Origin of the sequence: Streptomyces sp. NBC_01089 (assembly GCF_045162975.1) — a bacterium.
Taxonomy (GTDB): domain Bacteria; phylum Actinomycetota; class Actinomycetes; order Streptomycetales; family Streptomycetaceae; genus Streptomyces.
In genome coordinates this window covers 8,114,880-8,170,960 of sequence record NZ_CP108660.1, presented here as the reverse complement: position 1 = coordinate 8,170,960, position 56,081 = coordinate 8,114,880, and the positions used below count along the sequence as shown (strand labels likewise).

Here is a 56,081-nt window from a genome sequence, read left to right as displayed (position 1 = left end):
ACCAAACTGGAAGCGCTGTGCCCGTTCAGAACGCCATCACAGTGGACAGGGGAGAAAATGCGATCAGTCCTTGATCTCCGCAGGCAGCAGAAGGCTGTTCCGGCCGCGATATTCTTGGCCACGCTGCTGGGTTTTTCGCTCGCCGCGGCGCCATCGGCTCACGCGGACGCCAGTTGCACCGTTCTCGGGTGTTCCAGGACGGTGGATGAGACTCCGGGACCCGTCTACGTGGCCCGGAACTGGTGCGGGGGCGGCGGTAACGGGGACTGGACGGACTCGACCCCGAAGTGCAGCTCAAAGGCGGGCAGCAAGAAAGTACCTCAAAAATTCAAGTGGATATATTCGGGGCAGGGGACGCCCAAGAACCAGGACTGGGACACATTCCGTGTCGATGCCGGGTGGTGCTACAAGGTGGAGTTCACCAGCTTCTACCACCGCTACTACCGCTGGTACAACCGCTCGCACAAGGACCGGGTGTGGGTCAAGGTGAGCGACCAGTACACCGCTCGCGTGCAGCATCAAAACTACGGAACCTGTTCCTAGTCGATTCCTGCTTCGACTCGTTCGTGATGGCTCGCCAGTTATCCGGCGAGCCATTTCGAGGTCGAGGTACCGGCTGCTTTTCGGGCAGATACGGGTCCAAGGTCGCGGCTCGGGGCGGCAGCTTCTTACGAGGCTCCGGCCACGACGAGTCCAACGCCTTCCGAACCGTCGCGATCAGGCGGTTAAGGCTGTCAACTGCCGCTGAGCACCATCCAGACAGCGCCTGCACCCGATACAGCAGCGCACAGGACGAGAGAGGCGTCAGCACTCCGGCAACGCGTCCAGCGGACCTGCGGCGCGGCAGCATTTTGTTCGTGCACCGCGCGTGTGGAGTGCAGCCAATTATTGATCTTGCGCTCCGCCTTGTCGCTAGAGCCTTTGAAGTGATCGACCAGTGAGCTCACTTTAAGCACCGCCGCGAGCATTCCAACCCCGAGGCATACGGTTGCGATTCCGCAAAAAACAGGCCAGGAACGCCGCCGGAGTACAGCTGAACTCGTTGCGGATGTCACTGAAACGCCCACGCGTCGACCTCGACACGCAGTGCCGGGGCGGCCAGGGCGCTGACGTAGAGGAGCGTGGTTGTGGGCAAATGGCCGCCGAGGAATTGAGCGACGGTGGCGCGCCGTGCCGCCGGGTCCATGTCGCCGACCAGGTAGAAGGTCAGCTTCACCAGGTCGCTCACCACCATGCCGGCGGCGTCGAGGTTGCTCCGGAGGTTCTCCAGGGCTACGTCGATCTGTTCGATGGGGTCCGGTGGCACGCTGCCGTCCTGTCGCATCCCGATCTGTCCCGAGAGTACGAGCCAGCGGCCGGGTGCGCTCACTTCGATCTGATGGGCGTAGTCCGCGACCGGAGCGTGCACGTTCTGGGGGTTGCGGCTGATCATTCGGCTCCTTCTTCGCGATGTCGTCGAGCTCCGCGCGGTATCACGCGGTATCACGCGGCCAGTTGGGTGCGATCGTCTCGCCGGTCCGACGCCCGTCGGCGTTGACGTTGGGGGGTCAGGGCGATGCGTTGTTGGGCAGATGCCGTGTCCGGCGTGGCCACCAGCACTGTGAACCGGGTGGGTTCGGACCACTGCACGTCTCATGACCGGGTTTCACCCAGTGGCCAGTGATGCGGGTTGTCCGACCGTCGCTCTGGCGGTCCGGGTGCCGCGAGCTTTCGCGTCCCGCCGCCGCGCACGCTCACCTCCCGTGCACCGTCACGTCCCGTGCGTGGTGCGCCCGCCGCGTTCGCCGGGTCCGGGGTTCTGGACTCGTGCTTCGGAGCCCTCTGCCCGGGAGTCGTCGACGATCTTCTGCAATGCCGTGACCTGGCGTTCCAGGGCTTCGCGGCCCGCGGTGGTGAGGTTCAGCCATGTGCGGGGGCGCTTGCCCACGTAGCCCTTCTCCACGTCGACGTATCCGTGGGTGCCGAGCGTGCCCACTTGCTTGGACAGTGCGGAGGCCGACAGTCCCGCCGCTTCGCGCACCCAGCCGAACTCCGCCCACTCGGTGCCGACGAGCAACGACACGATCGACAGGCGGGTGGGGTCCAGCAGCACCGGGTCGAAGTCAGGCCGATCCATCGAGCGCCCCGGATCGTCCGCGCCCTGCGCCCGTGGCAAGAGAGGCGAGAGCACTCTGGAGACGGCTCCCGAAGAGGATCAGGACCGCGCCCAGTACCGCGCCGGCAATCGTCCGCGCGTACGGGACGGACAGGCCCGGGTGCGGCACGAAGGCGGCGACGATGCCGACGGCCAGAACCGTCAGGATGATGACCCTGCTCCACAGTGCGAACCGGGGCGAGACCGCGTCCTGCCGCACCTTGGTCCGCCGCCCCAGCAGCGCCGAACCGCGCCTGCTGCGCAGCAGTGCCGCGTAGGCGACGGCCACGGCCGCGAAGGCGACGTTCACCGCGGACTCGACGCCCTGCCCGAAGAAGTCGGGCGCGGCGAGCAGAGCGAAAACGGCGATGCCGAAGAGGACGGCGACCCAGCGCGAGTCCCGCGCCGAGCCGAGCGCCTCCTCCCGCCGCTGCTGGACGTCCTGGAGCGCCCTTGATGCCTCGGCGGGTGTGGGGTTTCGGGTCATGATGGCCTCCTTGGTGTTTCTCAATCAGAACCTGTTTCCTGATAGGAAAGTAGTTGCCTGAAAGGGGAGTGTCAAACGTCGGATGGTGGCCGCAGAGCAGGGGCGTGGCCGTCGAACGGTGGACAGGGCCGGGCCACATGGCGTGCGCCCCGGGCGGGCGAGGAGGGTGGCCAGGGCGGCGGTGCGCCGGCCGGCTCGGGCGCGTGTCACCACGGCATGGCCGGAGAGGGGGCGATCCGGGAAGGGCCGGGCGAAGCCTGGTCACGAGACGCCCCTACGCGGCTGAATAAGGCGTCAAGCATCTGTTTATCCGCCTACGTCAGAGTTGTCGAAGCTTGCCGGACGGTCCGGGCGGGCGGGGAGGATTCACACCATGGGCAACAAGATCGCGGCCTTGACCGTTACGGCTCTGCTTGCCGGTGGCGTGCTCGCCGCCACGCCCTTTACGTCCGTTGGCTCGGACCACTCCTGGTCCACCTCGGATGTCGCGGCGGCCATGCCGGGGAACCAGTATCAGGACATCGCCCCGCAGGCCGTCTCCCCGGACAACTGGCACACCGAGTCCGCCCCCGAAGACTGATGATTGATTCCAAAGGGGTCCTGGGCTGCGCGTTGAGGCGCTGAACGGCAAGAACACGGTCTCCTGGTGCGGTTGTCGGCAGCAGCAGGGGACGAGCAGCACCGGCAGACGGCGTAAAGCCGCTTTCGGACCTGGGAGTTGCTCGGGGCTCGGGGCTCGGGGCTCGGGGCTCGGGGCTCGGGGCTCGGCTGTGGCGTAGCGGAAGCCCCGAGCGTGGGCTCGCCTGGGCCGGACTCCCCCGCCGTACCGGCTGGGAAAACCGCTGTCGGGCAAATGAATCAAGATGATAGAAGTACCGCCGTGCACAAGACTCTGGAGTATCCCGATCTGCTGCGGCTGATCGACGAACGTGCAACTGCCTTCCGCGCCGCGATCGCCGCCGCCCCCAGCCTCGACCTGTCCGTGCCGACCTGCCCCGGGTGGACACTGTCCGACCTGGTGCAGCACATCGGCGAGGGGCGCCGCCGCTGGGCCGCCACCGTCGCCGCCGGGCCGGACGCCACGTCCAGGACCCCGGCCCAGGGTGACGCGGTCGCGCCGCAGGAGCGCGAGGCCGTGCCGGCCTGGCTGGCCGACTCAACCGAGCTGTTGCTGAAGGCCCTTGGGGAGGCCGGCCCGGACCAGGGCTGCTTCACCGGCTGGGGTAACACGCAGACGCCGCACACCGCCGGTGGCGTCGCCCGGCACCAGGTGCAGGAGATCGCGGTGCACACCTACGACGCCCAGCTCACCGTGGGCGAGCCGGCCTCACTGCCTCTCGAGGTGGCGCTCGACGGTGTCGAGGAGAACCTGTTCATCGCCAGCTTCACGACGAGCGCCTGGCCGCACAAGCCCACCGCCTTCGACTTCCACGCCACCGAGGGCCGCTCCTGGCGCCTCACGGCCGACGGCGACGGTGCACGGACCACCCGGCTGCCCGCCACCGGCGAGGACCCGGACGCGGCGGGCCTCTCCATTCGCGGCACGGCCAGTGATCTGGTCCTCTGGCTGTACAACCGCGTTTCGGTGGACCCCCTGCAACTCGACGGGGACCCGGAGCTGCTCGACCTGCTCCTCGCCTGGGAACCGGAGGACTGGGCGTAACGACACGCCACCGCGCACAAACCGGCCGCTTGAATCGCCAACGGACTCGCACCGAACGGTGGCGGTCTCACTGGATGATCGATTCCAAGGCTTGGCTGCGCGCATGGGACGAGGGAATCCTCAGTCAGGTTGTGACGTCAGGCATGCCCCCTCGCGACCGCGCCCTACGTCAGGACCGACGACCTGCTGATGGATTCGCCGCAGCTCAGCGATGCCGGACTGGTGACGCTGTCGATGATGCAGGTCATGTTCGGCTACACCTCCGAAGCTCGGTGGCTGCGGCATGCCCGGGCCCATCTAACGAGACCTTCAAGGGCCGGCTTGCCCCCGAACGGCACCGCGGCCGCACCCCAGGCGGGGTGATCGTCCGCGTGCTCCAGCGAAGCCTCGCGCTGACCGCTGCCATCCGGCACAACGAGCACACCGGCCAGCTCGTCATGCGGTCGCTGACTGCCTATGACCACTGACGGCTTGAAATCGATCGTCTGAGTCGAGTGTCTTGTTTTCTGAGCCCAGCTCCGGCTCTTGGTCTCCGTTGGGGAATGGTCAAGTGACCGCATCGCACAGCAGTACGCCGACACGCCGTCCTCACGGGACCAGCGAAGCAGCGCCGGCGAGTATGCGGCGTGCGCGCGTCCGGGGTGCGTGCCAGGATTTCCGAGGCGAGGATGGAGGCATGGATCCCTGGTGCCGGCTCGCCGGCGCGCTCGCCGGGTGAAGGGGCTCACCGTTCATGACATGTCGATCTTGCGTGACCTGGGCGTTCTTGGTTTCACACGGCCTTGTCACCCATGACCAGTCTCAACTCCGTGGCATTTCCTCGCGAGGTCGAGATCAGACGGCTTGTCCGAGTCGGCCGACTACACCACGCTGAGCCCTGGGCACAAAGGCTGCCAGCGAGCCCAGATCGCCCGCCGATGAGCTTTCCGCGCCGCGCTGGTCCATACGCCGGACAGCCACGAACGGAAGGCTGAGCCATGCGGAAACTGATCTACGGCATGAACCTGACTCTGGACGGCTATATCGCCGCGGCCGATGCTGACATCGGCTGGGGCGGGCCGCCGAGCGACGAGCTGTTCCAGTGGTGGCTCGACCACGAGCAGGCGAGTGGCCTGTCGCTGTACGGGCGCAAGCTGTGGGAGACAATGAGCTCCTACTGGCCGACCGGCGACCAGCAGCCCAACGCCACCCCGGCGGAGATCGAGTTCGCCCGGAACTGGCGGGACACACCGAAAGTGGTGTTCTCCTCGACGATCGGCAAGGTCGACTGGAACACCCGTCTGGTCACCGGCGACGCGATCGCCGAGATCATCCGGCTCAAGGCCGGGGACGGCGACCCGATGAACATCGGCGGCGCAACGCTCGCCGGGGCGGCCATGCGCGCCGGGCTGATCGACGAGTACGCGATCGCCGCCTATCCAGTCCTGGTCGGCGGCGGGACGCCGTTCTTCACCGCGCTGGACAGCTGGGTGAACCTGAACCTGGTGGAGACGCGGACGTTTCCCGGCGGCGTGGTCCTGACCAGGTACGAGTCGAGGCGCTGAGCAGCAGCACTCCCCCGTCGCATTAGATCGTGCAGAGGCAAGGCCGTTGCCCCTGCGGGGTGACAGGTTGGAGTGGGATTCGTGACAGGTCCGGCAGGTCGTCTCGGCTGTGGCTCACGGGTCGCAGGGACGCGTCTCGTCGACCATGGCGGAGGCGGTGCGCCCTGAGCTGGGGTGCGTCAGGATGCTGGGACGTCTGCCCCACCGTTCTCATTGAAGGGGACAGTTTCCTGGTAAGTCCGCCGAGGCAGGGCTTGGCCGCAGTCGGAGGAATTCGCTCGCCGTCCGAGGTGATCGCTCCTAGCCTGCGTCATGTGATGACGGCTGAAGACGTGTTGTCTGTCCTGGCTCTGCTGCGGCGGGCAGAGGTAGAGGTCTGGATCGGCGGAGGGTGGGGAATTGACGCTCTGGTCGGCGAACAGACCCGGCACCACAGCGACTTGGACCTGATGCATCGGCAAAACCAGGAGGCCACTGTGATGGCGGCCCTCGCCGAGGCGAGTTTCAAGGAGAGCCTGAGCTGGAGGCCCATCCGGTTCGTCGTCACGGCACCGGACGGCCGGGAGATCGACCTTCATCCCCTCGTCTTCGCCGACGACGGCACGGCGGTGCAGGCGTCACCCGAACCGGAGCGTCCCTTCATCTATCCCTCCTCGTGCTTCGTGACCGGCACCATCAAGGGAACGCCCGTCCCGTGTCTGTCCGCCGAGCAGCAGGTCTACTTCCATCAGGGATACGAGCCCAGGGACCGCGACCGGCACGACATGACTCAACTCCGGCGAGTCTTCGGGATCACCACCCACTTCTGAGGAACGAGGCCAAGCCTCCGCGCCACTTCGGGGGGTGCAGGTAGCCGTGGTCTCGCCAGTGCGGGGGGGTGCCTCTATGTCTTTCGTCAAGGCACTCCTGCCGGGTTTGGGGTGGTTCGGGGTTGCTGAGGTTATGCGGCGAGCTCGACGCCCTTCGGTGTCCGGGATTCGTAGAAGGTGCCGTCGCGGAGCATGGCGAACAGGACGCTGATGCGTTGGCGGGCGAGGCGGAGGAGGGCCTGGGTGTGGGTCTTGCCGCGGGCCCGTTGCCTGTCGTAGTAGGCGCGGGAAGCCGGATCGGCGTTCATGCAGGCGAAGGCGGACAGGAACATCGCCCGTTTGAGTTGCCGGTTGCCTCCTCGGGGTGCGTGTTCGCCGTGGATCGAGGTGCCGGACTGCTTGGTGGTGGGGGCGAGTCCGGCGTAGGAGGCGAGGTGGGCGGCGGTGGGGAAGCTGGTGCCGTCGCCGACGGTGACCAGCAGGACTGCGGCGGTCCTGACGCCGACGCCGGGCATCGACGTCAGGACCGGGGAAAGAGGGTGAGCCTCCAGCAGGGTGTTGATCTGGGCTTCCATCGCCCGGCGCTGGGTGTGGACGGCGGTCAGGGAGGCGGCCAGAGAAGGGATGACGATGTCGAGGGTGCCGGTGCCGGGGACCACGACGGTCTGTTCGTCGAGGGCGTCGAAGACGTCGTCGATCAGTCGCTGTGCCATGCGGGGGCTTTGGGGCGGATCAGTTCCACGAGTCTGCGTCGGCCGGCGTTGCGCAGGGCGGCCGGGGATCCGTAGCGCTCCAGGAGCCAGGTGACGGCCTGGTGGTCGAGGCGGGGACCCAGAACGCGCTCCAGGCTGGGGTGGAACTGGGTGAGCAGGCCGCGTATCCGGTTGGACGTGCGGGTGGCCTCGGCGGCGAGGTCCTGGTCGAAGCCGACAAGGACCGTGAGTTCGGCGGTGATCTCGTCGGTCAGCTCCAGCGAGCGCAGGGTGTGCGGCATGGTGCGGGCCGCGTCCGCGATCACGGCGGCGTCTTTCGCGTCGGTCTTCGCCTCGCCCGGGTAGAGGTCGGCGATCCGCCGCATGGCCAGGCCGGGCAGGTAGGCGACGCGGCAGCCCGCGTCCCTCGCGACGGTCAGCGGCAGGGCGCCGATGGAAGCGGGCTGGTCGACAACGACGAGGACGGTGCCGAACTTCGCGGCCAGTTTGTCGAACACGGCCCGCAGCCTGGGTTCGCTGTTGGGCAGGGGCTTGTCGAAGACCTTCTTCCCGGCCGGGGTGAGTCCGTGACCGTGATGGGCACTTTTGCCGACGTCCAGGCCCAGGAATACGCCGACATTTTCAATCTCGGACATCGTTCCCTTTCCGGGGTGTTGACGGTGCCGGCCTCGGCTTGGGTGTCGTGCTCGCGCATCCACGTTATGCAGACCTGCCGCCCGCGAACTGTCCGGCATTGCGCCGGGCCGGACGGTGGCCGGACCTCTGATCAGCGTCTCCGACGGACACCTCTCGGGCCCGGTGAACACCACCCCCCAGGTCATGCCTTCGACAGGGGGCAACAGTCATGCCGGGCCCGGAGGCCAGCGGCCCCATTGCGGAGCCGCGGAAAACATAACGGGGGCGAACAGGCCGGTGAGTAGGACAGCTTCGGGATATGCGGACCGGCCCGATCCCGGGCTTCGGAGGGGCGGTGGGGATCACTGAACGGGTCCTCGCCCAACGCCTCGAGTCGCCAGTTCCAGCGCCGCCGCAGGGAATCATCGCTGCTCTCACTGTTGAACCGTCTGGTCAGGCGGTCATGAGAACCCATCAGAGCACCCGCAGGGACTGCTGTTCCTTCAACGCTCTTGGGCCGGTTGCCCTTCCACGCGTGGTTGGTGAGCCACCTCGCCGGGAGACGTGCCGTGATCCTTCGTCAGGCGTGCGGGGTCCAGGACGCCACCAGGCCGAGCAGGCCGGGAAAGCGTGCGTTGAGGTCGTCGACGCGCACATGACTACGGCGCTCCAGCCCGTACTGGCGCTGGCGCGTGATCCCCGCACCGCGCAGCGCTTTGAAGTGGTGGGTGAGGGACGACTTGGGGCGGTCGAAGCCGAACCAGCCGCAGGTGTGGTCGAAGTCCTCGGACTCCAGGAGGAGCTTGCGGACGATGGTCAGCCGCAGAGGGTCGCTGAGCGCGCCGAGCACGGTTTCGAGGCGCAGTTCGTCGACCGCCGGTTCGGGGAGCGGTTCGGGCAGGCCGGAAGGCTCCGGGAGCACCTTGAAGACAGGTGCGTCGGCCGCGGGCGCGGGCATAGGCAACTCCTCATAACGCGATTCCTATGTACGACTTCGATCGTACTGGATGCTAAGTTCGACTCTACTCGTACTGCCGGGGTGCCGGCAGGAGACGATCGGGAGGAACAGTCATGTCCGAGACACGGACCGCATCCGTCCAGGCCGTCGACGGGAGGCACCGAACAGCGACCATGCAGGCGGGCGGGAGGGTCATCGCGCCGCTGTGGTGGGTATGGCTCGCCGCGTGGCCGGTCACGGCCGTCTTCGTGCTCTCGAACGCGGCGACACCGCTGTACGTGCTGTGGCAGCGCGACATCGGATTCTCCAAGGGCACCCTGACCGTGGTGTTCGCCTTCTACATCGTCGGCCTCATCGGATCACTCCTGGTCTCCGGCGTGGTCTCCGACCGGGTCGGCCGCAAGCCCGTTCTACTGCCCGCTCTGGGGCTCGCCCTGGCCGCCTGCCTGATCTTCGCGACCGCCACCAGCGTCGCCGCGCTGATCGTGGCGCGACTGTTCAGCGGGATCGCGGTCGGCGCGGTCGTATCGGCCGGCATGGCTGCGGTGACCGACGTCGCCGGGCCCGAGCGCAAGCGGATCGCAGCCCTGCTCGCGTCCTGCGCGATGGTCTTCGGCGCCGGGCTCGGACCGCTCCTGGCCGGGGGGCTTTCCGAGACGGCGCCCGCGCCGACGGTTACTGTCTTCGCTGTCGAGGCGGTACTCCTGGCCACCGCGGTGCTCGCGGTGCTCCGCATGCCGGTACGGCGTCCAGAGGCGCGCGCCAAGGGTGCCTGGGTGCGGGTGCCCGGCGTGCCGCGCGGCAACGGCCGTCAACTCGCTCTGGGAATCGCGGTATTCGCGCCGGGCATCACCGCCACATCGTTCGTGCTCTCGCTCGGCCCCTCGCTGCTCTCCGGGCTGCTCGGCACGACCAGCCGGATCGTCGCCGGAGCCATGGCGTTCGTGATGTTCCTCGCCGCCGCCGGGGTCCAGTTCGCCGTGCGGCGGCTGAGTCGGCGCACCATTCTCACGGCCGGCGCGGCGAGCACCACGCTGAGCATGATCACGCTGATCGTCGCCGTGCACACCTCATCGGTGGCAGTCCTGATCATCTCCGCGCTGCTCGCCGGAGGCGGCCAGGGCATGGGCCAGCTCGGCGGCCTGTCACTGCTCAACTCCAGCGTTGAGCCACAGCGCCTGGCCGAGGCCAATGCCGCGCTCAACGTGGGTGGTTACATCCCGGCCGGCATTCTGCCCGTCGCCGCCGGCTACCTCAGCGACACGGTGGGCCTGACCAACGGCGCCACGGTCTTCGGTGTCGTCCTGATGGGCCTCGCGGTCATCGGCGGCCTGGTGGTTCGCGCCACCCGGCGCCAGGCGACGGACCCGGCCTAACGGGAGCATCGCGTGCCCGGGGAGCGGTGCACCGCTGGACGGCGGTGGTGCGCCGTCCCCCGGGCACGCGGTGCGCGGAAGAGCGTTACGAGTCCCTCAGCCGGCCCGGACCGCGCGGAAGAGCAGGGCGCTCAGATCCCGCCGGCGCGGCACCACATCCGCGCGGCTGCCGAGGACGGGACGTCGGAGACGTGCTGCGAGCCGAAGGACGCAGAGACCAGGGAGTGTGCGGCCCTGGCCGGGACGCGCCTGCACCGTGGCGGCCTGTTCACCGAAGGCCCGGCGGGCTTGGGACGTGTTCGACCCCGAGGTCATCGATCGAGTCGTACATCATCCCGATGCGCCAGGCGCCGACGACGTCTTCGTCTCCGGCATGCCGGAGCGCGCGGCCCTGGCCGCGATGGTGCTCACGACGCTGTCCGGCGACGCCTGAATCCACCCCACCCCCACCCCCACCCCCACCCCCACCCCACTCCCACCCATCGAACACGACCATGGTCGTTACGACCATGGTCGTGTTACGGTGAAGGCATGGAGGACACCGGAACCCCCGAAACCGGCAGGAGCCGCCGCGAGCGGCCCGCCAAGCCCGCCCTGACCCGGGACGGGATCGTCGCGACCGCAGCGGCGATCTTCCGCTCGGAGGGCCTGGCCAAAGTCACCATGCGCAGCGTCGCGAAGGCCCTGGACACCGGCCACGCGTCGCTGTACGTCTACGTCCGCAACACCGAGGACCTGCACGCTCAAGTACTCGACGTCGAGCTGGGATCGGTCTCTCTCCCCGGCACCTCCCGGCCCTGGCGCGCAAGCCTGGTGACGCTCCTCCTCGACTACGGCCGGGTCCTGCTCTCGCACGCCGAGATCGCCCGGATGGCGATCCGGACCCGCCCCGACGGCCCGAACTACGCGGCCCTCGTCGAAGCGGTGCTCCAGCAGCTGGACCGGGGCGGCGTGACCGGGCAGACCGCGGCCTGGGGCGTCGACATCCTGCTGCAGTATCCGGCCGCCGTGGCAGCCGAGCACGGGGGCACATCACCGGATACCGCGCCCCCCGGCGCCGCCGGCCGGCCGGCGGCGCCGGGCTTCACGACCGCCCCGGACCAGTACCCGCACATCGCCGCCCTCGCCGACCAGCTCTTCTCGGGCAGCCCGCAGGCCCGCGCGGAATGGGCCCTCAACGTGCTCATCGACGGCCTCATCGCCGCCACTTCACGTACCACCGACAGAAGGAACTGACCATGCCCACACCCCGTATCGCCATCATCGGCGCCGGACTCAGCGGTCTCGTCTGCGCCCGTATCCTCCAGCTCCACGGCATCCCGTGCACCGTCCACGAACGTGACGCCGGTGCCGGAAGCCGCCAGCAGGGCGGCTCGCTCGACATCCACCACGACACCGGCCGGACCGCGCTCGAGGAGGCGGGCCTCTACGAGACGTTCCTGCAGCACACCCACGAGGGCGGCGAAGCGATGCGCGTCCTGGACAAATCGGCCCGGGTCTTCATCGACGAACGCGACACCGGTACCGGCGGACGCCCCGAGATCGACCGCACCATCCTGCGGAAGATGCTCGTGGACTCCCTGGACCCCGGCGTGATCAGCTGGGGCAGCAAGGTCGTCGGCGTCAGCCCCGCGGAATCAGGACCCGTCCTGGAGTTCGCCGACGGAACCACCACGCAGGCGGACCTGGTCGTCGGCGCCGACGGCGCGTGGTCCAAGGCCCGCGCCGCACTGACCCCGGTCAAGCCCTTCTACACCGGCATCACCATGGTCGAGATCCACCTCGACGACGCCCCCGCCCAACACCCCGAAGCCCTGGCACTGGTCGGGCGCGGCTCACTCTTCGCCGCGTCCGACAACAAGTACATCGGCGGACACGGCGGCGACCACATCTGGCTCGGCCTGGGCCTGCGGGTCCCCGAGGACTGGGCGGCCACCACCGGCGTCGACTGGGCACAGGACCCCGCGGCCGCCCGGCAGACCCTGCTCGGCCTGTACGCGGACTGGGCGCCCGCACTGACCGACCTGATCCGGCACTGCGACGACACCATCATCCCGCGGCCCATCCACGCGCTGCCCACCGGACACACCTGGGACCGCGTCCCGGGGATCACGCTCGTGGGCGACGCCGCCCACCTCATGTCCCCGTTCGCCGGCGAGGGCGCCAACATCGCCCTCATCGACGGCGCCGATCTCGCCCGCGCCATCATCGCCAACGACGACATCGAGCAGGCCGTCACCGCGTACGAGCGGACCATGTTCCCCCGCGGCGCCGAATCAGCGCTCCAGTCCGCCTACGGGCTCGACATGCTGTTCAACGACGAAGCCCCCAAGGCCCTCGTCGACTTCTTCACCACACCGTAGGGCCGCACAGCTCCGCACCGCCTCCGGCTGCACCGCCCGGGCTGCACCGCCCCGGGCTAGACCGCTTCCGCTTTCGGGTTGACGTTCTTCGCGAGGAGCTCGTTCATCTCCCCGTACGCCATCGACGCCTTGGTGTTGCTCTCGTCGTGGAAACGCATCAGGTAGTTGTACATCACGCCCACACACTTGTCGCGGCTCCGGTATTCCGCGTTCCCGGTGAGGCGCATATCGGCGGAGATCTCCTTGATCGTCCCGTCGGGCAGGGTGTACAGCGGATGCCACAGGAGAGTCACCGCGGGATTCAGCCGCTGGATCAGGCGCAGTTGGGGAATCTCCTGCGCGATCAGGACACTGTCGGGGTTGTAGGCCCGCAGGAATACATGGACAGGTCCCGTCGCCCGCTCGACGAACGCGGTGGACAGGACATTCCACAACGGCGCCTGGAGCTTCCAGTTGGCGTTCAGCTCCAGCTGGTCCATGATCTTCCCCAGCCGGCTGAACTCCAGCGACGTATGCCCCTTCCCATGGGCGTAGACACTCACGTCGAAGCCGCCGGACCAGAGGGCCAGGGTGGGTGTGGTGATCTTCAGGTGGTCGCCCACGAGATTGACGAGTTCCCGGTACCACGTGTTCGAGGCCCGGATCTTACGCCGCTCCGCGGAGTCGATCGACTCGTCCGCCGACTGCCGGTTCAGGGTCTCCTGCTCGGAGACCCCGCCCAGCAGAAGCTGCCAGGCGGTCTCGGTCACGTCCGCCGGGAAGCCGCCCTCCTTCATCATCTTCTGGAACACGGGCCACTCGGGGTGGTCCTGCGCCTTCGTCGCGTAGTGCTCGGTGGGTGCGTCGGCCGACGGTTTGCGGCGCTGCACAGTGTGCGCGTGAACGCTGTCCGTGTGCGCGGTGTCGGTGTGCGCGTGAACGGTGTGCGTGTGCGCGGTGTCCGTGTCGCCGGCCGGCGCGCGCTGGGCCGTCTGTCCCGCGGCCGGGGCGGCCCCGGACAGGACTCGCCGGGCGTTCTCCTCGGCGGCGACCTCGTACCGGTCCGACGGGTCGGAGACCTTCAGCCCGTTGCCGTTGTCCGTACCCAGGACGGGGCCCTGCCGCTGCTGGACGACATGCGTGAGTTCATGGGCGAGCGTATGACGGTCGCTGCCGCCCTCACCGAGGACGATGTGACTGCCGGAGGTGTAGGCGCGGGCCCCGATCTCCTGCGCCGACCTCTTCGCGGCCGCGTCATTGTGAATGCGTACGTCGCTGAAGTCGGTGCCGCCGAACCGCTCCTGCATGTCGTGCAGTTCGGGCCCCGGCAGAGGCGTACCGGGAAGGCTCAGCACGTCGTGCGCGGCCATCCGGCGCTGCACGGGAGCCCCATCCGGCGCGGCCATCAGGCCCTGCGCCTGGTCTTCCTTCGACGGGGTCTCGCCATGGCCGCAGGACGAGCCGTGAACGTGGCGCTGGACCTCCAGCAGGTGGGCCACCGCGGCGTTTCCGGCAGAACGCTGCAACGCCATGACGGCCGCCGGTGAGTGTCCGCGCCCGTCCGGGAGCTGTCCCGTGAAAGCGGCCGCCGTCCGGGGCGTATCGGAGTGCGGCAGCACAGCGGGCCTGTGCGACTCGCTGCTCTGTCGCTGCGCAGCGCCCGCGTCCTGCTTCCGCTCCTGCACGTACCGGCTCCTTCGTGGCTGTGCGCTGCAAGCCTGTTGTCCGGCCTGTCGGTTCTTCGTCCTCTGCCTTCTGTCCTCTGTCTATACGGCGCCGGCGCGCGCGACAAGAGACGGGAGGGAATGCCGCACGTTCTTTCGGGTACCCCGTGTGCCCTGCGGGGTTCCTCCGTGAGCACGCCTGCAGCCTGCGGCGATCGGGGTGGGGTTGGGGGTTGTGGGGTGGGGTTGTGTTGCCGGGAGCGGGTCAGTTCGCGTACACGCTGCGGACGTTGTCCTTCGGCGCGGGCCGGGTCGTCGCCGCGGGGCCGGTGGCGAAGGCCCGCAGCAGGTTCTCGGTGGTGCGGGTGACGAAGGCCCGTGTCCTGGCGTCCATCCCGTGGTGGCGGCCGCCGTCCCGGGTTGCGGCCATCAGTGCCTCGACCCACCGCATCGTCCCGCAGGAGAAGACGCCGGCGCCGCTGGGGACGGTGTAGTACGCGGAGTCCGCGTGGCTGTCGCGGCCGTCGCACACCAGCGGGGAGTGGGCCAGGATCTCCAGGGGCGCCGGGGTGGGCGCGCCCGGGGTGACCCGGTAGGCCGAGACCCGGAAGCCGGGGGCGGTGGTGGAGACGTGCAGCCCGAACTCCTCGCCGGGCAGCACGCTCACCTTGTCGGTGTAGCCCTGGACCGCTTCGGGCGGGCCCTGTGAGCGGATCCGCCAGTCGGGGCTGCCGGGTCTGGCACGCTCCGCGCCGGCGGCGGACTCCAGCGCGGCGGCCGAGCTCGACGCGGTGGGGCGGGGCGCGGTGGCGGTGGCGGTGGGGCGGGGCGCGGTGGCGGTGCTGCCGCCCGGTGAGGTGCCGCATCCGGCCACCAGGCTGGCCGTGAGGCCGCCGGCGCCCAGCGCGGCGGCGGCCCCGAGGAAGCGCCGGCGGCCTGGGCCCGCTCCGGTACCGTCCGCGTCCGGGCCGGCTCCGGCACTATCCGTGTCCGGGCGGGTTCCGGCTCCGTCCGTGTCCGGGCGGGCTCCGGCACTGTCCGCGGGGTGGCCCGCGCGGCGGTCGTGCCGCTCCGTGTCCTCGCCCATCCGAACCTCTCACGAGTCCGCCCTGCCCGGTGCAGGTGTGCGCGCGTCGGAGTCATCATGAGCCGGCAGGGGCACCCCACCAGCGCGGGACGCCCGTTCGGGGGCGGTGGTGGTGTTGCCGGGTGTGCGGCCGGGCGGCGCCCCGGCCTCTGTACGGGTGTGCTCAGCTGTCCTGTGCCAGGGCCGGTTTGGTCGACCACCAGCCGCCGGTGTCGGCCTCGCGGTGTCCTGTGGCGGTGAGTTGGCGGCCGTTCGTTTCCGGTGCCCACATCAGGGCCGTGATGCCGCCGATGAGAGAGACCATCGCCATGAAGATCATGGACCAGCTCAGGCCGAGGTGGTCCAGGGAGACCGGGAGCAGGAATGTGCCGATCGCCGCGCCGATGCGGCTGGCGGCGGAGGCCAGGCCGACTCCGGAGGTGCGGATCGAGGTGGGGAAGACCTCGTCGGGGTAGATGCCGGGGAGGATGCTCATGATCCCGTACGAGAACAGGTAGCCGAAGAAGCACACGGTGGCCAGCCACACCGGCAGCACATGGCCCAGGCTCACCAGGAACAGGGCGAGCGCGCAGCCGAACATCGGCCAGACCAGGATCGTGCGGCGCCCGGTGCGGTCGACGAGCCACCAGCCGGTGGCCGCGCCGGTCAGGGCGACGACGGTCCCGATGAGTGCGCCGGCGAGTGCGTTGCCGCCCAGGCCGATGGCGCGCAGGACGGTCGGCTGGAAGAACGTGAGCGCGAAGTAGGGCAGCACGATGCAGATCCAGAAGGTGCACACGAACACGGTGCGGCGCAGGTATGCGGCTGAGAACAGCTCGCGGTAGCGCGTCTGTTCGGCCTCTTCGGAGGTGAAGTCCTCGCTGTCCAGGGTGGTTCCGAGGTCGCGCTCGATGACGGCCACGGCTTCGTCCCTGCGGCCCTTGGAGATCAGCCAGCGCGGTGACTCGGGCAGGCCGTGGCGGATCAGGAGGCAGAACACCGCGGGGACGGCGCTGGCGGCCAGGGTGATGTGCCAGGCGCCCGGCCAGGTGGTGTTGATGATGTAGCCGAGGAGGTAGGCGATCACGTAGCCGACGTTCCAGAGGATTTCGAGGATCCCCAGGTAGTGTCCGCGTTTCTCGCTGGGTGCGAATTCGGCGAGGAGCGGAGAGCCGATCGAGTAGTCGGCCCCTACGGCGAGGCCCATGACGAGCCCGAGTGCGAAGACCATCCAGGGGGAGGTGACGAACAGCATCAGCAGGGCGGATGCCAGGAAGACCGAGAGGTCGATGGTGAACATCGGGCGCCGGCCCAGCCGGTCGGTGACATAGCCGAGGAGCAGGCCGCCGAAGAACGTGCCGATCAGTGTCGAGGACGAGATCAGCGAGTTCCATGTCGAGGTGACGCCGATGTCGCGGGCCATGGCGCTGCCGGCGAGGGCGGAGGCCACTGAGGCGAAGACGAACCCGTCGACGAACATGCCCCCGCCCGTGGCGACGGTCAGGCGCCGCAGAAAGCGGCGGGTGTGAGGGCTGGGTCCTTCGGTTGTCGGCGGTATCGCGGCGGCTGTGCTCATGGGCGGGGCCTTTCGTGCTGTTCGGTTGTTCCGGCGGACGCGGACGGACCAGCCGGATCGGTCGGGACCGGTCGGCTGCGGCGGAGGCGGACGGACCAGCCGGATCGGGTGGACCGGCCGGACCGATCGGACCAGTCGGACCGGGCGAACGAGTCGGCTGCGGCAGTCGCCCGGTCCGTCCGGTCCGCCGGTCGGCTGCGGCGGTCGTCGCGCCCTGCGGGTGGCCGGGTGTCACGGCGTGCTGACGGGAGGCGGTGTGCTTGCCGGGCGCCCGCGGCTCCGTGGCTCTGCGGCTGGTGTGCTCTGCCCGGTGCGGCTGTGGGTCCACCGCGCGGACACGTCGGTATGCGTCACGGTGCAGCGCGCTCCAAGCTGGTCCACCGCCCGTCGTGCACCGGGTCGTTCCCGACCGTGCGGGCGCATGTGTGGACGTGCACCTGCCCACTGCCCTGTTCTTCATGCCGCCTGTCCGCCCGGTCCTGCCGCGACCGCTGCCCTGTGCCGTGACGGGCGGTCAAGGAAAGAGGGTCAAGGAAAGAAAGGAAGAAGAGGATGCGAGTGGGGGGCTGCGGCATGAACGGGCGCCCGGTTCAATCCAGTTGCCCGGCCGCGAGCTGCCCCTAGGATCGGCGGTCATGGTCGACTTCTATCCCCCGACAAGCCCCTACGATTCCGGGTTCCTCGACACCGGAGACGGCAACCGCCTCTACTACGAGCAGCTCGGCAACCCCGGGGGCAAGCCCGCCCTGATGGTTCACGGCGGCCCGGGCGCCGGCGCCATGCGGCGGCCGACCAGGTCCTGGGATCCCGACGCCTACCGGGTGATCCGTTACGACCAGCGCAACTGCGGCCGCAGCACCCCGCACGCGAGCACACCGGCCGCCGACATGAGCCTCAACACCACACACCATCTGATTGCCGACATGGAGCTGCTGCGCGAACATCTCGGCATCGAGAAGTGGCTGCTCAACGGGGCCTCCTGGGGCCCCACACTCGTCCTGGCCTACGCGCAGCAGTACCCCGAGCGGGTCAGCGAGATCGTCATCCAGGCGGTGATGACCTCCCGCCGCTCCGAGATCGACTGGCTCTACCGGGGCGCCGGGCTGTTCCGCCCCGAGGCGTGGGACCGGTTCCGCGCGGGTGTTCCCGAGGGCGAGCGGGACGGTGACCTGCTCGCGGCCTACGCACGGCTGATGGACAACCCCGACCGTACGGTCCGCGAGAAGGCCGCCGCCGACTGGCTCGCCTGGGAGGACGCGGTCATCAGCGACGAGCCCAACGGTGTGCCCGGCATGTACAGCGACCGCGAGGCCGACGCGCGGATCGCGTTCGTACGGATCTGTGCGCACATCTTCAGCAACGGCGCCTGGCTGGAGGAGGGGCAGCTGATCCGGGACGCGCACCGGCTGGCCCCGATTCCCGGGGTGATCGTGCAGGGCCGGCACGACAGGGGCTGTCCGGTCCAGACGGCGTGGGAGCTGGCGAAGGCGTGGCCGGGCGCGCGGCTGCACATCATCGAGGACGCCGGGCACGCCGGCAGTGACACCGCGGGCCAGGTGGTCCGCGACGCCATCGAGGAGTTCAAGAACCGCTGAACACCCCTGAACGCCGGGGCGGCCGCCGGGTACCGGGCACCGGGGCGCGGTCTCCCCGGCCGCACGGCTAGGCGGTCAGGAAGTCGATGAGTGCCGTGTTCACCTCGTCCGGGCGTTCCTGCTGAGTCCAGTGTCCGCAGCCGGCCAGCTCGATGGGCTCGCGCCGCAGGCTGGGCATGAGGCCGGGGAGGCGCTCGATGAGTTCGGGGGTGCCGGGGAAACTGGCGACGACGTCGCGTTCGCCGTAGATGTACAGGGCGGGCCGGGTGACGACGGCGCCGTGCCAGGGGGCGGTCAGTTCCCAGTTGCGGTCGAGGTTGCGGTACCAGTTGAGGGCCCCGGTGAAGCCCTGGGAAAAGCTGTCGGTCAGAACATCGAGGGCGTCCTCGGTGCACCAGTGCGGCAGTACCGCGGGATCCGGCATGGCGGCGAGCCAGCCCCGCTCGGGGTCGACCAGCGGCTGCTTGCCCTCGAGGGCGCCCGGGGCGTCACCGCAGGCCGAATAGAGGAACTTGCGCAACGCGGTCCGGGTGTCCTTGGCGAACTCGGCGTCAGCGACGCCGGGGCGGTTGAAGTAGTTCCAGTAGAAGCGGCCGGCGTACTTCTCCTCCATGGCGGCCAGCGGAGGCTGTGTCCCCCTGAACGGGGGCGGCACACTCAGTCCGGCCACCCCGCGCACCATGTCCGGCCGCAGCAGCGCCGTGTGCCAGGCGACCGGCGCTCCCCAGTCATGCCCGACAACGTAGGCACTCTCCTCGCCCAGGGCCTGGATCAGTGCGACCACGTCGCCGACCAGGTGGAGGATGGTGTACGCGTCGACGTCGGCGGGGTGGTCACTTCGTCCGTACCCGCGCTGGTCGGGGGCGACCACCCGGAAGCCCGCTTCGGCGAGCGGGCCGAACTGGTTGCGCCAGGAGTGCCATGACTCGGGGAAGCCGTGCAGGAGGACCACCAGGGGGCCTTCACCCTGTTCGGCGATGTGCAGCCGGACGCCGTTCACGTCAACCATGCGATGCTCAACCATGTGGATGACTGTACGGGGGCCGGCCCACCGGCCGCGGCCCGTCGTTCAGACACGGTTGACCCTCGACCTTGTGCAGGGCCCACAGTGCCGGGTGTGGAGAACGACATGCGCAGCATCGGCGAGTTGGCCCGCGACAGCGGCCTGGGTGTGAGTGCCCTGCGGTTCTACGACCGTTCCGGTGTGCTGGTCCCGGCCTGGGTGGATCCGGTGAGCGGATACCGCTGGTACGGGCCGGAACAGCTCGAAGAGGCCCGGCTGTTGGCCCGCCTGCGCCGGGCCGGGATGCCTCTGGCGGACGTCCGGCTGGTACTGGCCGGCTGGTCCGGTGCGGATACCGGTCTGGTCCGGGAACTGCTGAAGGCGCATCTGTGCCGCCTCGAGCAGGAACTGTCCGTTGCCCGCGGTGAGTTCTCCGCGCTTTGCGCACTACTCGATCACAGGGAGAACGTCGTGACGTCACTGCACATCCCCACGGCCCGGCTGGTCACCGCCGCGCCCGAACTGGCAGCCGCACTCGATACGGTCCGTTTCGCGGTGAGCACCGATGCCAAGCTGCCGATGCTCGCCGGGGTCCTCTTCGACATCGAGGGCGAGAGCCTGCGGGTCGTGGCCACCGACCGGTACCGGATGGCTGTCGCACAGGCCGCGGTCACCGGGCACGACGGGAAGCGGGTGCAGGCCGTTGTGCCTGCCCCGCTCGCCGACGCGATGCGGGCCCTGCTGGACGGTGAGGGCCCCGTACGGCTCTCCGTCGACGGCGCCCGCGTGGCCCTGGAGGCCGGCGGCAGGCAGGCAGCCGGTCAGTGTCTCGACCACGACTTTCCCGACTACCGCCGTCTCCTCCCCCAGGCCGCGGAACGGCGCACCGTCGTCGAGGTGGCGGCATTCCGGAAGTCCCTGGAGACCGGCCCTGTCCGTCGCGGGGCGACCGGGGGGCCGGACCTGAGTGTGTTCAGGGCGGAAGACGGCGGCGCGTTGACCCTCTGCGCTGAGGAAGCCGAGGGCGCTGAGGGAGCTGAGGGCGCGGACCGTATCGCCGTCAACCGCCGGTTCCTGCTGGATGCGCTGGCCGCCGGGTCCAGGGAGCGGCTGATCCTGGAGTCCGGCGCTCCCACGGCGCCGCTCGCGATCCGCCGGCCCGATGACGAGACCAGCTTCTCGGTCCTGATGCCGGTCCGCCTGGAGGACTGAGGACCGGGGACTGGCGGCCGGCGGCCGGCGGCCGGAGCAGGCCGGCAGCCCACGCACGGGTCAGCTGCTCGACAGCCGCCTTGGTCACCGGGCGGCGTGAGCCTGGGCGGCTGTTTGGATGGCTGTATGGCTGATGTGACGGTCCGGGCTCATTAAGGTCGGTCCGCTGAGTAGTGCGTACCCCCGCACTGAGCACACCACTTGACTCTTCTCTTGCATTTCCTTTGCGCTCAGTAGAGTTGACTGGCCCGCGCACCAATGCGGCAGAGAGGGAGGGGTCGGACAATGGACATCGCACAAGCGCTCGCGCTCGTCGCGGCCACGGTGACGAGTGGTCTGGTCAGCGGACTGTTCTACGGGTTCGCCTGCTCGGTGATGCCGGCGCTGCGCGGCGGTGACGACCGGACATTCATCGACGTGATGCAGCGGATCAACACGGCGATCCTCAACGGTTGGTTCGTGCTCGGCTACATCGGCGCGTTCGTGTTCATGGCACTCGCGATCGGGCTGCAGTTCGGCGGCGGCGACCGGGACGCGGTCGCGCCGACGGTTGGCGCGTTCGTCTGCTACTTGGCATCGATGGCGGTCACCAGCCGGGTGAACATCCCGCTCAACAACGCCCTCGACGCGGCGGGACAAGGCGACGGCATCGCCCGGCCGCACGCGGTGCGTGAGGAGTTCGAGGGCAGGTGGGTGCGCTGGAACGTCGTGCGCGCGGTGTTGTGCAGCGCTGCGACGGGCCTGCTGTGCTGGTCCCTCGTCCTGCACGGGGCGAGCTGAGGAAGCGGTGACGTGGAAGGCGGGCGCGGGCTCGGTGCCCGCGCCCGCCTTCACCGGAGAAGCCTCCCGGCAAGTCAGCGGCCGCTGCCCAGCAGGGCCTCCGCGCGGCCGTGCAGCTTGGCGGCGTACGCGGCGCAGCCCAGGGCCGCCGTGTTGAGCAGTGTCCGCACGATGTTGACGGACTCCCAGGAGCCCTTGAACTTGTCGACGAGGGAGAAGTCGTGGATCTTGGCAGGGTTGCCGAGGTCGGCGAGCTGGTTGTTGAGCGGGATCTCCACGCCCATGGTGAGCATCAGGACGATCAGATAGAGCACGGCGGCCAGGCCCGCCCACAGGGCGATGGTCTTGCGCCCCCGGCGGAACTCGAGCACGGCCGCAAGACCCGCCGCGATGATCGCTCCGCAGAAGATGAGGACGAACAGGCCGTTGCCGTCGATCTCCGCGTTGAACTGCTGCATCGCGGTCACATAGGTACGGTCGTCGGTCTTGGCGAGTCCGGGCATGACCGAGATGTCGAATGCGAAGAACAGGCCTGCCATGAGGCCGAGCGTGACGACCGACACGATGTGCAGCCAGCCCGCGGCCTTGTTCGGTCGGGCGGGCTGCTGCTGCGGCGGCTGCGGGATCGGCGCGTAGGCGCCGGGCTGGCCGTACTGCTGCTGGTACGGGTTGGCTGTCATCGGTACGTCCTCGCTTTGGTCAGATTCGTAAGTACGGTGCCGAGGCGCGCTGTTCATGAGCTTAAGCGGATTTCCCCGGGCCGCCACGGCGTCCAGGTCTGTTCTGGACAGCATCGCGAGCGTTCCTCCAGCGGCCGTCGAGCGGCGCTTGAGCGGCTGCCCCCGGAGCAGCTGATCCGCGTCCGGGAGCCTCCCTGACGTCTGGTGGGCCCCGTGGCCGAGCGCCGCGGGGCCGCCGGTAGCCGGCTGTTCAGGCCACCGTGTTCAGCACCGTGCGCACGGTCGTCCGGGAGCCGTCCAGCGTGGTCAGCCACGCGTCGCGTTCGCCGCTGCGCAGCAGCGCCGTGCCGACGAGCAGGCCGCCGAAGCCCGCGTCCAGCAGCCGGGCCGCCGTCTGCGGGGTGTCGATGGCGCTGGCGCTGACCGGGCAGGGTGTGCCGCTCGCGATCAGCGCGGGCAGCAGGTCGAAGCTGCGCGTGAGGTCGCCACGGTCGCGTTCCTTGGTCTTGATGTCCTTGTTGTTGACAGCGATGACGCATTCGTCGGCGTGCGGCACCACCGCGATCTCGGCCTCGGTGGTGACCTCGACGAACGGCGTCAGTCCGGCGCGCAGCGCCGCGGTGACGAGGGTGCGCAGCGCGGATGCGGGCAGTAGCCCCGCGGTGAGCAGGACGGCTGACGCGCCCAGTTCTCTCGCGGTGTCGAGCTGCTGGCTGCGGGTGATGAAGTCCTTCTGCAGCAGGGGCAGTTCGGTGAGGCGTGCCACGTCGCGCAAAAGCTCGTGGGTGCCGCCGAACCAGCGGCCGGTGACCACCGAGATACAAGGGGCGCCGGCCTTCTCGTAGGCGGTCACGATCTCGGCGGGCGTATGGCCCGCGATGAGGTCGAAGCCGTGCGCGTCGCGCCGCTTGACCTCCATCACCAAGGGCCGCTCGGCCGTCAGGAGGGATTCGATGAAGGGGTGGCTCATGGATGCTCCTTAGGTGCCCCAGACTCGGGCGAGCCGGGTCACGGCGGGGCCCGCGATGCGGCCGTCGCCGCCACGGGCCGCGGTGTCGACGTCGATGCCGTGCAGCCGGGGGTGGTGCAGGACCCTCTCGTGGTCGGACCGGTTGGCAGGGTTGAGTCCTCCGGCGAGCCAGAACGGCAGGGTGAACCGGTCGGCCAGGTCGAGGACGGTGTCCTCGGACAGGCACTGCCCGGTGCTGCCGACACGGCCGTCGGGGGTGGTGGCGTCGATGAGGAAGAGGTCGGTGCCCGCTTGTTCGTACGCTCCGAGCAGGGGGCGCTCCAGGCAGGTGTTGCCCGTGACGTGCAGCACCTTGATGATGACGGCGTCCGGCAGGGCGGTGCGCAGGGCTCGCACGGTGGACGGGCGCTGGTAGGCGTGGAGTTGGACGGTGCCGATGCCGGTGCGGGCCAGTACACCGCTCAGCGCGTGGGTGTCGCTCAGGAAGGTGACCAGGACCGGATGGAGCACGCCGGTGGCGCGGGCGGCCGCCGCGAGGGCCGCCACCTCGCGCTCCGGCAGTTCGGCGGGGCCGCCGGGCACGCCGTGCCACAGGCCGGCGAGGTCGGCCCCTGCGGTGGCGAGCACGGCGATGTCGCGGGTGCTGGTGGCTCCGCACACCTTGAGTGTGCGGGTCCGTGGGGACGGCGGTGCGGGTGCCGGGCTCATCGGCCCAGGCCCAGCTGGGCCGCGATGCGGTTGTACTGGATCTCGTTGCTGCCCGAGTAGATTGTGCCGCCCACGGCGTTGCGCACTTCCTGTTCGAGTCCGTACTCACTCATGTATCCGTGCCCGCCGAATACCTGGACCGCGGCCAGCGCACTGGCCATGTTGGTCTCGCTGGTGACCAGCTTGGCGATGGCCAGGTCCTCGGTGACGTCCTGGCCTGCCTCCAGGCGCTCGGCGGTGTCGTACAGCCACTTCCTCGCCGATTCGAGGCCGATCTTCATGTCGACGATTTTGTTGGCGACCGTCTGGTAGGAGCCGATCGGCTTGCCGAAGGAGCGCCGGGTGCGGGCGTACTCGACGCAGCGGCCGAACCGGTGCCGCATCTCCCCCACGTTGACGATGAACGAGAGGAGGATCTCCCGCTTCATCACGTGGTCGAGCACGATGAACCCGCCGCCGACCCGGCCGAGGACCTGGGTGCGGGGGATGCGGCAGCCGTCGAAGTGGAGCTCGCTCAGCGGCGACGTGCGCAGTCCCATCTTCTTGACCGGCCTGCCGATGGTCAGGCCGGGCGTCCCGCGGTCCACGAGGAACGTGGTGACGCCCAGGGCGCCGCTGTCGGGGCGGGTGCGGGCGTAGACGACGAACACGTCGGCGACGGGCCCGTTGCTGACGAAGATCTTGGTTCCGTTCAGCACGAAGTCGTCACCGTCGCGCTCCGCCCGGGTGGTCATCGCCATGGCGTCGCTGCCGGATTCGGCCTCGGTGATCGCGTGTGCCCCGATCGCCTCGCCGGAGCAGATCGGTGGGAGATACCTCGCTTTCTGTCCGGCGGTGCCGAACCGGGTGAGGGGGACGCCGGTGCTGGCCATGGTGGTGGTGACCGAGAAGCTCAGTCCCGCGTCACGGCAGTGTTCGCCCAGGCCTTCGAGGACGTACATGGTGGTGAGCAGGGACTGGCCCAGGCCGCCGTGCTCCTCGGGGAAGGGCAGGGCGAGGATCCCGGTCTGCCGCACGAGTTTCCACTTGTCCCAGGAGAAGGTTCCCTGTTCCTCCTGGGTGATGTGGTCGGCGCTGAGCGCTTCGCCCCACCGGACCAGACCGTCCCGCAGGTCGGTCTGGTCGGTGTTCCAGCGGATCACTGTGGTTCCCCCTTCACGGGTGTGTCGCCCCTTCAGGGGGCCGCGGTTCAGTACGCGGAGGAGTTGTGGGCGTCGAGGCTGTGCACCTCGTCGCCCCGCAGGGCCGGGGTGAAGACGCAGACCAGGTGCAGGTCCTCGTGTTCGGATGCCACGAGGTAGTGCGGGTCGTGCTGGTCGAGGGCGTACAGACGGCCCGGGGTGATGGGGTGCACGGTGCCGTCGAGTTCGACCACTTCTCCGGAGCCGCCGATGCAGTAGCAGGCCTCGAGGTGGTTGCGGTACTCCAGGCGGGACTTGGTGCCGGCCCGTACGGTGGTGTCGGTGAGCGAGTAGCCGACGCCGTCGTCCTTGGTCAGGAAGCGGGCGCTGAGCCCGTTGCCCCAGTCGACGGTCTTGACGCTTGCCAGGTCGCGGATGATCACGGTCAACTCCTTTGGTGTGTACGGGAGACGGGTGTGCCGGCTTCGCCCGGTTCCGGCCGGATCGACCGGACGAAGTCGCGCAGCACTGTGGTGACAGAGCCCTCCTCGTCGAGGGCCTGCTCGACGCGGGCCACGCCCGCCGAGCCGACGATGGCGGCGTCGGCCCCGCTCGCGGCGACGGCCGCGACGTGGCTGCGCGTACTGACCCCGAAGCCGACGGCGATCGGGGAGTCGTTGTGCGCCCGCAGACCGGTGACGGTCGGGGCGAGCGCGGCGTGGCCCGTGGGGGGCGCGGTGCCGCTGCGGCCGTAGTGGGCCACGAGATAGAGGTAGGCGGAGGCGTCCCGGGCAGCCTGGGCCCGGGTCGCCGGGGGGCTGGTGGGGTAGCAGGTGCTGACCACCGCCGTGCCTGCCTCCTGTGTCGCCTGCCGGTAGGCGGTGCGCAGGCGGGGAGGTAGGCCGTGCACCAGCAGGCCGTCCGCGCCCGATGCGGTGATGTCCTTGACGGCGGCGTCCAGGTCGCGGTGCTTGAGCGAGTGGCTCCAGTCGGCGAGCAGTGCGATGCGCAGGTGGCGCAGGCGGGGCCTGACCTGGGCGATGAAGGTGAGTACGTCGTCGAGGCCGGTGCCGCGGTCCAGGGCGCGGCGCGCGGAGCGGCGTACGACGGGGCCGTCGGTGAAGGAGTCCGGGAACGGCACGGCCAGTTCGAGGCAGTCGACGCGCTCTTCGTCGAGCATCAGGACGACATCGGTGAGCTCGTCCAGTGGCGGGTCCCCGGCGTTGAGGAACAGGGCCAGGCCGGGGAGGCCCGGCGGGCGGTGGGTGAAGAAGTCAGCCATGGTGTGCCGCCCCGGTGGCGAGCGGTGCGCGGCGCCGGGTCCGCAGCCGCTGGGCGAGGGCCACGGCGGCGCCGCTGGTGACGGCCTCGTCGGTGGCGGCGAGTGCGGTGCTCCACTGGGTGTGCAGGCCGCCGGCGAGCGCGAGGGCTGCGGCGTTGAGCCGCACGGTGGCGGTGGCCGCCGGGTGGGCGCGGCCGCCGAGCACGGCCAGGAAGTGGTCGACGGCCTCGCCCTTGGGGGCGGGCGCGAGCGCTTCGAAGCCGCCGTCCGCCGTTGTCCACTGGCCCGCACGGATGTGGACTTGGCGTCCATGGCCCTGGTGGATCGTGTTGTCGGCGAAGCCGAGGAGTTCGTCGGCGCCCCGGTCGTTGGTGGTCAGCCACACCGAGCAGGTGGTGATCGTGTCGGCGAGGGTGCGCAGGTCGTCCAGCGGCATGGTGTGCGAGACGCCGGTGACCTGGGCGGTGACGGGCAGGTCGGCGAGGAAGGGGCCGAGCGCGTTGAGGAAGCGTCCGAAGGCCTTCATGCCCAGTGGTGCCACCGTGCGGGCGAGCCGGGTGAGTTCGGCCGGGTAGACGAAGGGCCCGGCGAAGGCGATCCCGTCCCGCTCCAGGTCCTCCTGGGTCTGCTCGTACGAGGAGGTCAGGCGCACCCCGAGGCGTTCGAGGAGGTCGACGGAGCCGAGGCTGGAGGTGTAGGCGCGCGAGCCGGTCTTGACGACACGCACCCCGGTGGCGGCGGCCACGAATGCGGCGGCCGTCGAGACGTTGAAGGTGGCGGGGCCGCCACCGGTGCCCACGATGTTGACGCTTGCGGGCCAGGCGGGCCCGGGGCGTGCGGGGCGCCGCTCCAGAAGCGAGGCGTGCAGGGCGGCCAGCGTCGCGGGGTCGGGGAGCCGGGTGGTCAGGGAGGCCAGCAGGGTGACGGCCTGCTCCGCGGGGAGCTTGCCGTCACCGAGCTGGTCCCACAGCGACCGCCAGGTCTCGCGCTCGGCCACCGTGCGCCGGGCCAGCAGGCCGGTGAGCGCGTCGTGCATGGCTAGCTGGTCACCCCCTGGCGCGAGCCCACGATGAAGGCGTCGATGGCGGCGGCGCTGCGGAAGTTGTCCGGGTCCAGGTCCGTGTCGTCGACAGCGAGCCCGAAGCGGTCCTCCACCCACGCGATCAGCTTCAGCAGGCCGAGGGAGTCGATGGCTCCGCTCGACAACAGGTCCTGCTCGTCGGCGAGTTGGTTCTCGGTCAGGTCGGGCAGGAACTCCTCGATGAGGAACTTTTTGATGGTGGCGGTGTTGCTCATGACGTCCTTCCTTCTACTGGGGTCAGCTCCCGGGGACGGTCCGCCGGCGGTGCCGGGGATGGTCCGCGGAGCCGGTCGAGCGCGGTGCGGTCGACCTTTCCGGTGGCTGTCTTGGGCAGCGGTTCGTCGGTGATCAGCAGGACGCCGGGGACGGCCGCCCTGGGCAGGGCGCGGGCACAGTGCTCCTTCAGCAGGAGGCTGTTGAGCCCGCTGCCGGGTGCCCGACGCACCCCGGCGACCAGCCGCTTGCCGGTCAGCGGGTCGGGCTGGGCTGCGACACCGGCCTCCAGGACGGCGGGGTGGCGCAGCAGCACCTGTTCGATCTCGGCGGTGTTGACGGCGACCCCCCGTACCTTGACCTGGAAGTCGCTGCGCCCGGTCAGGTGCAGCAGGCCGTCGGTGTCGCGGCGTACGAGGTCGCCGGTGCGGAACCAGCGGTTGTCGTCGTGGCCGAGCGGGTGGCCGGTGAACTTGCCCCGGCTGCGGGCCGGGTCGAGGTATCCGCCGGACTGGAAGGGTGTCCTGACGTAGAGCTCTCCGGTGCCGGGTCCTGTCACCTCGGCGCCGTCGGCGTCGAGGACGAGTGCCGAGACTCCGGGCAGCGGGATCCCGATGGGCACGGGCGGGACGGCTGTGGCGGTGGGTTCGATCTCGTGGACGAAGCTGTCGTTGGTCTCGGTGCAGCCGTAGATGTTCGCCAGGCGTGCCGCGGGCAGCAGTTCGCGCAGTTCGGCCAGGGTGCGGTCGGGCAGGGCGTCGCCGGTGAAAGCAGCACGGCGTACCGAGGGCAGGATCACGCCCGCCCGGTGCGCGGCGTCCAGGACGATCCGGTAGAACATCGGTACCGCTTGGACCACTTGTACGTCGTGGCGGAGCAGCAGGCCGAGCAGATGCCTGCCGTCGACTGCCTGCTCGGGGTCGACGAGGACGACGCGGCCGCCGTGCGCGAGGGTGCTCCACACGTCCAGCAGGCACAGGTCGAAGTTGAGCGGTGCGTGGTTGAGGACGGTGGTGCCGGCCGTGATGCCGAACGCCGGTCCGGCCCAGGCGACGAAGTGGTTCACCGCCTGGGGGCCGAGCGGCACGATCTTGGGCAGTCCGGTGGAGCCGGACGTGGTCAGCATGAATGTGGTGTCCCGCGGAACGGGGTGGGGGGTGCGGCTGTGGTCCGGTGCGGGTGTGTGCTGCGGTTCGCCTTCGGGGGCCAGTACGTGGCGGCAGCCGGCCTGAGCGAACAGCTGGGTGAGCAGTGTGTCGGCGAGCTGTGGCGACGGCAGCAGGAACGGGCGGCGGGCGAGCAGGCAGCCGAGGACGAGGGCGATGGCGGCGGGTGACTTGGCTGCGAGGATGCCGACGGGCTCGCCGGCGGACAGGGCCAGCAGGGCGAGGCGTTCGCGTTCGCGGCCCGCCATGTCGTAGAGCTCGCGGTAGCTGGTCTGTGTCCCGTGCCACACGAGTGCGGGTGCGTCGGGTCGCGCGCGGACCTGGGTGAGGAAGCCGTGCAGCAGCCCGGTGACCGGGTCAGTCATGGTGGCCGTCCGGCAGTGGTGCTGCGAGTGCCAGCTGGGCCCAGCCGTTCTTGACGGCGATGCCGTCGGGGGTGCGGCAGGTGAAGCGGACCAGGGTGGGCGCGGCGTCCGGGGCGAGTTCCACGCGCAGCGTCGCGCCGGGTGCCACCGGTGCGGAGAACCGGCCGCCGGCGGCCACGATCCGGGTGATGTCGCCGTCCGCGTACCGGTCGGCGATTTCCTCCAGGGCCAGGGCGAGCACGCTCATGCCGTGGGCGATGACGGTGGGGAAGCCGGCGTCGCGGGCGGCCAGGGCGTCGAGGTGGATCGGGTTGAGGTCGCCGGAGGCCTGGGCGTAGCCGCGGATCCATTCGGGGGTCGGTCGGTGTTCGGCGTGGGCCGTCCCGCCCGCCTCGCCCAGGGGGGCGGGCGCGGGCGGGGAGGGGATCTGTCCGAACGGTTCGATGGTGCTCGCGCCCAGCAGGAGGGCGCTGGTGAGGAGTTCGGCATGGCTGGTGCGGTCCGGTCCGGTGAGGCGGGCGCGGACGGCGACGCGGGTGCCGCGCGGTTCGCGGCGGGCGCCGAGCACGTCGAGCGTTACGGTGATCTGCTCGCCCGGGCGGACCGGGCGTTCGATGCGGATGTCCTGGCCGAGGTGGACCACGGAGACGGGCTCCGGTTCGGCTGCGGCCAGTTCGCGGACGGTCGCGTCGGCGAGGGTGTGGGCGAGGACGAAGGCGTGGACCGGCGAAGCGGCGCAGTGCGTTCCGGAAGCCGTGGCCGGGGCCGGGGCCGGCAGGATCGCGCGGACGGCGGCCCGCAGGGCGCTCACCTCGTCCTGGGTGACGGTGTGCTGGGTGGTGTGCGCCGGGGTGGGGATGGTGGTCGTCATACCGGTGCCACCACCAGGCTCGCGTTGTGGCCGCCGAAGCCGAAGGAGTTCGACAGGGCGGGCCCCAGGGCGACGGGCCGTGGGCTTGTGTGCACCACGTCGATCTCCATTCCGGGCTCCAGGTGTTCGTGGTTGGCGGTGGGCGGTACCTCTTGGGCCCGCATCGCCTGCACGGCGGCGATGATCTCGACGGCCCCGGCGGCCCCGATGAGGTGGCCGATGACGCCCTTGGGTGCGGTGACGGGGGGTCCGTGCGAGCCGAAGACCTTGGTCAGGGCTGCCGCTTCGGCGCGGTCGTTGTGCGGGGTCGAGGTGCCGTGTGCGTTGATGTGGACGATCTCGTCGGGGGCCAGGCCCGCGTCGGCGAGGGCACCGTTCATCGCGGCGACGGCGCCTGCGCCGTCGGGCAGCGGCATCGACAGGTGGTGGGCGTCGGCGGTGGCGGCGTACCCGGCGATCTCCGCGTAGAGCCGGGCGCCGCGTGCCCGTGCGTCGTCGAGGCGTTCCAGGACGACGAATCCGGCCCCCTCCCCCATGACGAACCCGTCGCGGCCGGTGTCGAACGGGCGTGAGGCGTGCGCGGGATCGTCGTTGCGCGCGGAGACGGCGTTGAGGTTGCCGAACGCGGCGAGGGTGACGGGGGTGAGCGTGGCTTCGCAGCCGCCGGCGATCACCATGTCGGCGCGGTGGGACTGCAGCAGCGATGTGGCGTGCCCGATCGCGTCGACTCCGCTCGCGCAGGTGGTGGCGATGGTGGTGGCCGGGCCGGTCCAGCCCAGCCGCATCGCGATCTGGGCCGCCGCGGCGTTCGGCATGGTCAGCAGCGGCATCAGCGGATTGACCCGGTGCGGGCCCGCCTCGCTGAAGTGCGCCGACTCGCGGTCGCTGGTGGCCCGCCCGCCCACCGCGTTGCCGACCACGATCGCGGTGCGCTGCGGGTCGGGTGCCGGGGCTCCCGCGTCGCGGTGGGCGGCCAGCGCGGCCGTGGTGCCGTACAGCGCGAACGGGTCCATGCGTCGGGCGTCCTTGGCGGGCACCAGCGCGCGGGGCCCGTCGATGTCGAGCCCGCTGACCCGGCAGCCGATGCGGGCCCGGTGGCGGCTCAGGTCGAAGTGGTCGAGCTCGGCGGCGGTGGAGCGGCCGGCGCGCAGCGCGGCCCACAGGGCTTCGGGCGTGCACCCGGCCGGCGTGACCACGCCGATCCCGGTGATCACCACCGGGGGGCGGGGGGCGGCTGCGGCAGTCATCTTCTCTCTCGTCTCCGTCCTGTGTGGTGTCCCAGGTCCTTCGGTGGCCTCTTCAGGCCGGGAGGATGCCGCACTCGCGAGCGGACTTGATGAATGCCTCGGCTGCGAAGTCGATGTCCTGCGGCGTGTGCCGTGCGGTCACCGCGATCCGCAGCCGGGCCAGGTCGTTGGGGACCGCGGGGGTGACCACCGGGATGCCGATGACTCCGTTCTTGCGGCAGGTGGTGGCCAGGTCGTACGCCGCGTCGTCGGAGCCGGCGATCAGCGGGAGTACCGCTGTCTCGCTGTCCTGGGTGCGCAGCCCTTCGGCGTTGATGAGGGAACGCAGCCGTGCGGACTCGCGCTGGATGTGGGTGACGCGCTCGGGTTCGCGTTGCAGGATGCGCAGCGACTCCAGGGCTGCCGCGGTCTGGGCGGGCGCGAGGGCGGCGGAGAAGAGGAACGGCCGTGCCGCGTAGCGCAGATGGCCGATCAGCTCGGCGGGTCCGGCCACCCAGCCCCCCATGGACGGGATGGCCTTGGACAGCGTGCCAAGCTTGATGTCGACCTTCACCCGGTGGTCGAAGTGCTCCTCGATGCCGCGTCCGGTGGAGCCGATGACGCCGAGCGCGTGCGCCTCGTCGACCATGAGCAGCGCGTTGTGCTCGTCGCACACTTTGCGCAGTTCGGGCAGTGGTGCGATGTCGCCGTCCATCGAGTAGACGCTGTCGACGACGACGAGGCGGACTCCGTCCGGGGAGGCCGAGGCGAGGCGCCGGTCGAGGTGGTCGACGTCGTTGTGCCGGAAGCGGGTGACGGTGGCGCCGGACAGGCGGCAGCCGTCGACGATGGAGGCGTGGTCGTACTTGTCGATGAAGACGGTGTCGCCGGCTCCGACGATGCCGCCGACGGTGCCGACGTTGGCGGCGTAGCCGGAGCCGAAGACCATCGCGGTCTCACGGCCGGCGAACCGGGCGACCTCGGCCTCCAGTTCCTCGTGCAGCGGGATGGACCCGGCCAGTGCGCGCACTCCGTGGTTTCCGGTGCCGTACAGGTCGACGGCGGCCTTGGCGGCGGCGACCACGCGCTCGTCACCGGCCAGGCCCAGGTAGCTGTAGCCGGACATCATCAGCAGCCGGCGCCCGTCGAGGTCGGCGTAGGCGGTGTCCCGCTCGACCGTGTAGGCGACGAAGCTGTTGCGGCGGTCGGGCACCGGCTCCAGCGCCTGTACGCGCCTGAGTGTGGCGTGCAGTTTCGGCTCGAGGCGTTCCCAACCTCCGGGTGCGTTCACGTGAGTCTCCTCAGCCAGTTCGGCGCTCCTGTATTCCTGGGGGAATTTCTACTTCGCGCTCCGCAAGACGGACGCAACACGAGATTCGGCTCTCTTGTCGAAATCCGCCGGAACACCCTCGGGATTCGCTTGAAAGGCCCTTGAGTACGCCCGGAGAATCGCAGGACAACTGGCCTGCTGAACGTTGGAACTTGGGCTTCCAGTCATTCCGATTGGTATGTTCCCGGCCTCGATTGACAGGCGTCGAACGCCCCTGCGAAGGTCACGTCGACATCACGGGGAATGGCGAGAATCAGACGGCGCGACGCGGAAGCGGTCGCCGTATTCCCCGCTCGGTTCCTGATCCGCCGCTGGGGGAGTTTCGACGTGTTGATACGACTCGTAGGACTTGTCACCATCGAGCACGAGGGCGAACCGCCCAGGCATCTGTCGAGTGCGCAGGCCCAGGTCGCCTTCGCCCGGCTGGTCCTGGAGCGCTCGGCCGGCACCAGCCGCGACCAGCTCGCGGACACACTCTGGCCCCAGGGTCTGCCCGACACCTGGGCCTCCGCGCTGCGCAGCGTCGTCAGCCGGGTGCGTGCCTTCGTCACCAGCGAGGGCCAGAAGCCGGGTGAGACCCCGCTGATCGCCCAGAGCGGGCGCTATCTGCTGCACCTGCCCGGCGACGCGGTGACGGACCTGGAAGCCGCGGAGGCGGCGGTCTCGGAGGCCCGCCAGGCCTGCCGGGACCGCGCGCACGCGGTGGCCCAGCAGCTCGCCACCGGGGCGGTCGCCAATCTTCGTGGCTCGTTCCTGCCCGCACACGAGGGCGACTGGGTGAACACGACGCGCGAACGCATCGACGAACTGCGGCTGACCGCACTGGAGCTGGCCAGCGTTTCGGCCGCGGCCCTGGGCAACGGGCACCATGCCCTGCGGTACGCGGATGAGGCGGTGCGCCGGGCGCCGTTCAGGGAGAGCGCGCACCGGTGCCAGATGGCGGCGCACGCGGCCGCCGGCAACCGGGCGGACGCCCTGCGCGTCTACCAGCAGCTGCGTGAGCTGCTCTCGGACGAGCTCGGAATCGGGCCCTCCCCGCGCACCCAGTCCCTCTATCTCGACCTGCTGCGCGAGCCGGGCCCGCAGGGGCCGCTCGCTCCCGATCCGGCCGTGGAGGAAGCGGCCGCGGCGCTGGACCCGCTCCTGATGGCGGCCTTCGATGCGCTGTGGCCGCCGGCGGCATAAGAACAACGAGGTATCGGGAAAGCCTTCTGGTGAATGCATTCGCGCATTCACCAGAAGGCTTTCCCGATACCTCGGTCCTGTTGTGGCGTGTGCTCGTTTTTACTTGTTCCCGCGTTTCCGGGAGCAGGCACAGTCCGCAGCGGCCGCCGGAGAAGGGGGGCGCCGGCGGCCGCTGCGGACCGGGTCAGGTGATGGAGACCCCGCTGTCGATACTGATGACCTGGCCCGTCATGCAGTCCTGTTCCAGGAACAGGCCCATACTGCGGGCGACTTCCTCCACCGTAACGAAGCGGGGCACGGGCGCCTTTGCCTCCATCGAATCCTTCACCTGGTCCGGGAGGCTCTGCGTCATACCCGTGATCATGAATCCGGGCGAGAGCGCGTTGACCGTCACTCCGCGCCGCCCGCACTCGGCGGCCAGGGTGCGGGTGAAGCCGATCAGGCCGGCCTTGGACGCGGAGTACGCCGTCTGTCCTGCGGTGGCGATCAGGCCCGAGGGCGACACCACGTTGACGACCCTCCCCCACCGTGTGCGCAGCATGTGCGGGACGCACACCCGCGCCGTGTGGAACGATCCGATCAGATTGGTCTGGATCACCGCGGCCCAGTCCTCGGGCTTCTGCATCGCCATGACCTGGTCGCGGCGGATGGCGCCGTTGTTGACGAGGACGTCGACGGGGCCGAGCTTCTCGGTGACCTGCTCGTACAGGGCGGTCACCGCCTCGTACGAGCCGACGTCGCCGGTCACCAGGGCGGAGTCGTTGGTGAGCTTGTCCTGCACGGCGCGCGCCGCGTCCTGGGAACTGTTGTAGTGGACGGCGACCTTGCAGCCGAGCGCGTCCAGTTCGAGCGCCAGCGCCTGGCCGAGCCCGCCGGACGCTCCCGTCACCAGGGCGACGGGGTGCTCGGGCCGGACGCCCGCGCGTTTTCCGCTGTTGCTCATCGTGTCCCTCCGCGCCATTCGAGGAGCATCGACCCCCAGGTCATGCCGGCGCCGAAACCGGCCAGCAGGACCAGGTCGCCCTCCTTGATACGGCCCTCGTCCAGGACCTCGGTCAGTGCGATCGGGATCGACGCGGACGCCGTGTTCCCGTACTTGTGCAGATTGGCCACCAGTGCCTCGGGCCGCAGCCCGGTGTGGCTCAGGATCGAGTTGATGATGCGGATGTTGGCCTGGTGCGGGATGACGTGCTGCACGTCGGCCGCCTCGACCTTGGCCTTGCGCAGCGTCTCGCGCACCGTGCGGACCGTGTACCGCACGGCGTTGAGGTAGATCTCGTTGCCGTTGATCTGGGCATAGTGCAGGCCCTGGCGCACCGTCTCCTCGGTGGTGGGCATCCGGCTTCCGCCGGCCAGTACCTTGAGGCTGCCGGTGCAGGCGCCGTCCGCGCCGAGGTTCCAGGCGAGGACCTGGCTGTCTGCGGCCGGTTCCAGTACGACCGCGCCCGCGCCGTCCCCGACCAGGATCGACAGGTCCCGGTCGGCGGGGTTGGCGGTGAGGGTGTGGGTGTCCGAACCGATGAGCAGGATGGGCCGCGGGTCGATGGCGATCAGCGCCATCGCGGACACGAGCCCGTAGACGAAGCCCGCGCACTCGGAGTTGACGTCGTGTGCGCTGCCGGCGATGCCCAGTTCGTGGTGGACGAACGCGGATGTCGCGGGCGAGGGCTGCTCGGGCGTGGCGGTGGCGACGATCAGGTGAGCGATGTCGCCGCCGCTCAGGCCCGCTTTCGCGAGCGCGCGCCGGCCGGCCTCGACCGCCAGGGAGGCGGTCGTCTGGCCCGGCCCGACGGCGCGCCGTTCACTGATCCCGCACCGGCTGGTGATCCAGTGCTCGTCGACGCCGAACCGCTCGGCCAGTTCGGCGCTGGTGACCACGCGTTCGGGGACGGACATCCCCCACCCTGTGATATCGAAGCCGTTCATGCGCGGCCCGCTCAGGCCTGCGCCGGAACGAGCGCCAGGATGCGCTCGTAGACGGTACGCAGCGTCGTGGTGTCGTCGAGATCGGCGAAGAGAGACTCGTCGGCCGGGATGTCCGGGTACGTGTTCTGGAAGCCGTACAGCCACTCCATCAGGTCCAGCGAGTCCACGTCCGGAATGTGTTGCAGCGGGTGGTCCGGGTCGACCTTCTGTGCGCCGGACACGGCCTCGAGCTGGCTCGCCAGTTCTTCGATGGTGGGCAGAGACATGAGGTGGGTCCTTCCTCCGCAGGGGCTTGGTCTTTCGAGATGCATGGAACCCGTCCGCGCGCAATCGGTGCGCAACAGCGGCCGCCTGCCCTCGTCTTGCACATCTCTTGCGAGCCGGGAGGTTTTCTCGTCTCGCGCCGGGCCGGTCGTCGAGCTCCCGTCGCCGCCCGTAGGAGCTACGGGAGTCCGACGACCGGCCCGGCAGCAGGAAGCACGTCAAGAGTCATGAACCGGACGGGAGTTGAGGACGAAGATGACCACGGTCGCAAAGCAGTCGGTCCCCGAGGTCGAGGCGATCAGGCACCACTACGAGGTGAGCAACGACTTCTACCGCCTCCTGCTGGGCCCGACGATGATGTACTCCGGCGGCTACTGGGAGGAGGGCGAGGGGCTGACCGAGGCTCTCGACGAGGCCCAGGAGCGCAAGCTGGACAAGTTCGCCGAGCTGGCGGGTGCGGCGGGCGCCCGCCGCGTCCTGGACGTCGGCTGCGGCTGGGGCACCATGCTCAACCGCCTCACCACCGTGCACGGCGTCGAGCAGGCTGTCGGCCTGACGCTCAGCCGTACGCAGGAACAGTTCATCGCCGGCCTGGACAACCCGAGGATCACCACACGGGTGGAGAGCTGGGAGGACCACACCACCGACGACCCGTACGACGCGGCGTTCTGCATCAACGCCCTTGAGCACTTCGTCTCCTCGACGCTGGCGCCGCGCGAGCGGACCAAGAAGTACCGGGTCTTTTTCCAGCAGGTCGGCGCGGCTCTCAAGCCGGGTGCCCGCTTCGTGCTGCACACGATGACCGCCGAGGCGCTGCCGATGAACCGGCAGCTGCTCGACGACCTGAAGTTCCTGCAGCGCTCGGAGTTCGAGAACTGCCACATCCCGCACCTGCACGAGCTCACGCAGGCCGCCGAGGGGCTGTTCGACGTCGTCGAGATCGTCAACGAGCGCGAGTCGTTCGCGGTCGCCTGCCGCGCCTGGCTCCAGCTGCTCGCCGAGCGCCGCGACGAGGCTGTCGCCCTGGAGGGCGAGGAGGTCGTGGCCCGCTTCGAGCGCTACCTCGACATCTTCGCGTACACGCTCGAGGACAAGTTCTTCAACAACTTCCGCGTCACCATCGCGCGCCGCTAGGAGGCTGACGTGACAAGCATTCTCGAACCGGCCCGCAGCGACGGGAGCACCCGCCCGGCCGGCGCGGGCAGCGGCGGCGGGCCGCAGCGGCACCTGCGGGTGGCCGTCATCGGCAGCGGTTTCTCCGGCCTGGGCATGGCCATCCGGCTGCTGCAGAAGGGCATCGACGACTTTCTCGTCTTCGAGCGGGCCGACGAGGTGGGCGGCACCTGGCGGGACAACTCCTACCCGGGCGCGGCCTGTGACGTGATGTCGCACCTGTACTCGTTCTCGTTCGCGCAGAACCCGAACTGGAAGTCCACGTTCGGCAAGCGGGACGAGCTGTACTCGTATCTGCGCGACACCGCCGACCGGTTCGGGGTGCGCCCGCACATCCGCTTCGGCCACGAACTGCTCGCGGCCCGCTGGGACGGCACGGCCAGGCGCTGGCACATCGAGACCTCTCAGGGCGACTACACCGCCCAGGTCCTGGTCAGCGGCACCGGCTACCTCAGTGAGGCGGCGATCCCCGACATTCCCGGGCTTGCGGACTTCGAGGGCACGGTCTTCCACTCCTCGCGCTGGCGGCACGACCACGACCTGGCCGGCCGTAACGTCGCCGTGATCGGCACGGGTGCCTCCGCCATCCAGTTCGTCCCCAAGATCCAGCCCACGGTGGGACGGCTCGACCTCTACCAGCGCACCCCGGCGTGGATCGGCCCGAAGAACGACAAGCCGACGAGCCCGCTGCAGACGAAGCTGCTGCGGGGCGTCCCCGGCTACCAGAACTTCCGGCGCAACTTCAACATGTGGGGCAGGGAGATCCTCGCCTTCGTGATGAAGCGGCCCAAGGTCGCCGGGAAGATGCAGAAGATGGCCAGCGACCACCTCAAGAAGTCGGTCGCCGACGAGACGCTGCGCGCCAGGCTCACCCCCGACTACGTGATGGCGTGCAAACGCCTGCTGTTCTCCAACGCGTGGTATCCGGCGATCCAGCAGCCCAACGTGGACCTGGTCACCGATGCCATCGCGCGGGTGAAACCGCACGCGGTCGTCACGGCCGACGGCACCGAGCGCGAGATCGACACGATCGTCCTGGGCACCGGTTTCAAGGCCACGGACCGCCCCGTCGCCGGGCGCATCACGGGGAGCGACGGCCGGCTGCTGCGCGATGTGTGGCACGAGCAGGGCATGGCGGCGCACCGTGGCACCACCGTCGCGGGCTTCCCGAACCTGTTCCTGCTGCTCGGCCCCAACACGACGCTCGGGCACTCCTCGCAGGTCGTGATGATCGAGGCGCAGATCGGTTATGTCCTGGACGCGTTGAAGGTCATGGACAAAAAGGGCCTGGCCTCGGTGGAGGTTCGAAAGACGGTCCAGGACGACTGGAACAAACGGCTTCAGGCGCGCCTCGATGGCACCGTGTGGAACGCAGGCAACTGCAAGAGCTGGTACCTCGACGAGCACGGGCGCAATCCGTCGATCTGGCCGACGTACACCTGGCGTTTCAGGCGCCACACGAAGCGCTTCGATCCTTCCGAGTACCGGCTCGCCACCAGCGCGGGCGCCGGCCTGCCGGCCCTGAACCGCACGTAACGGACAGGAGACAGAGCGAATGAGAAGCAGCACCTCCATCACGCGGCGCAGCGTCCTCGGGGGCATAGCGGCCGCCGCTGTCATCGGCTGGAGCTCCACGCACCAGTCCTGGGCGCGGGAGTCGGACGACTTCGCCGACACGGCCGCGGCGCTGCCGGCGCTGGACGGCACGCTGGAGACGACGGCTGACGCGACCGCCCCGTTCAATCACGACTTCGGGCGCATGGTGCCCGGGGCGTGCTGGGGGGTGCTGCGCCCCGGTTCCGTGCAGGACATCGTCAAGATGGTCGACTACGCCCGGGCCAACAAGCTGAAGATCGCGATGAACGGCCGCGGCGGGCAGAGCGGTGACGAGGAGTCCCACTCCTGCTACGGGCAGGCCCAGGTGCCCAAGGGCGGGATCGCGATCGACGCGCGCGGCCTGGCGAAGATCGTCAGCATCGGCACGTCCAGTGCCGTGGTGGAGGCGGGAGTCACCTGGGCCCAGCTCACCGACGCGGCACTCGCCAAGGGCCTGACCCCGCCCGCGCTCACCGACTATCTGCACCTGTCGATAGGCGGCACCCTCAGCATGGGCGGCATCGGTGCCACCGTGCACCGGTTCGGGCTGCAGGTCGACACGGTCCAGTCCATCGACATCGTGACCGGCCAAGGTGACCTGCTCACCGCGTCGCCCTCCCAGCACGCGGATCTGTTCAACGCGGCACTGGGCGGCGGCGGTCAGGTGGGCATCATCGTGCGTGCCACGGTCGCCCTCGTCCCCGCGCCGCAGAAGACGACGGTCTTCACCCTCTACTACCGTGACGTGTCGACGTACCTCGCCGACGCCGAGAAGCTCATGGCCGAGAAGCGGTTCCAGGGCCAGGCGGGCGAGATCGCTCTCACCCCCGACGGCACCGGCTGGTGGTACCAGCTGGAGGCCACGGCCTACTGGGCGGGCACCACCGCACCTGACCGGGACAAGCTCCTCGCGGATCTGCGCGACGAGCGGGCCTCGGCGACCATTGAGGACCTCTCCTACCGCGACTGCGTGTTCAGCACCGACAACGACGAGGCGTGGCTCAAGGAGAACGGGTACTGGGACCAGCCCAAGCCGTGGCTGAGCCTGTTCCTGCCGGCGTCCAAGGCCAAGGCGTTCGCCGCGACGCTGACGGCGGAACTGACCGCGTCCGACCTGGGCGGGGGCTTCCTGCTCTTCTATCCGTACCCGACGTCGAAGCTGACCCGCCCGCTGACCGTGCAGCCGAAGGAGTCGACGGCGTACCTGTGCGACGTGCTGCGGTTCCCCGCGCCGGGCGCGGATGCCCAGGCGATGCTGGAGCAGAACCGGCGGCTGTACGACAAGGCGGTCGCCCTGGGCGCCAAGCGGTACCTGGTCGGCGCCATTCCGCGGATGACCCAGGCGGACTGGCAGACCCACTTCGGCTCCCGCTGGGACGGGCTCGTCGCCGCGAAGCGGCGCTACGACCCGGCGGGCGTCCTCACCCCCGGTCAGGGTTTCTTCGGCTGAACCGGCCCGCACCGGGCCGTGGTCGATGCCCCTTGACCGGCCATCCGACATCCGACAGGAGAATCGGCATGACAGGATACGACTTGATCGACGAGGCGGTCGTGGACGCTCCACCCCAGGCGGTGTGGGAGGCGTTGATCGCCGAGTTCCGCGGTGCCGCCCGATGGTGGGTGCCGGCCAATACTTTCGCCGTCGTCTCCGGTTCGCCGGACGAGGTGGGCGGCGAGGTCGCGGTCACGGTCCATACCAAGGGGGTCGACAAGGGCGGCCCGAAACTCCGGTTCACCTCGCGGACCCGCGCGGTCGAGCCCGGGCGGCTGCTGTCGGTCGACTACGTCGACGGGGTCTTCCGCGGCACCAGTGACTTCGTCGTCGAACCGCTCGACGGGGGGCGCACGAAGGTCGGCATGCACTTCGTGGGCCGCCCGCACGGCTGGCTGAAGCTGCTCGCGAGGGTGGCCGACATCGGCGCGGAGCATTCCGCGGGCACCAGCGAGGCATTCGTCCGCCTCGGCCGCGTCCTGGCTGAGGACTCCCCCGGGACCGGCCGGTCCACCGTCGCGGACCGTCATCTGGAGGGCAGCGCACGATGACGGCGGTGACTGCCGCGCCGGCGACCGAGACCCAGGTGCCCACGGACGACGGCGCGCTGCTCGCCGTGTCCGTGCTGGCGCCGCTCGCCCCGGCGACCGGCACGACAGTGCTGCTCGCGCACGGCTGGGGCGCCTCACGCCGGGTGTGGAGCACGGTGGCCGACCGGCTGATCCGGTGCGGCCACCGGGTGGTCGCGTACGACCAGCGGGGCCACGGCGCCTCCAGCCAGGGCCGCGAGCCGTTCGGGATTGCCCGGCTCGGATCCGACCTGGCCGCGGTGCTCGACCATGTGGCCTCGGCCGACACACTCGTCGTCGGCCACTCCGGTGGCGGCTTCGCGGCGTTGTCGTACGCCTCGTCGCACGCCTCGGGTGCCGGACCCACCGGACCGCTGGGCGGGTTGGTGCTGCTCGGCACGGCCGCACACGATCAGGACACGCCGGACGGTGAGGTCCGCATGATGGGCAGCGCCCTGTTCCAGCGGGCGGTCTCCCGGCCGGCGCTCGGCCGCAAGCTGCTGGGCCAGAACATGCTCGGCCCGGGCGCCGACCGACAGCTGCGCGAGGTGAACCGGCAGATGTTCGCGGCCACCTCTCCCGCGGTGCGTGCCGAGGCGTTCCGCTCCTCGCGCGGCATGGATCTGCGCGCGGCGCTGGTCTCGGTGACCGCGCCCACGGTGGTGCTGGCGGGCGCCCGCGACAAGGTGGTCCCGCCCCGCCTGGGCCGCGTCGTGGCCGAGGCCCTTCCGCGGGCCCGCTTCGAGGAGTTGCCCGATGCAGGGCACATGTTGCCGCTGGAGGCGCCTGGTGCGGTGGTGAGCGCGGTGCACGAGCTGACGCAGGGGCGCTCGTAGTCCACGGCGTCGCCGAAGGGGCATGAGGTGCGGTCCGCGACCTGACCGGGTGGCGGACCGCACCTCATGCCCCTTCGGTGTGTGTACGTACGGTGCCGGTGTGCAGAAGGGGGGCGCCTGCCCTCCGTGCGGGGGATGTCCGGAGGGCAGGCGCGGCTCAGGGGCGGCCCCGCAGGGCGAGGGCACGGCCCAGGCAGGCCAGTGCCGCCGTGCAGACCAGGGTGCGGGCGGTGTTGGCCGGCGTCCATGTGCCGCGGAACTTTTCGCGGAGCAGAGCGAGTTCACCGCCGGAGGCATCCGTCGCGAGGCGGGCGAGCTGCCGGTTGATGGGGATGTTGACCTTCATGGTGACGGCCACGGCCGCCGAGTACAGGGTGAGGGCCGCCCAGGCCCACCGGGCGGCCCGGGCCTGCCCGAGGCGGCGCAGACGGATGCCGGACGCCCCGGTGGCCAGGAAGGCGCCGAAGAAAACCATGCCGAACAGGCCGTTCTCCATGGCGTCGTTGATGTGTCCCATGGTCGAGGCGAAGGCGATGTCGTCGCCGCGTTCCAGGCCCGGCATGACACCGACGTCGAAAGCGAAGTACAGGCCCGCGCTCAGCCCCATGGCGATCGTGGCGGCGTACAGCGGCAGGTCCGCGCGGCCGTCGGACCGGGCCGCTTCCGGTGTGAACGGCCCGCTGGGCGCGGCGGGTTGAGCGGTCATCGCTTCTCCTTCGGTCTCGGTGGGGGCACGGGGCCGGTGTGGCGCACGACCGGGGCGAGCAGCCGTTCGTAGCGGCGGCGCAGTACGGTCCGGCCCAGCAGGCGCACCGGTGGCGGGATGGTCGCCGCGACGTGCGCGGCGGACGTGGGGTCGGCCGCGTCGAACATCCAGGGCTGCAGATGGCCCAGGACGCGGGGCGGTGCGGTGCGCAGGAGCCGTCGTTCCAGGGCGAGGTAGCGCTGTTCGCCGAGTTCCGTGAACGCCGGGAAGACGACGTGCTCCTCGGTGGCGAGGTGGTCGCGGAGGAGGCCGCCGAAGGCGTCCGCGGCGGGCACCAGGGCTGTGGCCGGGGCGCCGGGCGCCAGGGCCGCACCGACGGTGTCCATGGCCTTGTCCAGGCCGGCGTGGTCGCCGTCGAGTGCGGCCGCGGCGGCTGCGAACGATGGTACGGCGCGCCGCAGTTCGGGCCAGAGGATCTCGTCCTCGCTGTGGTGGTGCCAGTCGATCACGTCACGCAGACCGCGCCACCACGCGCCGATCCGTTCGGGACTCCCCAGGTTCGCCGAGCGTGCGGCGGCGGCCAGCCGGGCGGCGTCGCGGCGCATGGCGATGTGCATCAGGGCGAACCCGTGGAAGTGGCCGGGCAGCGTCACCAGACGCTCGCTCGACATCGGCTCGGCTGCGGTCATGGTGGCGACTCCTGACGGAGCGGGAAGGCGGGCGGGGAGGAGAGGGGCGGCTGGCCGGGGGCGGGCGCGGGTGCGGACCACCGCACCCGGCCGGCCCGCGGCTGCGGGTCCCGTCCGGCGGGTCAGACGTTCCAGACGCCGGTGGCGGCGGCGTCCTTGGCGAAGTCCGCGAAGTCCTTGGGCTTGTGGCCGGTGGCCTCCTCGACACCGTGCACGAGGTGGGCGTTGCGGCCGTCGAGGATCAGCCCGAACAGGTCGGCGAACTCGACGGGCAGTCCGTTCTGTTCAAGGGACGCGCGGTACTCGTCGACCCCGACGGGGATGTACGTGATGGTGCGGCCGGTCGCCTTGGAGAGCTCCTGGGCGATGTCGTTGAAGCTGAGCAGGCGGGGCCCGGACAGCTCGTACGTCCTGCCGATGTGCTTGTCATCGGTGAGCGCCGCGACGGCGACGTCCGCGATGTCGTCGGCGTCGACGAACGGCTCCACCGCGTCCCCGGTCGGCAGCACGATCTCACCGCCGATGACGAGGTCGTGGAAGAAGCTCTCGCTGAAGTTCTGGTTGAACCAGCTGGCGCGTACGACGGTCCAGTCCGCGCCGGACTCCTTCACCTTGTTCTCGCTGATCACGGCACCTTCCTCGCCGCGCCCCGACAGCAGCACCAGGCGGCGCGCCCCCTTGGCTACGGCGGTCTTGGCGAACTCGCCGACGGTCTCGGCGGCGCCCGGGAAGGCGAGGTCGGGGTAGTAGGTGATGTAGACGGCGCCGACACCGTCGAGGGCGGCGTCCCATGTGGCGGGGTCCTCCCAGACGAAGGGCGGCGAGCCGGCGCGGGATCCGATACGCACGGGGAGCCCCTTGGCGGAGAGCCGCTCGGCGACCCGCCGTCCGGTCTTGCCCGTGCCGCCGATTACCAGGGTCGTGTTGGTCATGGTCGTCCCGTCTGTCGTGGCGTGGTGGTGGGGGTGGTCTGGGTAATCCGTGTGCTGGTCATGGGAAGTCCGGTCCGGGGGCCTGGGGCCCGTGGCCGGCCGTCACCGGCAGCGTAGGCAGCTGCCCGCCGCCGCAGCCATGCCACCCGGCCCGCCCTCTAGCGGTCCTTGAGCACAGCGGCGGGATCCGGCCAGCGTTCGTGGAGCGGTCGGCAGCGGTGGTATCAGTAGCGGTAGTGGTCCGGCTTGTACGGGCCTTCGACCTCGACACCGATGTACGCGGCCTGCTCGGGACGGAGCGTCGTCAGCTTGACGCCCAGGGCATCCAGGTGGAGCCGGGCGACCTTCTCGTCCAGGTGCTTGGGCAGCACATACACATCGGTCGGGTACTCGGCGGGCTTGGTGAACAGCTCGATCTGGGCCAGCGTCTGGTCCGCGAACGAGTTCGACATCACGAACGACGGATGACCCGTCGCATTGCCCAGGTTCAGCAGACGCCCCTCCGACAGCACGATCAACACCTTGCCGTCGGCGAACGTCCACGTGTGGACCTGCGGCTTGACCTCGTCCCGCACAATGCCCGGAATCCTCGCCAGACCGGCCATGTCGATCTCGTTGTCGAAGTGACCGATGTTGCCCACGATGGCCTGGTGCTTCATCTTGGCCATGTCCGCGGCCATGATGATGTCCTTGTTGCCCGTCGTCGTCACGAAGATGTCCGCGATCGACACCACGTCGTCCAGGGTCGACACCTGGAAGCCGTCCATCGCCGCCTGCAGCGCACAGATCGGGTCGATCTCCGTGATGATCACCCGGGCGCCCTGCCCACGCAGCGACTCCGCGCAGCCCTTGCCCACGTCGCCGTAACCGCAGACGACGGCGACCTTGCCGCCGATCAGGACGTCAGTGGCGCGGTTGATGCCGTCGATCAGCGAGTGACGGCAGCCGTACTTGTTGTCGAACTTCGACTTCGTCACCGCGTCATTGACGTTGATCGCCGGGAACAGCAGAGTGCCGTCACGGTGCATCTCGTACAGACGGTGCACACCCGTCGTCGTCTCCTCCGTCACCCCACGGATCCCGGACGCGAGAGCCGCCCAGTCGAGGGTGCTGCGCTCCACCAGGGCACGCACCACGGCGAGTTCGTCGTTCGATGCCTCGGGAAGCGTCCCGGACTTCTGGTACTCGACGCCCTGGTGGACCAGGAGGGTGGCATCACCGCCGTCGTCCAGGATCATGTTCGGACCGGTGTGCCCGGGCCAGGTCAGCGCCTGCTCCGTGCACCACCAGTACTCCTCCAGGCTCTCGCCCTTCCACGCGAACACCGGGATCCCGGCTGCGGCGATCGCGGCCGCCGCATGGTCCTGGGTGGAGAAGATGTTGCACGACACCCAGCGCACCTCGGCGCCCAGCGCGACCAGGGTCTCGATCAGCACAGCCGTCTGCACCGTCATGTGCAGCGAACCGGTGATCCGCGCACCGGCCAGCGGCTGCGCCGCGGCGTACTCCTCGCGGATCGACATCAGACCGGGCATCTCGTGCTCGGCGAGCGTGATCTCCTTGCGCCCGAAGGCGGCCTGGGAAAGATCCGCGACCTTGAAATCAGTGAACTCAGCAGGCATGAAGGCTCCTTGAACTCAGTACGTTGCGGTGGATGTCCAGGGCCGCCGTGGACTTGTTCAGAGTGATGTAGTGCAGGCCGGGGGCGCCCTCACCGAGGAGCCGGTCCGCCATGGCGGTGGCGTACTCGACCCCGATGCGGTAGGCGTCGTCGGGCCGCTCGCGTGCTGCTTCGAGTCGATGGGCCAGGGCTTCGGGGAAGGCCGCGTCGGAGAGCTCGGCGAAGCGGCGGATCTGACGGACGTCGGTGGCGGGCATGATCTCCGGGATGACCGGCACGTTGCAGCCCGCTGCGGCCACCCTGTCGCGCAGCCGCAGATAGTCCTCGACGTCGAAGAACATCTGGGTGATCGCGTAGTCCGCGCCCGCACGGCACTTGGCCACGAAGTGCCGGATGTCGCTGTCCCAGTCGGGCGAGCGCGGGTGCTTCTCCGGGAAGGCAGCCACTCCGACGGTGAAATCCCCCAGGGAACGCACGAGTTCGACCAGTTGGCAGGCGTACGTGAAGCCGTCCGGATGCGGCCGCCACGGCCCTTTGGGGGCGCTGGGCGGATCGCCGCGCAGTACCAGGACGTCCCGTACTCCGGCGTCCGCGTACTGGCCGATGATGTGCCGCAGTTCGGCCACCGAGTGCCCGACGGCGGTCAGGTGCGCGACCGGCCGCAGCGTCGTCTGGGACACCAGGCGTTTGGTGACTTCGATGGTGCGGTCGCGTGAGGAGCCGCCCGCCCCGTAGGTCACGGACACGAAGTCGGGGGCGAGCGGTTCGATACGGCGGACGGCACTCCACAGGGTCTGCTCGCCCTTGGCGTTCTTGGGCGGGAAGAACTCGAAGGAGAACGTCGGTGCCGCGGTGCACGTCATCGGCCGCCACCTGCCCGGCCCGCGTTGAAATAGCTCGCCTCGGGGTGGTGGACGACGAGCGCGTCGGTGGACTGCTCGGGGTGGAGCTGGAACTCCTCCGAGAGGTGGACCCCGATCCGCTCCGGCTGGAGCAGTTCGGCGATCTTGGCGCGGTCTTCCAGATCCGGGCACGCCGGGTACCCGAGCGAGTAGCGACAGCCCTGGTAGCCGGTGCGCAGCATGCCGTCGAGGGTGGCCGGGTCGTCGACCGCGATCCGCAGCTGGGCGCGGACGCGGGCGTGCCAGTACTCGGCGAGGGCTTCGGCCAACTGGACGGACAGGCCGTGCAGTTCGAGGTAGTCGCGGTAGGAGTTGGCCGCGAACAGCTCGGCGGTCGTCTCGCCGATCTTCGAGCCGACGGTGACGATCTGCAGTCCGATGACGTCCCTCTCGCCGGACTCCTCGGGGCGGAAGAAGTCGGCGAGGCACAGGTGCCGGCCATGCGACTGGCGCGGGAAGGTGAACCGGGTCCGTTCACGGCCGTCCTCGTCCAGGATGATCAGGTCGTCGCCCTTGGAGACGCAGGGGAAGTAGCCGTGGACGACGGCCGCTTCGATGAGGTTTGCGGTCCGGAGCCGGTCCATCCACATCCGCAGCCGCGGTCGGCCCTCATTCTCGGCTGTGTCGCCCTTGAGGCCCCACTGGCCCTTGAAGAGGGCGCCTTCGTCCAGCCAGGACGCGTACTCCTTGAGCTGGATGCCCTTGACGACACGGGTGCCCCAGAACGGCGGCTCCGGCACCGGATTGTCCGTGGCCACATCCGAACGTACGGAGCCCTCCGGCTCGTCCACCTCAAGCACGGCCGCCGTCTCCCGCTTCGGCACCCGGCGCTGCTTCAGCTCGGGCAGCACCGCTCCGGGCACCCCACGCTTGACACCGATCAGGGCGTCCATCAGGCGCAGGCCCTCGAACGCGTCGCGGGCGTAGCGGACTTCGCCCTCGTAGATCTCGTGGAGGTCCTGCTCCACGTAGGCGCGGGTCAGGGCGGCGCCGCCGAGGATGACGGGGAAGTCGGCCGCCATCTCGCGCTGGTTGAGCTCCTGCAGGTTCTCCTTCATGATCACTGTCGACTTGACCAGGAGGCCGGACATGCCGATGACGTCGGCCTTGTGCTCCTCGGCGGCTTCCAGGATCGCGGAGACGGGCTGCTTAATGCCCAGGTTCACGACGTTGTAGCCGTTGTTCGTCAGAATGATGTCGACGAGGTTCTTGCCGATGTCATGGACGTCACCGCGCACCGTGGCGAGCACGATGGTGCCCTTGCCGTCGTCGTCCGTCTTCTCCATATGCGGCTCCAGGTACGCCACCGCACTCTTCATCACCTCGGCCGACTGCAGCACGAACGGCAACTGCATCTGCCCCGAACCGAACAGCTCGCCGACGACCTTCATCCCCTCCAGGAGGGTGTCGTTGACGATGTCCAGGGCCGGACGGGACTCCAGGGCCTCAGCGAGGTCAGCCTCCAGGCCGTTCTTCTCGCCGTCGATGATCCGCCGCTGCAACCGCTCGTCCAGCGGCAGGGCCATGAGCTCCTCGGCCCGGCCGGCCTTCATGGACTTCATGTTGACGCCCTCGAACAGCTCCATCAGCTTCTGCAAGGGGTCGTAACCCTCGGCCCGGCGGTCGTAGATCAGGTCGAGGGCAACCTTGACCTGCTCCTCCTCCAGCCGCGCGATCGGCAGGATCTTCGACGCGTGCACAATCGCCGAATCCAGCCCCGCCTTCACACACTCGTCCAGGAACACCGAGTTCAACACCACGCGGGCGGCCGGATTCAGACCGAAGGAGATGTTGGACAGACCCAGCGTGGTCTGAACGTCGGGGTGGCGGCGCTTCAGCTCACGGATCGCCTCGATCGTGGCAACACCGTCACCCCTCGACTCCTCCTGACCGGTGCAGATGGTGAACGTCAGGCAGTCGATCAGGATGTCCGACTCATGGACCCCCCAATTACCCGTGAGATCCGCAATCAGCCGCTCGGCGACGGCAACCTTGTGCTCGACGGTCCGTGCCTGGCCCTCCTCGTCGATGGTCAGCGCGATCAGCGCCGCACCATGCTCGACAGCCAGCTCCGTGACCCTCGCGAAACGCGACTCCGGCCCGTCACCGTCCTCGTAGTTCACCGAGTTCAGCACAGCCCGCCCGCCGAGCTTCTCCAACCCGGCCCGCAGCACCGGCAGTTCAGTGGAGTCCAGAACGATCGGCAGGGTGGATGCGGTCGCGAAGCGGCCGGCCAGTTCCGCCATGTCGGCCACCCCGTCACGGCCCACGTAGTCGACACACAAGTCCAGCATGTGCGCGCCCTCGCGGATCTGGTCGCGGGCCATCTCCACACAGTCGTCCCAACGGGCCTCCAGCATCGCCTCACGGAACTTCTTCGACCCGTTGGCATTCGTCCGCTCACCGATCGCCATGTACGCCGTGTCCTGCCGGAACGGCACACTCTGATACAGCGACGCGGCACCCGGCTCGGGGCGCGGCTCACGGACAGCCGGGGTGAGCGCACGGGCCCGCTCGACCACCTGGCGCAGATGCTCGGGCGTCGTGCCGCAGCACCCGCCGATCAGCGACAGCCCGTAGTCGGTCACAAAGGTCTCCTGCGCGTCCGCCAGCCCCTCGGGATCCAGCGGGAAGTGCGCACCGTCCTTGGTCAGAACCGGCAGTCCCGCGTTCGGCATGCACATCAGCGGCGTACGCGAATGGCGTGCCAGATACCGCAGGTGCTCGCTCATCTCCGCCGGGCCCGTCGAGCAGTTCAGCCCGATCAGGTCGATCCCCAGCGGCTCCAGCGCGGTCAGCGCGGCACCGATCTCGGAGCCGAGCAGCATGACACCGGTCGTCTCGAAAGCCAGCGAGCAGATCAGCGGCACACTCACCCCCAGGGCATCCAGCGCCCGGCGCGCACCGATGAGACTCGACTTGGTCTGCAGCAGGTCCTGCGTGGTCTCCACGATCAGGGCGTCGGCGCCACCGGCCAGCAGGCCCTCGGCGTTCTGCTGATAGCCGTCCCGCAGGACGTCGTACGTGGTGTGACCGAGCGAGGGCAGCTTGGTACCGGGGCCGATCGAACCCAGGACCCAGCGCTGACGGCCGTCCCTGGCACCGAACTCGTCGGCGACCTCCCGGGCGATCCGGGCACCCGCCTCGGACAGCTCGACGATCCGGTCGGAGATCTCGTACTCGTTCGCCGCCGAATGATTCGCACCGAAGGTGTTCGTCTCCACACAGTCCACACCGACAGCGAAGTACTCCTCATGGACGGAACGCACGATGTCCGGCCTGGTCACATTGAGGATCTCGTTGCAGCCCTCCAGCTGCTGGAAATCCTCAAGAGTGGGATCCTGCGCCTGCAGCATCGTGCCCATCGCACCATCGGCCACCACCACACGGGTGGCGAGTGCCTCACGGAGCAGGGTGACGCGCCCGGCCGTCACGACGCCGCTTCCAGGACCGGGGCCAGCTCGGCGGCCGCTGCGGCCCCGTACTGGCGCTCCAGCACCGCTGTGAGCCGCTGCGGGGCGGGCACGTAGGACTGGGATCCCACCTGGGACAAGGCCAACGATGCGAGGCAGCAGCCGAGCTGGGCCGCCCGGCCGGCCGGGATGCCCTGGCTGACGGCCGCGAGGAAGCCTGCGCGGAACGCGTCGCCCACACCCGTGGGGTCGGCGATCGCGACGCCGGCGACGGCGGGCACGGTGTGTGCGGGGGCGTCCGCGCTCTCGATGCGGGCTCCCCTGCCGCCGAGCGTGGTGATCCACGTCCCGACGCGCCGCAGCACGTCGTCGTGCGTCCAGGAGGCGCGCTCCAGGAGCAGGGCGGCCTCGTACTCGTTGGTGAACAGCCAGCGTGCTCCGTCGACCAGTTCACGCACCTGGGCGCCGGTGAGCCGGGCGAGCTGCTGTGAGGGGTCGGCGGCGAAGGGGGCGCCGAGTGTGCGGCACGCCTTGGTGTGCCGGAGCATGGCTGCGGGGTCGTCGGGTGAGACGAGGACGAGGTCGACTCCGCCGGCCGCTGCCGCCACCGCCGTCAGGTCGATGTCCCTGGCCTGCGCCATGGCGCCCGTGTAGAACGCGGCGATCTGGTTGCTGTCCTGGTCCGTGATGCACGAGAACCGGGCGGTCTGCCGGTCGGCGCTCACCCGCACCGCGCCGGTGTCGACGCCGTGTTCCTTGAGCCACACCTCGTACGCGCCGAAGTCGCTGCCCACGGCGCCGACCAGGAGCGGTGCGAGGCCGAGCGAGCCGAGCCCGAAGGCGATGTTCGCCGCCACTCCCCCGCGCCGCACCTCCAGGTCGTCGACGAGGAACGAGAGGGACACGTGGTCGAGCCGGCCGGCCAGCAGCTGGTCGGCGAACCGGCCGGGGAAGACCATGAGGTGGTCCGTGGCGATCGATCCTGTCACCGCGATACGCATGGGGAGTCCTTGTCCCTTCCGGCGGGGTCGCCGCTGCCCGGTCACAGGCCCGCGGCGGCCTTGAGCCGCTCGGCGCGGTCGGTGCGCTCCCAGGTGAAGTCGGGCAGCTCCCGCCCGAAGTGCCCGTAGGCAGCGGTCTGCCGGTAGATCGGGCGCAGCAGGTCGAGGTCGCGGATGATCGCCGCCGGACGGAGGTCGAACACGTCCCGGATGGCGCTCTCGATGCGCTCCTGCGCCACCGTGCCGGTGCCGAATGTCTCCACGAAGAGGCCCACCGGCTCCGCTTTGCCGATCGCGTACGCGACCTGCACTTCGCAGCGCTCCGCGAGCCCCGCCGCCACTACGTTCTTGGCCACCCAGCGCATCGCGTACGCGGCGGACCGGTCGACCTTCGACGGGTCCTTGCCGGAGAACGCTCCGCCGCCGTGCCGGGCCATGCCTCCATAGGTGTCGATGATGATTTTGCGGCCGGTCAGTCCGGCGTCGCCCATCGGGCCGCCGATCTCGAAGCGGCCGGTCGGGTTCACCAGCAGCCGGTAGCCGTCCGTGTCCAGTTTGATCCCGGCGTCCGCGAGTTCGTCGAGGACGTGCTCCACCACGTGTTCGCGGATGTCCGGTGTCAGCAGGCCCAACAGGTCGATGTCCGGGGCGTGCTGGGACGAGACGACCACTGTGTCCAGGCGCACCGGCCTGCTGCCCAGGTACTCGATCGTCACCTGTGTCTTGCCGTCGGGCCGCAGGTAGGGGACGGTGCCGCCGGTGCGTACCTCGGTCAGGCGGCGCGACAGCCGGTGGGCCAGGTCGATCGGCAGCGGCATGAGGCTCGGTGTCTCGTTGCACGCGTAGCCGAACATCAGGCCCTGGTCGCCCGCGCCCTGTTGGTCGAGCTCGTCGGATCCGGAGGCGTCGATCCGCTTCTCGTACGCCGTGTCGACGCCGCGGGCGATGTCCGGGGACTGCGCGCCGATGGACACCGACACTCCGCACGACTGCCCGTCGAAGCCCTTGGCCGACGAGTCGTAGCCGATGTCCAGGATCGTCTCCCGGACGATTCCCGGGACATCGGCGTACGCGGATGTGGTCACCTCGCCGGCGATGTGTACCTGCCCGGTCGTGATGAGGGTCTCGACCGCCACCCTCGATGCGGGGTCCTGGGTGAGCAGTGCGTCCAGGATCGCGTCGCTGATCCGATCGGCGATCTTGTCGGGGTGTCCCTCGGTCACGGACTCCGAGGTGAACAGACGTGTCGTCATGACTCTCCTGAGGTGTGAGGTGGGGCGGTTGTGCGGCGGCCTGTGCGGTCATCGGGTGCGGCGGGCCACCGCTTCGAGGATCCGGGCGAATTCCGCGGCCGGGGACGCGGTTGCGGTGAGGACCATTCCGGGCGGCCTGCCTCCGGCTGCCACGAGGTCTCGTGCGATGTCGTACGCCGTCTGTCCTGCGCCGCAGAACGCGCCGAGCACGAGGGGTCCTTGGAGGCCGGTGAGCGGGCCCGCTGCCGGTTGTCCGGCCGGCGGCGGGTGCAGCAGGAGGACGGCTTCGGGGCCTTCGTAGGCGTAGGCGACCCGGGTGAGGGAGGAGAGCGGTGTGCCCGGCCCCCGGACGAGACAGACGGTGCCCGCGCCGGGCCGTGCGGCGGGGCGCAGCTGGGCCGGCCGGCTGCGGCGGCGCGGTCGGGACCGGGTGCGGGGCGCGGTGGGCGGGGTGCGGCCGGGGGTGGGAGGCAGCGCGAGCAGGTCACCGACGGTCGTGGACGGGGTTGCCGTGTGCGGGAGTTCACGCAGCGCTCCGACGGCGTAGGTGAGCAGGTCCTTTGCGTCGGCGAGGGGTGTGTCGACGCAGGAGGCGGTGAGAACGATGCCTCCCTTCTCGTCGCGGTGGGCGACGAGCGTGAGGGGGAAGGCCGTGCGGGCGCCGAGCGTCTCGGGGGTGGTGACCTGGATGTCCATCGCCGCCAGGCCCATGGTGAGGTCCTCGGGCGGGTGCGGTCGGTGCTCGAAGACGACGAGGCTGCCGGTGCGGGCGGGGTTCGGGGATTCCGCGGTCGCCGGCTGGGTCCAGGACCGGATGCGGCCCTGGGACACCCATTCGTAGCCGGCCAGGTCCAGTGCCTGGTCGCGCAGACCGGACAGGAGAGCGGTGACGGGTGCGGTGGGGTCGATGCTCGCGGTCACCGGGAGCGGGTTGCGCAGTGCCGACGGCAGCCGTTCGATGCCGTCGAGGAGAACGCCGCGGCCGGACACGGTGGCACTGAAGCGGATCTCTGAGGGGCCCGCCAGGGCGCCGGCCCGGTACAGGGCCAGCGCCCACACGGCGTGCAGTGCGCTGCTTTCCGGGCAGCCGTGGCCGGCCGCCCAGGCACGGAGCCGTTCGCTCTGGCCGGGAGTGAGCCGGGCCCGGATCTGGCCGGTGCCGTCGTGCGGGCCGTCGCCGGTCGTGAGTTCCGTGGCGGGTCCCGGGGGTGCCGCCTGCCAGAACTGCTGTGCCGGAGCGGGGTCCTGGGCGGCGAGCCAGCGTGCGTAGTCGCCGAGGTCGGGGCGGCGTTCGCCGCCGGGCAGCGTGCCGTCGGCCAGGTAGGCACGGTAGAACTGGTGCAGCAGGAGGCGCACGCTCCAGTCGTCGAGCAGGGCGGGGTGGAAGCTGAGCAGCACGCCGGCCGGTGGCGCGGTGTCCTGGGCGCGGGCGGGGTCGGTGCCGCCGCCCAGGACGGTGACGCGCAGCGGTCCCTCTCTGCGTGGGTCGAGGCCGCGGCGGCGGTCGGCTTCGACCAGTGCGTGCCACTGCACGCTGCCGTGCGGGAACCGGAGCACCTCGGGCCCGGTGTGGCGGTGGCACACGATCCACGGCTCGGGGCCGTCCTCGAAGGCGGACCGCAGCACTTTCTCGTGCTCGGCGACCGACTGCCAGGCGGTGGCGAGGCGGCCCGGGTCGAGCGGGCCGCGCCAGGTGAGCGCGAGCTGCTCGCACCAGCCCTCGATGCCGGGATGTGCGTCGGCATCGGCGAGCAACTCACGTTGCAGCGGGGTCGGTTCGATGCGTGCTGCCGGGCCGGGGCCGGCGGGTCCGACGGTCAGGAGGTCCGCGAGCAGCCCGGTGGGGAACGGGGCGGGGCCCGTCGTGCCGGTGCGCTCGTGCGGGCCGGTGGCCGTCAGGTGCAGGGTGTGGTGTCCGGGCCCGGTGCGGTGCAGCCTCGGGTGCCAGCTCCGGCCGGGCCGGGCGGTCAGGCGGTCCAGGCGGTCGAGGGCGGCGTCGATCCGGTGCGGGTCGACGGGGCCGCGCAGTTCCAGGACGGGTGGTGTGTCCGCGCCCTGACGGGCGAGGTCCACGACGACGGTCATCGGCCCGACCGGGGTGGCCTGTGCGGGTGTGGCGTGCGAGGAGTGGCCGGTGGTCATGGTCGTAGGGGGCGCCGCAGGCGCACGGTCCGCGGCTTTGGTGGCCGTGGTGTGCGTGCGGGTGGAGAACCCCCTCCCTCCCCTCTCTCGACGAGTGCGGGACGAGTGTGCGGGGCCTGCCCACGCGGCCCTGATACGGCACTGACACGGTGGTGGTCCGGCGGTCGTACGGCACGGGTGGGGCGGCGGGCCCGGAGGGAGGTGACCGCCCCCGTACGCTAACCGGGTGTGCCGCGGCATGCCCGGTGTCTTGAGCGGGGCTGGAGGCGGCCTCGAGAGGCCGAGGGGCTTCGTGGTCAGTGGAGGAGTTCGGTGACGGCGCCCAGGAAGCCCTCGTCGAGCATGGTGTGCGCCGCCGTGTCGCGCGAGGTGGCCAGGCCCGTGTCGTGGCAGGCGACGCTCAGCAGGTAGCGCCCCAGGATGTGATGGGTGGCGAACGCCCACTCGCCGTGGGCGGCGGGCCGGCCGCCCGGCGCGAGCAGCCGGCCGCCGTCGGCTGTGAAGCCGAACTCGGTGAAGTCCAGTCTGAGCCCCTGCCCGAGCGCCTTCGTATAGGCCTCCTTCAGGGTCCACAGGCGCAGCAGCCGTGCAGGGCGCTCCCGCTCGGGGAGCCGTTCGAGTGCGGCTTTCTCGGCGGGTGTCAGGACGTGGCTCTGCAGCAGCTCGTACGACATGTGCCGGCCGGCGGGCTCGACGTCGACGCCGATCCGTCCGTTGCGGCTGATGCCGACGGCGATCACGTCGTCGGTGTGGGTCAGGCTCACGTCGATCTGGTCGAGGCCGCGCAGATAGGGCCGTCCACCGATCTTGTACGCGAGGTCGAGTTCGGCCGGTGCGGTGTGCAGGGCTGCGGCCGCCGTGTACTTGGTGGCGAGCCGTGAGGCGACGAAGCGGTAGCGGATCGTGGGGTCCTGGGTGCGCCGGTAGCGCTGCCAGTCGTGGCCGAGCAGCGGGCGCAGGGCGGGGTCGGTGACGGCGGCTGTCAGCCACTCGCCCCAGGTGGTGTGGACGACGGCGTTGCCGTGGCGGTCCATGGCGTCGCGTACCCGGTGCCAGGGGGCGTCCGGGCCCGCGGCGTGGACCGGCGCGCTGATCCGCTCGGCGCCGGGCAGTGCGGTGGTCGTCATGGCCTCTCCTTCCTGGAGCATGGTGCGGCATCTCGTCGCTGGATCACGGTGTGTATGCGAGCGCGTCGAGGTCGCAGCTGAGGTCTTCCCGGTGCCGGCGCAGCAGCTCGCCCAGGACGGTGTCCTGTACGCCGTCGGGCAGTTGGGGCACTGGGATGCCGAGGCGTTGACCGGTTCTGGTGAGGGCGAGTACGGCCCACGCGGGGTCGGTGAGGAACGGGTCGGTGCCGTCCTGGCTCTCCCAGGTTCCGAGGACGGCGGCGGCGCCGGCGACACGGGCGTAGCGGTCGCTGAGCCGGACGACGGCCGGGTCGTTGAGGGCCGCGGTGCCGGGCGGGATGCGGCGGCACTGTTCTCGCAGGGTGCGCAGTTCGGTGGCGAACGCCCCGGCGAGCGCGCCGAGGTGTGCGCCGGGGCCGCGGAGTGCCGCGGTCCGGTCTGCGCTCGCGACGAGGGAGGCGGCCATGAAGTCGCCGCCGCCCGCGATGCCGAGCAGGCTGTAGTCCAGGTCGGGGAGTTCGGCCCCGGCGGCGAACAGCTGCGGCGGCGGCTCCTGCTCGACGAACCAGGACCGCTCGGCCAGGCCGCGTAGCTGGGGCACCAGAACGGCTTGGCAGGAGGCGCTGCCGGCGTGGCCGAGGCCGGCGACGGGCAGGTCGCGCACGAGCTTGTCGAGCGCCCCGTACTGGGGGCTCGCGTGGTCG

At 70.1% G+C, this 56,081-nt stretch carries 52 protein-coding genes and 1 pseudogene (1 of these 53 only partly in view); 18 read left to right on the top strand and 35 right to left on the bottom strand.

The genetic code is table 11. The annotated features are described in order from the left end of the window. Nucleotides 1–411 precede the first annotated feature (411 nt). The gene (locus OG510_RS36735) at nt 412–543 is read left to right on the top strand and encodes a hypothetical protein (RefSeq protein ID WP_406134598.1); all 132 of its coding nucleotides are present in this window, start codon (nt 412–414) and stop codon (nt 541–543) included. Between the two features lie 508 nt (nt 544–1,051). Here OG510_RS36735 and OG510_RS36730 read toward each other — a convergent pair. The 3 genes from OG510_RS36730 to OG510_RS36720 form a co-directional block, all read right to left on the bottom strand. Beyond that, nucleotides 1,052–1,432 carry a RidA family protein gene (locus OG510_RS36730; protein WP_406134599.1) on the bottom strand — a complete coding sequence of 127 codons (381 nt, stop codon included), beginning with the start codon at nt 1,430–1,432 and terminating at the stop codon, nt 1,052–1,054. Nucleotides 1,433–1,750: 318 nt separating this feature from the next. Beyond that, nucleotides 1,751–2,116 (bottom strand): winged helix-turn-helix domain-containing protein, encoded by a 366-nt coding sequence (locus tag OG510_RS36725; RefSeq protein ID WP_406134600.1) that lies wholly within the window; start codon nt 2,114–2,116, stop codon nt 1,751–1,753. Next, nucleotides 2,103–2,621 (bottom strand): hypothetical protein, encoded by a 519-nt coding sequence (locus tag OG510_RS36720; RefSeq protein WP_406134601.1) that lies wholly within the window; start codon nt 2,619–2,621, stop codon nt 2,103–2,105. The genes OG510_RS36725 and OG510_RS36720 overlap by 14 nt, the downstream gene beginning before the upstream one ends. 373 nt (nt 2,622–2,994) lie before the next feature. Between OG510_RS36720 and OG510_RS36715 the strand changes: the two genes are divergently transcribed. The 4 genes from OG510_RS36715 to OG510_RS36700 all read left to right on the top strand — a co-directional run bounded on the left by OG510_RS36715 (nt 2,995) and on the right by OG510_RS36700 (nt 6,637). Beyond that, entirely contained in the window at nt 2,995–3,201 is a 207-nt protein-coding gene (locus OG510_RS36715) for a hypothetical protein (protein ID WP_406134602.1), read from the top strand. A 300-nt stretch (nt 3,202–3,501) separates the two neighbouring features. After that, entirely contained in the window at nt 3,502–4,284 is a 783-nt protein-coding gene (locus tag OG510_RS36710; RefSeq protein ID WP_406134603.1) for a maleylpyruvate isomerase family mycothiol-dependent enzyme, read from the top strand. Nucleotides 4,285–5,261: 977 nt separating this feature from the next. Further along, the gene (locus tag OG510_RS36705) at nt 5,262–5,828 is read left to right on the top strand and encodes a dihydrofolate reductase family protein (RefSeq protein ID WP_406134604.1); all 567 of its coding nucleotides are present in this window, start codon (nt 5,262–5,264) and stop codon (nt 5,826–5,828) included. Between the two features lie 317 nt (nt 5,829–6,145). Then, nucleotides 6,146–6,637: a nucleotidyltransferase domain-containing protein gene (locus OG510_RS36700; protein ID WP_406134605.1), complete on the top strand. Its 492-nt coding sequence runs from the start codon at nt 6,146–6,148 to the stop codon at nt 6,635–6,637. Between the two features lie 131 nt (nt 6,638–6,768). Here OG510_RS36700 and OG510_RS36695 read toward each other — a convergent pair. After that, nucleotides 6,769–7,985: pseudogene (locus OG510_RS36695) on the bottom strand (IS110 family transposase). 560 nt (nt 7,986–8,545) lie between these two features. After that, complete coding sequence (locus OG510_RS36690) at nt 8,546–8,923, bottom strand: ArsR/SmtB family transcription factor (RefSeq protein ID WP_406134606.1); 378 nt, start codon at nt 8,921–8,923, stop codon at nt 8,546–8,548. A 113-nt stretch (nt 8,924–9,036) separates the two neighbouring features. Here OG510_RS36690 and OG510_RS36685 point away from each other — a divergent pair, with 113 nt between their 5' ends. The 4 genes from OG510_RS36685 to OG510_RS36670 all read left to right on the top strand — a co-directional run bounded on the left by OG510_RS36685 (nt 9,037) and on the right by OG510_RS36670 (nt 12,662). Continuing rightward, nucleotides 9,037–10,299 carry an MFS transporter gene (locus tag OG510_RS36685; protein ID WP_406134607.1) on the top strand — a complete coding sequence of 421 codons (1,263 nt, stop codon included), beginning with the start codon at nt 9,037–9,039 and terminating at the stop codon, nt 10,297–10,299. A 295-nt stretch (nt 10,300–10,594) separates the two neighbouring features. Then, on the top strand, nt 10,595–10,732 hold the full coding sequence (locus OG510_RS36680; protein ID WP_406134608.1) for a hypothetical protein: 138 nt from the start codon (nt 10,595–10,597) through the stop codon (nt 10,730–10,732). 98 nt (nt 10,733–10,830) lie between these two features. Next, nucleotides 10,831–11,535, top strand: coding sequence for a TetR/AcrR family transcriptional regulator (locus OG510_RS36675; protein WP_406134609.1), 705 nt, complete (start codon nt 10,831–10,833; stop codon nt 11,533–11,535). A 2-nt stretch (nt 11,536–11,537) separates the two neighbouring features. Continuing rightward, a complete protein-coding gene (locus OG510_RS36670) occupies nt 11,538–12,662 on the top strand; it encodes an FAD-dependent oxidoreductase (protein WP_406134610.1) in 1,125 nt (374 codons plus the stop codon). A gap of 56 nt (nt 12,663–12,718) precedes the next feature. Here OG510_RS36670 and OG510_RS36665 read toward each other — a convergent pair whose 3' ends face one another. The 3 genes from OG510_RS36665 to OG510_RS36655 form a co-directional block, all read right to left on the bottom strand. Beyond that, nucleotides 12,719–14,326, bottom strand: coding sequence for a DUF4157 domain-containing protein (locus tag OG510_RS36665; protein ID WP_406134611.1), 1,608 nt, complete (start codon nt 14,324–14,326; stop codon nt 12,719–12,721). Between the two features lie 244 nt (nt 14,327–14,570). Then, complete coding sequence (locus OG510_RS36660) at nt 14,571–15,392, bottom strand: N,N-dimethylformamidase beta subunit family domain-containing protein (RefSeq protein ID WP_406134612.1); 822 nt, start codon at nt 15,390–15,392, stop codon at nt 14,571–14,573. A 163-nt stretch (nt 15,393–15,555) separates the two neighbouring features. Next, nucleotides 15,556–16,947: an MFS transporter gene (locus OG510_RS36655; protein WP_406134613.1), complete on the bottom strand. Its 1,392-nt coding sequence runs from the start codon at nt 16,945–16,947 to the stop codon at nt 15,556–15,558. A 635-nt stretch (nt 16,948–17,582) separates the two neighbouring features. On the opposite strand from OG510_RS36655, the gene pip reads away from it, so the two are divergent. Beyond that, entirely contained in the window at nt 17,583–18,542 is a 960-nt protein-coding gene (gene pip, locus OG510_RS36650) for a prolyl aminopeptidase (RefSeq protein WP_406134614.1), read from the top strand. 67 nt (nt 18,543–18,609) lie between these two features. Here pip and OG510_RS36645 read toward each other — a convergent pair whose 3' ends face one another. Then, on the bottom strand, nt 18,610–19,566 hold the full coding sequence (locus OG510_RS36645) for an alpha/beta fold hydrolase (protein ID WP_406134615.1): 957 nt from the start codon (nt 19,564–19,566) through the stop codon (nt 18,610–18,612). A 93-nt stretch (nt 19,567–19,659) separates the two neighbouring features. On the opposite strand from OG510_RS36645, the gene OG510_RS36640 reads away from it, so the two are divergent. Beyond that, the gene (locus OG510_RS36640; RefSeq protein ID WP_406134616.1) at nt 19,660–20,757 is read left to right on the top strand and encodes a MerR family transcriptional regulator; all 1,098 of its coding nucleotides are present in this window, start codon (nt 19,660–19,662) and stop codon (nt 20,755–20,757) included. 285 nt (nt 20,758–21,042) lie between these two features. After that, nucleotides 21,043–21,537: a DUF1772 domain-containing protein gene (locus tag OG510_RS36635; protein WP_406134617.1), complete on the top strand. Its 495-nt coding sequence runs from the start codon at nt 21,043–21,045 to the stop codon at nt 21,535–21,537. 74 nt (nt 21,538–21,611) lie between these two features. Here the strand turns inward: OG510_RS36635 and OG510_RS36630 are convergent, their stop codons facing one another. The 12 genes from OG510_RS36630 to OG510_RS36575 all read right to left on the bottom strand — a co-directional run bounded on the left by OG510_RS36630 (nt 21,612) and on the right by OG510_RS36575 (nt 32,511). Beyond that, on the bottom strand, nt 21,612–22,217 hold the full coding sequence (locus tag OG510_RS36630; RefSeq protein ID WP_406134618.1) for a DUF1772 domain-containing protein: 606 nt from the start codon (nt 22,215–22,217) through the stop codon (nt 21,612–21,614). A 250-nt stretch (nt 22,218–22,467) separates the two neighbouring features. Continuing rightward, the gene (locus OG510_RS36625; protein ID WP_406134619.1) at nt 22,468–23,187 is read right to left on the bottom strand and encodes an indole-3-glycerol-phosphate synthase; all 720 of its coding nucleotides are present in this window, start codon (nt 23,185–23,187) and stop codon (nt 22,468–22,470) included. Between the two features lie 9 nt (nt 23,188–23,196). Further along, nucleotides 23,197–23,895, bottom strand: a complete 699-nt coding sequence (locus OG510_RS36620; RefSeq protein ID WP_406134621.1) for an N-(5'-phosphoribosyl)anthranilate isomerase — start codon at nt 23,893–23,895, stop codon at nt 23,197–23,199. Further along, nucleotides 23,892–25,037: an acyl-CoA dehydrogenase family protein gene (locus OG510_RS36615; RefSeq protein ID WP_406134622.1), complete on the bottom strand. Its 1,146-nt coding sequence runs from the start codon at nt 25,035–25,037 to the stop codon at nt 23,892–23,894. The genes OG510_RS36620 and OG510_RS36615 overlap by 4 nt, the downstream gene beginning before the upstream one ends. 47 nt (nt 25,038–25,084) lie before the next feature. Continuing rightward, nucleotides 25,085–25,459 (bottom strand): ectoine synthase, encoded by a 375-nt coding sequence (locus tag OG510_RS36610; RefSeq protein ID WP_406134624.1) that lies wholly within the window; start codon nt 25,457–25,459, stop codon nt 25,085–25,087. 2 nt (nt 25,460–25,461) lie between these two features. Further along, nucleotides 25,462–26,298 (bottom strand): tryptophan synthase subunit alpha, encoded by an 837-nt coding sequence (trpA, locus tag OG510_RS36605; RefSeq protein WP_406134626.1) that lies wholly within the window; start codon nt 26,296–26,298, stop codon nt 25,462–25,464. Next, nucleotides 26,291–27,334: a hypothetical protein gene (locus OG510_RS36600; protein ID WP_406134627.1), complete on the bottom strand. Its 1,044-nt coding sequence runs from the start codon at nt 27,332–27,334 to the stop codon at nt 26,291–26,293. The genes trpA and OG510_RS36600 overlap by 8 nt, the downstream gene beginning before the upstream one ends. Nucleotides 27,335–27,336: 2 nt before the next feature. Continuing rightward, complete coding sequence (locus OG510_RS36595; RefSeq protein ID WP_406134628.1) at nt 27,337–27,594, bottom strand: phosphopantetheine-binding protein; 258 nt, start codon at nt 27,592–27,594, stop codon at nt 27,337–27,339. Further along, nucleotides 27,591–29,123, bottom strand: coding sequence for an AMP-binding protein (locus tag OG510_RS36590; RefSeq protein WP_406134629.1), 1,533 nt, complete (start codon nt 29,121–29,123; stop codon nt 27,591–27,593). Before OG510_RS36590 ends, OG510_RS36595 begins: the two co-directional genes overlap by 4 nt. Beyond that, nucleotides 29,116–29,994 (bottom strand): MaoC/PaaZ C-terminal domain-containing protein, encoded by an 879-nt coding sequence (locus OG510_RS36585; RefSeq protein WP_406134630.1) that lies wholly within the window; start codon nt 29,992–29,994, stop codon nt 29,116–29,118. The genes OG510_RS36590 and OG510_RS36585 overlap by 8 nt, the downstream gene beginning before the upstream one ends. Next, a complete protein-coding gene (locus tag OG510_RS36580) occupies nt 29,991–31,241 on the bottom strand; it encodes a beta-ketoacyl-[acyl-carrier-protein] synthase family protein (protein ID WP_406134631.1) in 1,251 nt (416 codons plus the stop codon). Before OG510_RS36580 ends, OG510_RS36585 begins: the two co-directional genes overlap by 4 nt. Before the next feature lie 52 nt (nt 31,242–31,293). Further along, nucleotides 31,294–32,511: an aminotransferase class I/II-fold pyridoxal phosphate-dependent enzyme gene (locus tag OG510_RS36575; protein WP_406134632.1), complete on the bottom strand. Its 1,218-nt coding sequence runs from the start codon at nt 32,509–32,511 to the stop codon at nt 31,294–31,296. A gap of 282 nt (nt 32,512–32,793) precedes the next feature. On the opposite strand from OG510_RS36575, the gene OG510_RS36570 reads away from it, so the two are divergent. Continuing rightward, entirely contained in the window at nt 32,794–33,735 is a 942-nt protein-coding gene (locus OG510_RS36570; RefSeq protein ID WP_406134633.1) for a BTAD domain-containing putative transcriptional regulator, read from the top strand. A gap of 184 nt (nt 33,736–33,919) precedes the next feature. Here OG510_RS36570 and OG510_RS36565 read toward each other — a convergent pair whose 3' ends face one another. The 3 genes from OG510_RS36565 to OG510_RS36555 are packed head-to-tail and all read right to left on the bottom strand — an operon-like array spanning nt 33,920 to nt 35,927. Then, the gene (locus tag OG510_RS36565; protein ID WP_406134634.1) at nt 33,920–34,678 is read right to left on the bottom strand and encodes an SDR family oxidoreductase; all 759 of its coding nucleotides are present in this window, start codon (nt 34,676–34,678) and stop codon (nt 33,920–33,922) included. Beyond that, nucleotides 34,675–35,661 carry a 3-oxoacyl-ACP synthase III family protein gene (locus OG510_RS36560; protein WP_406134635.1) on the bottom strand — a complete coding sequence of 329 codons (987 nt, stop codon included), beginning with the start codon at nt 35,659–35,661 and terminating at the stop codon, nt 34,675–34,677. Before OG510_RS36560 ends, OG510_RS36565 begins: the two co-directional genes overlap by 4 nt. Before the next feature lie 11 nt (nt 35,662–35,672). Beyond that, a complete protein-coding gene (locus OG510_RS36555) occupies nt 35,673–35,927 on the bottom strand; it encodes a hypothetical protein (RefSeq protein ID WP_164264403.1) in 255 nt (84 codons plus the stop codon). Between the two features lie 253 nt (nt 35,928–36,180). Here OG510_RS36555 and OG510_RS36550 point away from each other — a divergent pair, with 253 nt between their 5' ends. The 5 genes from OG510_RS36550 to OG510_RS36530 all read left to right on the top strand — a co-directional run bounded on the left by OG510_RS36550 (nt 36,181) and on the right by OG510_RS36530 (nt 41,591). Next, complete coding sequence (locus OG510_RS36550; RefSeq protein ID WP_406134636.1) at nt 36,181–37,059, top strand: class I SAM-dependent methyltransferase; 879 nt, start codon at nt 36,181–36,183, stop codon at nt 37,057–37,059. A 9-nt stretch (nt 37,060–37,068) separates the two neighbouring features. After that, a complete protein-coding gene (locus tag OG510_RS36545) occupies nt 37,069–38,634 on the top strand; it encodes a flavin-containing monooxygenase (RefSeq protein ID WP_406134637.1) in 1,566 nt (521 codons plus the stop codon). A 19-nt stretch (nt 38,635–38,653) separates the two neighbouring features. After that, nucleotides 38,654–40,144 carry an FAD-binding protein gene (locus tag OG510_RS36540; RefSeq protein ID WP_406134638.1) on the top strand — a complete coding sequence of 497 codons (1,491 nt, stop codon included), beginning with the start codon at nt 38,654–38,656 and terminating at the stop codon, nt 40,142–40,144. A gap of 68 nt (nt 40,145–40,212) precedes the next feature. Further along, on the top strand, nt 40,213–40,737 hold the full coding sequence (locus OG510_RS36535; RefSeq protein ID WP_406134639.1) for an SRPBCC family protein: 525 nt from the start codon (nt 40,213–40,215) through the stop codon (nt 40,735–40,737). After that, on the top strand, nt 40,734–41,591 hold the full coding sequence (locus OG510_RS36530; RefSeq protein ID WP_406134640.1) for an alpha/beta fold hydrolase: 858 nt from the start codon (nt 40,734–40,736) through the stop codon (nt 41,589–41,591). Before OG510_RS36535 ends, OG510_RS36530 begins: the two co-directional genes overlap by 4 nt. Nucleotides 41,592–41,748: 157 nt before the next feature. On the opposite strand, the gene OG510_RS36525 is transcribed toward OG510_RS36530, so the two are convergent. The 11 genes from OG510_RS36525 to OG510_RS36475 all read right to left on the bottom strand — a co-directional run. Further along, nucleotides 41,749–42,297 (bottom strand): DUF1772 domain-containing protein, encoded by a 549-nt coding sequence (locus tag OG510_RS36525; RefSeq protein ID WP_406134641.1) that lies wholly within the window; start codon nt 42,295–42,297, stop codon nt 41,749–41,751. Next, nucleotides 42,294–42,986 (bottom strand): hemerythrin domain-containing protein, encoded by a 693-nt coding sequence (locus tag OG510_RS36520; protein ID WP_406134642.1) that lies wholly within the window; start codon nt 42,984–42,986, stop codon nt 42,294–42,296. The genes OG510_RS36525 and OG510_RS36520 overlap by 4 nt, the downstream gene beginning before the upstream one ends. Before the next feature lie 122 nt (nt 42,987–43,108). Beyond that, the gene (locus OG510_RS36515; RefSeq protein ID WP_406134643.1) at nt 43,109–43,918 is read right to left on the bottom strand and encodes an NmrA family NAD(P)-binding protein; all 810 of its coding nucleotides are present in this window, start codon (nt 43,916–43,918) and stop codon (nt 43,109–43,111) included. 224 nt (nt 43,919–44,142) lie between these two features. Then, complete coding sequence (gene ahcY, locus OG510_RS36510; RefSeq protein ID WP_406134644.1) at nt 44,143–45,540, bottom strand: adenosylhomocysteinase; 1,398 nt, start codon at nt 45,538–45,540, stop codon at nt 44,143–44,145. Next, the gene (gene metF, locus OG510_RS36505) at nt 45,530–46,402 is read right to left on the bottom strand and encodes a methylenetetrahydrofolate reductase [NAD(P)H] (RefSeq protein ID WP_406134645.1); all 873 of its coding nucleotides are present in this window, start codon (nt 46,400–46,402) and stop codon (nt 45,530–45,532) included. Before metF ends, ahcY begins: the two co-directional genes overlap by 11 nt. Next, nucleotides 46,399–49,875 (bottom strand): methionine synthase, encoded by a 3,477-nt coding sequence (gene metH, locus OG510_RS36500; RefSeq protein ID WP_406134646.1) that lies wholly within the window; start codon nt 49,873–49,875, stop codon nt 46,399–46,401. The genes metF and metH overlap by 4 nt, the downstream gene beginning before the upstream one ends. Further along, a complete protein-coding gene (locus OG510_RS36495; protein ID WP_406134648.1) occupies nt 49,872–50,855 on the bottom strand; it encodes a carbohydrate kinase family protein in 984 nt (327 codons plus the stop codon). The genes metH and OG510_RS36495 overlap by 4 nt, the downstream gene beginning before the upstream one ends. A 41-nt stretch (nt 50,856–50,896) precedes the next feature. Further along, on the bottom strand, nt 50,897–52,108 hold the full coding sequence (metK, locus tag OG510_RS36490) for a methionine adenosyltransferase (RefSeq protein WP_406134649.1): 1,212 nt from the start codon (nt 52,106–52,108) through the stop codon (nt 50,897–50,899). 48 nt (nt 52,109–52,156) lie between these two features. Then, nucleotides 52,157–54,250, bottom strand: a complete 2,094-nt coding sequence (locus OG510_RS36485; protein WP_406134650.1) for a condensation domain-containing protein — start codon at nt 54,248–54,250, stop codon at nt 52,157–52,159. 296 nt (nt 54,251–54,546) lie between these two features. Further along, entirely contained in the window at nt 54,547–55,377 is an 831-nt protein-coding gene (locus OG510_RS36480) for a 4'-phosphopantetheinyl transferase superfamily protein (protein WP_406134651.1), read from the bottom strand. A 43-nt stretch (nt 55,378–55,420) separates the two neighbouring features. Continuing rightward, a protein-coding gene (locus tag OG510_RS36475) for an acyl-CoA dehydrogenase (RefSeq protein ID WP_406134653.1) crosses the window boundary here: on the bottom strand, nt 55,421–56,081 show its end. Its footprint extends 1,262 nt past the window's final position; only the last 661 of its 1,923 coding nucleotides appear in the window; its start codon lies off the right edge, out of view; the stop codon is at nt 55,421–55,423.

Bases quoted from the DNA above. Each gene is read 5' to 3' on its own strand.
- OG510_RS36730 (WP_406134599.1), bottom strand. From the start codon at position 1,432: ATGATCAGCCGCAACCCCCAGAACGTGCACGCTCCGGTCGCGGACTAC.
- OG510_RS36725 (WP_406134600.1), bottom strand. From the start codon at position 2,116: ATGGATCGGCCTGACTTCGACCCGGTGCTGCTGGACCCCACCCGCCTG.
- OG510_RS36720 (WP_406134601.1), bottom strand. From the start codon at position 2,621: ATGACCCGAAACCCCACACCCGCCGAGGCATCAAGGGCGCTCCAGGAC.
- OG510_RS36715 (WP_406134602.1), top strand. From the start codon at position 2,995: ATGGGCAACAAGATCGCGGCCTTGACCGTTACGGCTCTGCTTGCCGGT.
- OG510_RS36705 (WP_406134604.1), top strand. From the start codon at position 5,262: ATGCGGAAACTGATCTACGGCATGAACCTGACTCTGGACGGCTATATC.
- OG510_RS36700 (WP_406134605.1), top strand. From the start codon at position 6,146: ATGACGGCTGAAGACGTGTTGTCTGTCCTGGCTCTGCTGCGGCGGGCA.
- OG510_RS36690 (WP_406134606.1), bottom strand. From the start codon at position 8,923: ATGCCCGCGCCCGCGGCCGACGCACCTGTCTTCAAGGTGCTCCCGGAG.
- OG510_RS36685 (WP_406134607.1), top strand. From the start codon at position 9,037: ATGTCCGAGACACGGACCGCATCCGTCCAGGCCGTCGACGGGAGGCAC.
- OG510_RS36675 (WP_406134609.1), top strand. From the start codon at position 10,831: ATGGAGGACACCGGAACCCCCGAAACCGGCAGGAGCCGCCGCGAGCGG.
- OG510_RS36670 (WP_406134610.1), top strand. From the start codon at position 11,538: ATGCCCACACCCCGTATCGCCATCATCGGCGCCGGACTCAGCGGTCTC.
- OG510_RS36660 (WP_406134612.1), bottom strand. From the start codon at position 15,392: ATGGGCGAGGACACGGAGCGGCACGACCGCCGCGCGGGCCACCCCGCG.
- OG510_RS36655 (WP_406134613.1), bottom strand. From the start codon at position 16,947: ATGAGCACAGCCGCCGCGATACCGCCGACAACCGAAGGACCCAGCCCT.
- pip (WP_406134614.1), top strand. From the start codon at position 17,583: ATGGTCGACTTCTATCCCCCGACAAGCCCCTACGATTCCGGGTTCCTC.
- OG510_RS36645 (WP_406134615.1), bottom strand. From the start codon at position 19,566: ATGGTTGAGCATCGCATGGTTGACGTGAACGGCGTCCGGCTGCACATC.
- OG510_RS36635 (WP_406134617.1), top strand. From the start codon at position 21,043: ATGGACATCGCACAAGCGCTCGCGCTCGTCGCGGCCACGGTGACGAGT.
- OG510_RS36630 (WP_406134618.1), bottom strand. From the start codon at position 22,217: ATGACAGCCAACCCGTACCAGCAGCAGTACGGCCAGCCCGGCGCCTAC.
- OG510_RS36625 (WP_406134619.1), bottom strand. From the start codon at position 23,187: ATGAGCCACCCCTTCATCGAATCCCTCCTGACGGCCGAGCGGCCCTTG.
- OG510_RS36620 (WP_406134621.1), bottom strand. From the start codon at position 23,895: ATGAGCCCGGCACCCGCACCGCCGTCCCCACGGACCCGCACACTCAAG.
- trpA (WP_406134626.1), bottom strand. From the start codon at position 26,298: ATGGCTGACTTCTTCACCCACCGCCCGCCGGGCCTCCCCGGCCTGGCC.
- OG510_RS36600 (WP_406134627.1), bottom strand. From the start codon at position 27,334: ATGCACGACGCGCTCACCGGCCTGCTGGCCCGGCGCACGGTGGCCGAG.
- OG510_RS36595 (WP_406134628.1), bottom strand. From the start codon at position 27,594: ATGAGCAACACCGCCACCATCAAAAAGTTCCTCATCGAGGAGTTCCTG.
- OG510_RS36590 (WP_406134629.1), bottom strand. From the start codon at position 29,123: ATGACTGACCCGGTCACCGGGCTGCTGCACGGCTTCCTCACCCAGGTC.
- OG510_RS36585 (WP_406134630.1), bottom strand. From the start codon at position 29,994: ATGACGACCACCATCCCCACCCCGGCGCACACCACCCAGCACACCGTC.
- OG510_RS36580 (WP_406134631.1), bottom strand. From the start codon at position 31,241: ATGACTGCCGCAGCCGCCCCCCGCCCCCCGGTGGTGATCACCGGGATC.
- OG510_RS36570 (WP_406134633.1), top strand. From the start codon at position 32,794: ATGGCGAGAATCAGACGGCGCGACGCGGAAGCGGTCGCCGTATTCCCC.
- OG510_RS36565 (WP_406134634.1), bottom strand. From the start codon at position 34,678: ATGAGCAACAGCGGAAAACGCGCGGGCGTCCGGCCCGAGCACCCCGTC.
- OG510_RS36560 (WP_406134635.1), bottom strand. From the start codon at position 35,661: ATGAACGGCTTCGATATCACAGGGTGGGGGATGTCCGTCCCCGAACGC.
- OG510_RS36555 (WP_164264403.1), bottom strand. From the start codon at position 35,927: ATGTCTCTGCCCACCATCGAAGAACTGGCGAGCCAGCTCGAGGCCGTG.
- OG510_RS36550 (WP_406134636.1), top strand. From the start codon at position 36,181: ATGACCACGGTCGCAAAGCAGTCGGTCCCCGAGGTCGAGGCGATCAGG.
- OG510_RS36540 (WP_406134638.1), top strand. From the start codon at position 38,654: ATGAGAAGCAGCACCTCCATCACGCGGCGCAGCGTCCTCGGGGGCATA.
- OG510_RS36535 (WP_406134639.1), top strand. From the start codon at position 40,213: ATGACAGGATACGACTTGATCGACGAGGCGGTCGTGGACGCTCCACCC.
- OG510_RS36530 (WP_406134640.1), top strand. From the start codon at position 40,734: ATGACGGCGGTGACTGCCGCGCCGGCGACCGAGACCCAGGTGCCCACG.
- OG510_RS36525 (WP_406134641.1), bottom strand. From the start codon at position 42,297: ATGACCGCTCAACCCGCCGCGCCCAGCGGGCCGTTCACACCGGAAGCG.
- OG510_RS36520 (WP_406134642.1), bottom strand. From the start codon at position 42,986: ATGACCGCAGCCGAGCCGATGTCGAGCGAGCGTCTGGTGACGCTGCCC.
- OG510_RS36515 (WP_406134643.1), bottom strand. From the start codon at position 43,918: ATGACCAACACGACCCTGGTAATCGGCGGCACGGGCAAGACCGGACGG.
- ahcY (WP_406134644.1), bottom strand. From the start codon at position 45,540: ATGCCTGCTGAGTTCACTGATTTCAAGGTCGCGGATCTTTCCCAGGCC.
- metF (WP_406134645.1), bottom strand. From the start codon at position 46,402: ATGACGTGCACCGCGGCACCGACGTTCTCCTTCGAGTTCTTCCCGCCC.
- OG510_RS36495 (WP_406134648.1), bottom strand. From the start codon at position 50,855: ATGCGTATCGCGGTGACAGGATCGATCGCCACGGACCACCTCATGGTC.
- metK (WP_406134649.1), bottom strand. From the start codon at position 52,108: ATGACGACACGTCTGTTCACCTCGGAGTCCGTGACCGAGGGACACCCC.
- OG510_RS36485 (WP_406134650.1), bottom strand. From the start codon at position 54,250: ATGACCACCGGCCACTCCTCGCACGCCACACCCGCACAGGCCACCCCG.
- OG510_RS36480 (WP_406134651.1), bottom strand. From the start codon at position 55,377: ATGACGACCACCGCACTGCCCGGCGCCGAGCGGATCAGCGCGCCGGTC.